Genomic DNA, 55,447 nt, shown 5'->3' with positions numbered 1-55,447 from the left:
CGCCTGTCCACCCGCGCGCTGCTCGACGCGGGCGACAACATCGTCATCGTCTCCGGCGGCGACACGATGCTGTCGCGCGGCCACGGCGACCCGCTGGCCGTCGCCGGGCGAGCGGGGCTCAAGGACCTGGCCGAGCAGGTGGCCGCCGACCTCAAGAAGCGCCGCGAGGCCGGGGAGGACCTGCCCAAGACCTTCCGCGTGGCCCTGGACGACTCGCAGGCCGGCCCGAGCTGGTCGGAGGACTGGTCCGAGGTGGCCCTCAACGAGGGCTGGACCGGCCGCGTGGTGATGATGCAGCTCTTCGACGACCGCGCCCGCCACCACCACCCCACCCCGGCCGACCCGGCGATGAGTGCCGCGGGCGCCTTCGCCCAGGCCCTGCACGACGTGGGCGTGCCGGTGGAGAAGTCGATCATCCGCACCAAGGCGAAGGCCAAGGGCGACCAGCTGGGCGTGGTGAAGTCCGCCCCGGTGCGCGACCAGCTCATCCACGCCCTGCAGATCAGCGACAACGCACGGGTGGAGACCATCACCCGCCAGGCCGCCCTGGGTACTGGCGGGCTGTCGGTGGAGAAGTCGGGCCCGGCCGACGTCGGCCGTTGGGTGGTGCAGCAGACCAAGGACCGCGGCATCGACAACAGCGGCCACGAGCAGTTCGACGCCTCGGGGCTGACGAGCAAGAACAAGATCCCCGTGCACGTGCTGGGCGAGCTGCTCCAGAAGGGTGCCTCTGGGGAGGACGCGGAGTACCACACGATCCTCGCCAACCTCTCCATGGCGGGCCTGTACGGCACGCTCACCCCGCGCTTCTACGGCGACGGGCGAGAGGAGGCCCGCGGTTTCGTGCGCGGCAAGACCGGCACCCTGCCCATGGCCAGCGGCATGGCCGGCACCACGGTGACCAAGGACGGTCGCCTGCTGACCTTCGTGGTGAGCAGTGACGACTTCGAGCGCTCCACCCAGCCGATGGTGGCCCGCAAGTACACCGACGAGGTGGTGGCCGCGCTGCAGGGCTGCCAGTGCAACACCGGCCACTGAGCCACCCACCCGCGCGAGCCTGAGGTGCCCGGACCCCCGGTGGCCGTTGCCGCCGTGCGCCACGCGGTGCGCGCCCCGCTGGCCGAGGCCGTGGCCGCGGGGCGCGCGGTGCTGCTCGCGGTGAGCGGGGGCCCGGACTCGGTCGCGATGGCGGCGGCGGTCGCCTTCGAGGCGGACTTCCTGGCCCGCCGGGGTGGGGCGCCGCGGGTGGCGGCGGCCGTGGTGGACCACGGGTTGCAGCCCGGCAGCGGGGGCGTCGCCGAGGAGGCCGCGCGGGTCTGCCAGCGCCTCGGCATCGACGAGGTGGGGGTCCACCGGGTGCAGGTGCGGGAGGCCGGGGACGGGCCGGAGGCCGCTGCGCGGACGGCCCGGCACGCGACGCTCGAGGCACGGCGCGCCGTGCTGGCGGCCGACCTGCCCGGCGGGGCTGAGCTCTGGCTGGCGCACACCCGCGACGACCAGGCCGAGCAGGTGCTGCTCGGCCTGCTGCGCGGTGCGGGGACGCGCTCGCTGGCGGCCATGGCGCCCCGCCGAGGCCCCCTGGTGCGCCCCCTGCTGGACCTGCCCGGGGCCACCACGCGGCAGGCCTGTGCCGACCTGGGGCTGCCCGTGCACCACGACCCCCACAACGACGACCCCCGGTTCACCCGGGTGCGGGTGCGGCGCGCGCTGGACCTGCTGGCCGCCGAGACCGGCGAGGACCTCGGCCCGGCCCTGGCCCGCACCGCCGCCCACGCCCGGGCCGACGCCGACCTGCTCGACGCCCTGGCCGCCGAGCGGCGGGCGGGACTGGCCGTGGCACCCGACGGGAGCGTCGAGGTGGCCGCGCTCGCCGGCCTCGAGGAGGCGCTGCGGCCCCGCGTGTGGCGCGCCCTGGTGCGCGAGGCGGCCGGCCCCGGCGTGCCGGACCCCACCTCGGTGCACCTGGCGCAGCTGGACCGCCTGCTGACCGCCTGGCACGGGCAGGGCGCGGTGGACGTGCCCGGTCCGTGGCGGTGGGGGCGGTGGCGCACGGTGGGCGGTGACGCCGTCGTCGGCCCCATCGGCAAGAATGGGCCGGCACCAGGGGACGCCGTACGCCACGGACGACCCGCCTGAGGCGGCCGTACCGCATCGAGCACGACGACGCCCACCACGACACCGACCCGGAGGACCACGTGGACGCTGAGCACATGGAGGACGGCCTCGAGAAGGTCCTGCTGACCGAGGAGCAGATCCTGGCCGGTCTGCAGGAGATGGCCGGGAGGATCGCCGAGGACTACCGCGGCAAGGACCTGCTCATGGTGGGCGTGCTCAAGGGCGCGGTCATGGTGATGTCGGACCTCATGCGCGCCATGCCCTACAGCGTGCCCATGGACTGGATGGCCATCAGCTCCTACGGCTCGGGCACCAAGTCCAGCGGTGTGGTGCGCATCCTCAAGGACCTCGACGTCGACATCACCGACCGCCACGTGCTCGTGGTGGAGGACGTCATCGACTCCGGGCTGACGCTCAGCTGGATCCTCGACAACCTGGCCTCCCGCGGCGCCGCCTCGGTGGAGGTGGCCGCCCTGCTGCGCAAGCCGGACGCCATGAAGGTGGAGATCGACGCCCGCTACGTGGGTTTCGACATCCCCAACGACTTCGTCGTGGGCTACGGGCTGGACTTCGACGAGCGCTACCGCAACCTGCGCTGCGTGGGCACCCTCGCGCCGCACATGTACCAGTGAGCTGACGCCGCGTCCGGGCGCTCCTGCACAGGGCCCTGTGGAACACTGGGCCGCCATCGCACGTTGGTGCGAGCATCGAGCATCGAGCGTCGGCACGACGTCGGCAGGACGAGACGCGGGGTCGCGCCCCGCACGAGGATGGCAATGAAGAAGATGTGGCGTACGCCGATGTTCTGGATCTTCCTGATCATCGCAGCGGCCCTGGTCTGGTTCGGGCTGAAGGGCAGTGACGGCTTCCAGCGCGTGGACACCTCGGCGGCGCTGGAGCAGATCCAGGCGGACAAGGTGGAGTCCGCCAAGGTCACGCCGGACCGTGTCGACCTCACGCTCAAGGAGGGGCAGGAGTACTCCGGGGGCGGGGTGGAGAACGCCCGCAAGATCCAGAGCTTCTACGTGGACGCACGCGGCGACGACGTGGTGAAGGCGCTCAACGAGCACAAGCCGGAGAAGGGCTTCACCGACGACCCGGAGAAGGCCAACTGGTTCGTCAGCCTGCTGCTGACCATGCTGCCCTTCCTGCTCCTGGTGGGCCTCTTCCTGCTGATCATGCCGCAGATGGGTGGCGGCTCGCGGATCATGCAGTTCGGCAAGTCCCGCGCCAAGCTGGCCACCGAGGACATGCCCAAGGTGACCTTCGAGGACGTCGCCGGCGCCGACGAGGTGGTGGAGGAGCTCGAGGAGATCAAGGAGTTCCTCACCGAGCCGGCCAAGTTCCAGCAGGTGGGTGCCAAGGTGCCCAAGGGCGTGCTGCTCTACGGCCCGCCCGGCACCGGAAAGACGCTCCTGGCCCGCGCCATCGCCGGCGAGGCGGGCGTGCCCTTCTACTCCATCTCCGGCTCGGACTTCGTGGAGATGTTCGTGGGTGTGGGCGCCAGCCGCGTCCGTGACCTGTTCGAGAAGGCCAAGGCCAACTCGCCGGCCATCATCTTCATGGACGAGATCGACGCCGTGGGTCGCCACCGCGGTGCCGGCATGGGCGGTGGCCACGACGAGCGTGAGCAGACGCTGAACCAGCTGCTCGTGGAGATGGACGGCTTCGACGGCTCGACCAACGTCATCCTCATCGCGGCCACAAACCGTCCGGACGTGCTCGACCCCGCGCTGCTGCGCCCGGGCCGTTTCGACCGCCAGATCGCGGTGGAGGCCCCGGACATGAAGGGTCGCCACGACATTCTCAAGGTGCACGCGCGCGGCAAGCCGATGGCCGGCGACGTGGACCTGCTGGCCGTGGCCCGCCGCACGCCGGGCATGAGCGGTGCCGACCTGGCCAACGTGCTCAACGAGGCCGCACTGCTCACGGCCCGCTCCAACGCGCAGCTCATCGACAGCCGCGCGCTCGACGAGGCGATCGACCGCGTCATGGCCGGTCCGCAGAAGCGCACCCGCGTGATGAACGAGAAGGAGCGCAAGGTCACGGCGTACCACGAGGGTGGTCACGCCCTGGTGGCCGCGGCGATGAACCACACCGCCCCGGTCAGCAAGATCACGATCCTGCCCCGCGGCCGTGCGCTCGGCTACACGATGGTGATGCCGCTGGACGACAAGTACTCCACCACGCGCAACGAGCTGCTCGACCAGCTGGCCTACGCGCTGGGTGGCCGCGTGGCCGAGGAGATCATCTACCACGACCCGTCGACGGGCGCCTCGAACGACATCGAGAAGGCCACCGACATCGCGCGCAAGATGGTCACCCAGTACGGCATGAGCGACAAGGTCGGTGCCGTGAAGCTCGGCGAGCAGGGCGGCGAGCCCTTCATGGGCCGCGACATGGGTGGTGGCCGCGACTACTCCGAGCAGCTGGCCGGTGTGGTGGACGCCGAGGTGCGTGCCCTCATCGAGGCCGCGCACGACGAGGCCTGGGCCGCGCTCAACGAGAACCGCGAGCTGCTGGACGACCTCGTGCTGGAGCTGCTCGACAAGGAGACGATCAACGCCGAGCGCCTGGCCGAGATCTTCGCCCCGGTCAAGAAGCGCCCGGTGCGCGCCACCTGGCTCTCCAGCCAGGACCGTCCGGTCTCGCAGCGGCCCCCGGTGCTCACCGAGGGTGAGAAGGCCGCCGTCGCGCGCGGTGACATCTCCGGCCCGCTGGACCAGCTGCCGGTGGACGAGCACCCGGTGGACCCGGGCCACGGTGCCGGTGAGCCCGGGAGCACGGCCGGCCCCGGTGAGGGCCACGGCCAGCCCCCGACCCCGGGGTCCAGCCCGAGCGGCTGGGGTCCCGCGGGTGGTCGGGGCTGATGGACCTCGCGCGTGCCGAGGCGGCGGTCCGGGAGTTGCTCCTGGCCGTGGGGGAGGACCCCGACCGTGACGGCCTGCTCGACACCCCGGCCCGGGTGGCCCGCTCCTATGCCGAGCTGACCTCCGGGCTGGAGCAGGACCCCGCCGACGTGCTGGGCACCACCTTCGCGGTGGACCACGACGAGATGGTGCTGGTGCGCGACATCGAGATGTACTCGCTGTGCGAGCACCACCTGCTGCCCTTCCACGGGGTGGCCCACGTGGGCTACACGCCCCGCAACGGCCGCGTGGCCGGGCTGAGCAAGCTGGCCCGCCTGGTGGAGATGTACGCGCGCCGCCCGCAGGTGCAGGAGCGCCTGACCACGCAGGTGGCCAACGCGCTGGTGGACCACCTGGACCCCGGTGGCGTCATCGTGGTGGTGGAGGCCGAGCACCTGTGCATGACCATGCGCGGCGTGCGCAAGCCGGGGGCCCGGACGGTGACCTCCGCCGTGCGGGGCCACTTCACCGACCAGGCCACGCGCGCCGAGGCCCTGACCCTGCTGCGGAACGGTTGAGGTCGTGCGGCACGCACCGGACGCGCCCGGCCTGCCGGTCGACCCCGACGGCCTGCCGCTGGTCATGGGCATCCTCAACGTCACCCCCGACTCGTTCAGCGACGGGGGCCGCTGGGACGCCCCCGACGCCGCCGTGGCGCACGCCGCGCGGATGGTGGCCGCCGGGGCACACCTGGTGGACGTGGGCGGGGAGTCCACCCGGCCGGGCAGCCAGCGCGTGGACGAGGCCGAGGAGCTGCGCCGCGTGGTGCCCGTGGTGCGGGCCCTGGCCGAGCGCGGCTGGTGCGTCTCGGTGGACACGATGCGGGCCTCGGTGGCCGCCGCCGTGGTGGAGGCCGGTGCTGCCGTGGTCAACGACGTCTCCGGCGGCCTGGCCGACGAGGACATGTTCCGCGTGGTGGCCGAGACCGGTGTGCCCTACGTGCTCATGCACTGGCGCGGGCACTCGGCGGACATGTACGGCCCGGCCCGCTACACCGACGTCACCGGCGAGGTGCTGGCCGAGCTGGCGCAGCGTCTGGAGGTGGCCGAGGCCGCCGGGGTGCGCCGCGGGCAGGTGGTGCTGGACCCGGGCCTGGGCTTCGCCAAGACGCCCGAGCACAGCTGGGCCATGACCGGGGAGCTCGACCGCTTCGTGACCGGCGCGCACCAGCTGGGGTGCGCCACCCTCGTGGGGGCCTCGCGCAAGGGCTTCCTGCAGCAGGCGCGCCCCGGAGCGGACGCCGACCACCCGGTGCCGCCGGTGGAGCGCGACGCCGCCACCGCGGCCACCTCGCTGCTCTCCGCGCAGGCCGGCGCGTGGGCGGTGCGCGTGCACGACGTGGTCGGCACCGTGGACGCCCTCGGGGTGCTGCGGCGGGCCGGGCTGGCCGGGCGGCGGTGGGCCTCGTGACCGGCCAGGTCGTGCGCCTCTCCGGTGTGCGGGCGCGGGGGCACCACGGGGTGTTCGAGCACGAGCGCCGGGACGGCCAGGACTTCGTCGTCGACCTCGTGGCCCACCTGCCGGTCGGGGCCGGCGCGGGTGATGACATCGGCGCCACGCTGCACTACGGCCAGGCCGCCGAGGTGCTGGTGGCCACCGTGGAGGGCGAGCCGGTGGACCTGCTCGAGACCCTCGCCGAGCGGCTCCTCGATGCCGTGCAGGCCCTCCCGGGCGGCGACCGCTGCCCGCGTCTGGAGGTGACGGTGCACAAGCCGCAGGCGCCCATCACGGTGCCCTTCGCCGACGTCTCGGTGACCGCCGTGCGCGAGCGCGAGCTGCCGGCGGTGGTGGCCCTGGGCGCCAACCTCGGGGACCCGGCCGGAACCCTGGCCTCGGCCGTGGCCGCCCTGGCCGCGTTGCCGGGTGTTCGTCTGACGGGCCTGTCCCCGCTGGTGGAGACCGACCCCGTGGGTGGGGTGGAGCAGCCCGTCTACCTCAACGCCGTGGCCCTGGTGCGCACCACGCGGGGCGCCGCCGACCTGCTGGCCGCGCTGCACGGTATCGAGGCGGCGCACGGCCGCACGCGGGAGGTGCGCTGGGGGGCGCGCACGCTCGACCTCGACCTCGTGCAGTACGGCGACCCGCGCGCCGGCACCGAGGTGCACGCCGAGGGGGAGCTGCTGCTGCCCCACCCGCGCGCGGCCGAGCGTGCCTTCGTGCTCGCCCCGTGGGCGATGGCGGACCCCGCCGCCCGCCTGGCCGGGCAGGCCGTGGCCGACCTCGCCGCGCGCGCCGACGACGCCGGGGGCGTGCGCCCGGGACCCCCCTGGCCCGCCCTGCACCTGGGAGGAGAGCGATGAGCCGCGAGCTGCCGACCACGCCGCCCGAGAGGGACCCGCGTCGCCCCCGCGGGCCGCAACAGGGTCCCGACCGGGGGCCCGGCACGCGCGTGGGGCAGCTGCTCGTGAGCTGGCTGGCGGCCGGCCTGCTGGGCTGGGTGGCGGCCAGCTGGTGGCTCGGGCAGGGCAACGCGGTGCCCGTGCGTGCCGTGGCCGGGCTGGTCATGGACGTCGTGTTCGCCGTGGGTCTGCTCGTGGCGGCCACCTGGGTGTGGAGGTCCGCCCGCGCCGACGGCACCGACGCGGCCTCCGAGCGCCGGCGTCACCGCGGGCCCTCGCCGCAGACCGCGCGCCTGGTGGTGGTGGCCGCCATCGCCGCCGCGTGGGCCGGGTCGGTGCTCAGCGGCGCCTTCGCGGGCCTGTTCGTGGCCGCCCTGCCCGATGCCGACGTGCCCAGCGTGCGCGCGGCGGTGGTGCGCACCGGGCTCCAGGTGCTCACCCTCGGGGTCCTCGGCGCCGCCGGGCAGGTGGCCCAGTGGCTGTGCCGTGTGCCCCCGCAGGACGGCGACGACGACGGCCGTGACGCGGTCCGGGAGCGTCACCGCCATCCGAGCACCCCGGTGCTGGGCCGCGACCGCCACGGCTGAGTCGCGTCAGGCGGTGCTGCTGGCGCGGGTGGCGGCGCGCAGCTCACGGGCCTCCTGCAGGCGCACCAGCACGATGCCGCCGAGCACCACGCCGCCGCCCACGAGCTGGGCCGGGCCCAGGTGCTGGCCCAGCAGGAGCCACCCGAAGAGGGCGGTGAAGAGCACCTCGGTGAGTCCCACGAAGGAGGCCACCGTGGCACCCAGTCGACGGGTGGCCATGGTGCCGCTTCCGTAGGCCAGGCCGGCCGTCACGGCGCCCAGCAGGCCCAGGCCCACCCACCACGGGACCGGGAGCGTGCCCACGGCGGCCGGGGCGGTGGACGCGCTCAGCGAGAGCACGCCCAGCAGGCCCGCCACCACGAGGGTGACGCCGCCGATGAGCATGCCCAGCCCTGCCACGGCCACGGCCGGCATCTCGCGGTCCACCGAGCTGCTCACCAGGAAGTAGGTGGCCAGTCCGAGGGCGGCCGCCAGTCCCCAGGCCACGCCCACCGGGTCCAGCCCCGTGCTGCGCAGGTCGAGCACCAGCACCAGGCCGGCCACGGCGGTGGCCATGCCCACCAGTGTGAGCACGGCGGGGGCGCGGCCGGTGCGGGCCCAGAGGATCAGCACCACCAGCACCACGCCCATGTACTCCAGCAGCAGGGCCACGGCGGCAGGGATGCGGGTGACCGCCTGGAAGTAGCAGAGCTGGGCCCCGGCCACGGCCAGCACGCCGTAGGCCAGCACCGGCCAGCGCTGCGACCAGGCCAGCTGCCACTTCCCGCGCAGCAGCACGAGCGTGGCGGGCGCGAGCACCAGGGCGCCCACGAGCACGCGGCCGATGATCACCGTGGCGGGCGACCACCCGGCATCCATGAGCGGTTTGCCGAGCGGCCCGGCGAGCCCGAAGGCCATGGCCGAGACGAGGGCCAGGGCCAGGCCGCCCCCGCTGCCGGGTGCGGCGGCCAGTCCACGGCGGGCCAGACGGGGGCGAGTCCTGCGGAGGGCCCCCATGGTCGGGGAGACGGCATGGGTCGTCGTCGTGGGCACGGCGGTCCCTCCTCGGGGCGGGTCGACGGGGTGGTGCACCCCGGTGCGGAGCCGGCGATGTCATGGGTGTCACGCTGGTTGGCACATGACGGGAGGCAGACGGTACGTGCGCTAGGGTCATGCGTCAACATGCATTTCACCCATGACACCGACGACGCCCTGCAGGGCGCGGCCGCGCTGGTGAACACCGCGCCGGGCCCCCGGCAGGGCGACCTCCTGCCCGACACCGCTGCGCTCGAGGCCTTCGAGCGGGAGTGGGGCTGGACGGGGCGCTTCGACGACACCGAGGAGGAGCTGGCCGAGGTGCGCGCCGTGCGCGACCGGCTGGCCACCTTCTGGCGGCTGGACCCCGAGCCGGCCGCGGGCCTGGTGAACGACCTGCTGGCCGAGTACGAGGCGCGTCCCCGCCTCGTGCGGCACGACGACTACGGCTGGCACGTGCACGCGGTCTCCGACGACGCCCCGCTCGCGGCGCGGATGGCGGTGGAGGCCGCCCTCGCCCTGGCCGACGTGCTCCGGGCGGACGCCTGGGACCGCCTCGCCACGTGCGCCGCCGAGGACTGTGCGGGGGTGCTCGTGGACACCTCGCGCAACCGCTCGCGGCGCTTCTGCAGCACGGCCTGCGGCAACCGCCAGGCCGTGGCCCGCTACCGCCGACGCCGGCGCGGCTGAGGGTCAGCCGAGCGGGTCCGGATCCCCGTCGCTGAGCACCACGGTGCCGCGGCGCACGGCCTGCCCGTCCCACACCTGCGCGAGGTGGCGGGCCACGTAGGGGGCCGCGTGCTGGGCCACCTCGTCCGGTGTGCACCAGTGCAGGGCCGCGATCTCGGTGGGCTGCAGGGTGGCTCGCTCCACGAGGTCGGGCTGCTCGCCGAGGTCGAAGACGCACAGCAGGGCGTCCGACCAGCCACGGTAGGGCGGCATCCAGTTGACGCTGAGCAGCCCGCGCACCGGAAGGTCCACCCCCATCTCCTCGCGCACCTCGCGCACCACGGTGGCCTGCGGGCCCTCTCCGGGGTCCACGATGCCGCCCGGCAGGTCCCACTCGGTCTTGTAGGTGAGCTCGCAGAGCAGCACCCGTCCCTGCCGGTCGGTGACCACGCCCTGGGCGATGACGCGCTTGGTGGGCATGGAGCTGTCGAGCACCCCCAGGCGCCCCTCGCGGGAGAGGCGCGGCGGGTCGTTGTCCAGGCGGGTGGCCAGCAGGCGGTCACCCTCCGGGGAGGGGCCGGCCAGGGCCCGCAGGGTCCCCTCGGTGCGCAGCCCGGCCCGTAGGGTGAGGCGGCGCAGGTCGCGGCGGTCGGGGTGCAGCAGCACCTCCACGCGCCGGGCGCCGGCCTCCAGCTCGGCGTCCACGGCCTCCATGAGCGCGGCGGGCTCGCAGGCGTGCTGAAGCTCGGTGCGCCGCACGCCCTCGGCGGGGGTCTGCCACTGCCAGGTGCTCACCCCGCGAGCCTTCCACACCGGCCCCGACCGCGCGGCGTGGTGTCCACGGAGCGTGACCGCCCGGGGTGCGTAGGGTGCGCCGCATGACGAGCACGCACGAGGCACCGCGGCTGCGCATCGGCATCGTGGGCGCCGGGCGGGTGGGGGCCGTGCTCGGTGCCGCCTGGGAGCGCTCGGGGCACCGGGTGGTCGCGCACAGCGTGGGGGACGACGCCGCCGAACGGGCCGCCGCGCTGCTGCCCACCAGCATCCGCTGCGAGCCGGCGGACGTGCCGGGGGAGGCCGACCTGGTGCTGCTCGCCGTGCCCGGGCGCGACGCCGCCGGGGTGGTGCACGGCCTGCTCGCGGCCGGCGCCCTGCGCCCCGGGCACCTGCTCGTGCACACCGTGCCGGGCGTGGGGGTGGAGCTGTTCTCCCCGGTGCTGGCCGCGGGGCTGCCGGTCCTGGGGTTCTCCCTGCAGCCGGCGATGGTGTTCTCCGGCCAGTCGCAGGACGTGGACCGCCTGGGTGACACCGTGGTGGGCCACCTCTGCCCGCTCGAGCTCGACGCCGTGGCGCAGTCGCTCGTGGTGGAGCTGGGCGCGACCCCGCTGCGGCTGGAGGCGGTGGACCTGCCCCGCCACGACGCGGCGGTCACCGTGGCCACCGAGGGGGTGGCGGCCCTGGTCACCACGGTGCGGTGGGCCCTGGCTGAGGGCGGGGTGGCGCGCCCCGACGCCGTGGCGGGCCCGCTGCTGCGTGCCTCGCTGGAGGCGGCCCTGGGCAGTGGCGAGGCGCCCGCGGGGACCTCGCCCTCGGGGCCGGTGAGCGGCTGGGACGCCGACCGGGTGCGGGCACAGCAGGCCGCCTCGGGGGACGACCCGGCGCTCGCCGAGGTGCTGGCGGCCCTGGAGCGGGCCGCGGCGCGTCACGCGGTGGCCGCCCGCATCGAGGTACCGCCGGCGGCGCACGCGGTGCTGCGTGCGCTGGGTCTGGAGGACTGAGGTCCTGCACCAGGGGTGGCCGGGGCCGATGGGGCTGTGGGCGGCCTGGGGGCGTGGGTGCCCGTCCACACCCGTCCGGGGGTGGGGCTGGTGCCGGGGCGCCGGTGGGTGTTGGGTGGTGCCCACGCACCGTCCGACCCCTCACCCGGAGGCACCATGACCCCCCGCGTCCTGTGCGAGCCCGTCGCCGAGGCCGACCGCGTGCACCGTGTGGTGCCCGTCCCGATGGGGGAGGTCACCCTCGTGGGCGACGGTCACCGCCTCGAGGGCCTGTACTGGCCCGACCACACGCCCGCCCCGGACCGGGAGCGCTTCGGCCCCCGCGACGACGAGGCGTTTCCCGAGGCGGTGCGGCAGCTGGGCGAGTACTTCGACGGCACCCGGCGCACCTTCGACCTGGACCTCGCCCCACGCGGCACCGACTTCCAGCGGCTGGTCTGGGACGAGCTGGCCCGCAGCCCCTTCGGCCAGGTGCGCACCTACGGCGAGGTGGCCGAGGCGATCGGGCGTCCCATGGCCGTCCGGGCGGTGGGGGCGGCCAACTCCCGCAACCCCCTGAGCATCGTCGTGCCCTGCCACCGCGTGGTGAGCGCATCGGGGCAGGCGCACGGCTACGCGGGCACCGTGGAGAACAAGCAGTGGCTGCTGCGTCACGAGGGGGTGGACCTGCCCGGGTGAGGGTGGGCGGCACCGCGGGAACGCCTAGAATCGTGAGGGTGACTGAGCAGCCGACCACGCCCCAGGACCCGACCACCCCCCAGGCCCCCGCCGAGGACCTGCCCGAGCAGATGCGGGTGCGCCGGGAGAAGCGGGCGCGCGTGCTGGAGTCCGGTGCTCAGGCCTACCCGGTGGAGGTCCCCCGCACCCACTCCCTGGAGCAGGTCCGCGAGCAGTGGGGCCACCTGGGGACGGGTGAGGAGACGCAGGACGTCGTCTCGGTGACCGGCCGCGTGGTCTTCTCGCGCAACACCGGCAAGCTCTGCTTCGCCACCCTGCAGGCTGGTAGCGGCGAGCGGCTGCAGGCCATGCTCTCCCTGGCCGAGGTGGGGCAGGAGTCCCTCGAGCTGTGGAAGTCCGTGGTGGACCTGGGCGACATCGTCTCGGTGACCGGCCGGGTCATCTGCAGCCGTCGCGGCGAGCTCTCGGTCATGGCCACCGACTGGCAGCTGGCCTCCAAGGCCCTGCGCCCGCTGCCCACGCTGCACAAGGACCTCTCCGAGGAGCAGCGCGTCCGCCAGCGGTACGCCGACCTCATCGTGCGCGACGAGGCCCGCCGCATGGTGATGACCCGCTCGGTCATCACCTCCACCGTGCGACGCTTTCTGGAGGACCGCGGCTACACCGAGATCGAGACGCCGGTGCTGCAGCTCATCCACGGTGGCGCGCACGCCCGCCCGTTCCACACGCACCTCAACGCCTTCGACCAGCCGATGACGCTGCGTATCGCGCTGGAGCTCAACCTCAAGAAGGCCGTCGTCGGCGGCATCGAGAAGGTCTTCGAGATCGGCCGCATCTTCCGCAACGAGGGCGTGGACTCCACCCACAGCCCCGAGTTCACGATGCTCGAGGCGTACGAGGCCTGGGGCGACCAGACCACCATGGCCGAGCTCATGCAGGAGATGTACCTGGCCGTGGCCGACGCCCTCATCGAGGCCGACCTGCTGGAGTCCCGGGTGCTGCACACCCCGGCCGGGGACATCGACCTCGCCGCCGAGTGGCGCTGGCTGCCGGTCTACGAGGGCGTCTCGCAGGCCGTGGGCACCGAGGTGACCCCGCAGACCGACGAGGCCACCCTGCGCCGCCTGGCCGCCGAGCACGACGTGGAGCTCGAGGACGGGTGGGGCGCCGAGAAGATCGTGCTCGAGCTGCTCTCGGAGCTCGTGGAGCCCGGCCTGGTGCAGCCCACCTTCCTGTGCGACTACCCGCCATCGGCCCAGCCGCTGGCACGCCCGCACCGCAGCAAGCCGGACCTCATCGAGGCCTGGGACCTCATCATCGGCGGCGTGGAGCGCTCCACGGCCTTCTCCGAGCTCATCGACCCGGTGGTGCAGCGCGAGGTGCTCACCGCCCAGTCGCTCGAGGCCGCCGCCGGTGACCCGGAGGCCATGCAGCTCGACGAGGACTTCCTGCGCGCGCTGGAGTACGGTGCCCCGCCCATGGGTGGCCTCGGGTTCGGTCTGGACCGCATGGTCATGCTGTTCACCGGCGCCGGCATCCGCGAGACCATCCTGTTCCCCCACACCAAGCCGGAGGCGTGATGAGCGAGTTGTTCGGCGCGATCTGGCCGTACATCGCGGCCCTGGTGCCCAGTGTCGGCATCCTCTACCTGTTCTACGTGCTCATGAAGCACATCGTGGAGGGCGACCGCCGCGAGCGCGCCGCGGTGGCCCAGTGGGAGGCGGAACAGGACGCCGCCGAGGAGGATCCCGTCGGTTGAGAGCCGCGGAAAGTGAACAGGAAACGGAGCCGTGAACACGGTTCCGTTTTCTGTTGCCGGCCACGAGGAGTTGCGTGAAACGATTCCTGTGGGATCAAATGTCCCTCGAGAACGAACAGGAACGAGAGGACGTGCGCGAGATGGTGCAACGACAGGTGATCATTCTGGAGGACGACCTGGACGGCGGTGAGGCCACGGAGACCGTGACCTTCGCCCTCGACGGCGTCTCCTACGAGATCGACCTCAACGCCGACAACGCCGCCCGACTGCGCGACGACTTCGCCACCTGGGTGGGGCACGCCCGCCGGGCCGTGGGCCGCAAGGCGCCCGCCAAGCGCAGCAGCGGTGGTTCCAGCACCTCCGGGGCCGCCCGCAAGCGCGAGCTCGCGGCCATCCGCGAGTGGGGCCGTGCCAACGGCTGGGAGGTCAGCGACCGAGGTCGCCTCTCGGCCGACCTCGAGGAGGCCTACGCCAAGGCCAACGGCTGACGCGGGCGGGCGCCGGGCGTCGGCCGCGGCGCCACCGCACACGGCGGAGGGCCACCGGGATGATTCCCGGTGGCCCTCCGCCGTGTGCGCCCCGTGGGGCGCTGGCTCACTTCTTGCGACGCTTGCGGCGCTTCCTGCTCTTCTTGTCGTCGCCGTAGCCGTCGCCGTAGCCCGCACCGTAGCCGTACGAGCCATAGCCGTAGCCCTCGCCGTAGAGGATGCGGTTGAGGCGGCTCACCGACGCGCGGTTGATGACGGCACCCAGCAGGTTCGCGTTGACATTGCGCAGGTTGGCCGCGGCGCGCTCCACGTGCTCCTTGCGGGTGTCCCCGGCGGCCACCACGAGCACCGCGCCGTCCGCGGCGGTGGTGAGCAGCGCGGCATCGGTCACCGGCAGCAGCGGCGGGGCGTCGAGGATGACGCGGTGGGTCTGGGTGAGCGTGGCGATGAGGTCGCGCATGCGCTGCGAGCCCAGCAGCTCCGAGGGGTTGGGCGGGATGGTGCCGGCCGGCAGCACCATGAGGTTGGGGTGCGCGGTGGGCTGGACGGCGTCGGCCAGGTCGGCCGTGCCGGCGAGCACCTGGGTGAGGCCCACCGAGGCGTCGATGTCGAAGATTCCGGCCACCGACGGGCGGCGCAGGTCGGCGTCCACGAGGATGACGCGCTCCCCGCCCTCGGCCAGCAGGTAGGACAGGTTGGACGAGATGGTCGACTTGCCCTCACCCATGCGGGCGGAGGTGACGACGATCGACTTGGGCGCGTGGTCGACGTTGACGAAGCGCAGGTTGGTGCGGAACTGGCGCAGGGCCTCCCGGGTGGCGAAGTCCACCTCGCCGGAGTCGCGGACGGCGCGCTCCGGGGAGGACAGGGCCTCGTTGGCCGGGATGAGGCCCAGCGTGGAGGTGCCGCCCGAGGCCTCCTCGATGTCCTCCTGGGTGCGGATGCGGGTGTCCTGGCGGTGGCGGAACCACGCGATGAGGTAGCCGAGGGCCAGGCCGGCGAGGCCGCCGAGCACCAGGGCGCGGGCCGGCTGCGGCTCGGTGGGCGAGGAGGGCAGGTCGGCGCTGGCCAGCGGCAGGATGCTGGTGGCCGGCGTGCGCTGCTCCTTGTCCTTCTTGCTGCTGCTCTCGTCGCTCGAGGACTCCTGCTGACCCGGGTAGGACGGTCCGTCGGTGAGGTTCTTGGTCTCCAGGTCCTTCACGTACTCGGCGGTCTCGGTGACCACGGCGTCGGCGAGCTGCTTGGCCTCCTGGGGCGACCCGCCCTTGGCGCTCACCGTGATGTTGGGGGTCTCCTCCTCCACCTTGGCGCTCACCCGCGACGACAGGGCGGCCGGGTCGGTGTCCAGGTTGAGCTTCTTGATGACCCGCTCGGCCACCGGCTGGCTGCTGAAGTAGGTCACGTAGGACGAGCTCTTGGTGATGGCCAGCGAGTTGCCGGAGAGGGACTCGCCCACGGTGCCGGTTCCCGAGGAGGCCTGCACCACGCCGGTGGCGGTGGCCGTGTAGACGGGGGTCTGCATGGCGACCCACCCGGCGGCGAGGGCGATGCCCGCCAGCGTGCTGAGCACCAGGGTGATGATGTGCCGGCGGGTGAGCCGGAGGATGTCGTCGAGCGTCAAGACGTTCTCCGTCGGTGGTGAGGATGTGAACCGTCTGCACCTACGGCGCAGTCCGGTCACTGTAGCGCTCCGGTGGGGGCGCACAGGGGCCGTTGGAGCGCGGGGTGACGTGAGAATCGGCACCCTCGACCCTGCCTACACTCGGGCCGTCCGCCGTCGCCGCGTCGCACTCCCGAAAGGCCCCTCGTGAACATCCTGTACGTCTGCAGCGGCAACATCTGCCGGTCCACCTTCGCCGAGCGCCTCTCGCGGCACCTGGCCCCCGCCGGCCTGTCGTTCGCCTCAGCGGGCACCACGGCCCTGGTCGGCCACGCGATGGAGGACCAGATGGCGGCCGAGCTGCGGCGCCGTGGAGGTGACCCCGACGGCTTTGCCTCCCGGCAGGTGGCGCTGCCGTTGCTGCGCGAGGCGGACCTCGTGCTGACGATGGAGCGCGGCCACAAGGCCTACGTGGTCGAGGAGGCTCCGGGCCTCACCCGTCGCACCCACACGCTGGGGCACTTCGTGCGCTCGGTGGACGAGCTGGCCGCGCGGGGCCCGGTGCCCAGCGGCCCGGAGTTGGTGCAGGCCGTGGCTGCGCTGCGGCTGCCCTCCTCGCGCGCCGAGTCCGTGGAGGACCCCTACCGCCGCTCCCCGGAGGTGGCCGCCCGGGTGGCCGAGCAGCTCACCGACTGGGTGGGGCGTGCTGTGGGTGCGCTGGCCGGTCGTCCCCTCTGAGCCCAGGCGCCGCAGGGTTCGCGCACAGCGAACGGCCCGACGGCCTCCGCGCGGAACAGCCCCCGAGGACGCACTGTTGAGCGACGAGGACGTCCCACGAGGCAAGGAGCTGAGATGTTCGAACGGTTCACCGACCGCGCACGGCGCGTCGTCGTCCTGGCCCAGGACGAGGCGCGCATGCTCAACCACAACTACCTCGGCACCGAGCACATCCTGCTCGGCCTCATCCACGAGGGCGAGGGGGTGGCCGCGAAGGCCCTGGAGAACCTCGGCATCTCGCTGGACGCCGTGCGCCAGGAGGTGCAGGAGGTCATCGGCCAGGGCAAGCAGGCCCCCTCCGGCCACATCTCCTTCAGCCCCCGGGCCAAGAAGGTGCTGGAGCTCTCGCTGCGCGAGGGCCTGCAGATGGGCCACCAGTACATCGGCACCGAGCACATCCTGCTCGGCCTGATCCGCGAGGGCGAGGGCGTGGCCGCCCAGGTGCTCGTGAAGCTGGGCGCCGACCTCACCACCGTGCGCCAGCAGGTGCTGGAGCTGCTCTCCGGCTACTCCGGCGGACAGGGCGAGCCGCAGACCGCGGGCGTGGGCGCCTCCGGCGGGCAGGGCGAGGGGACTCCGGCCGGGTCGCTGGTGCTCGACCAGTTCGGCCGCAACCTCACCCAGGCCGCCCGCGAGGGCAAGCTCGACCCGGTCATCGGGCGCGAGAAGGAGATCGAGCGGGTGATGCAGGTGCTCTCCCGCCGCACCAAGAACAACCCGGTGCTCATCGGCGAGCCCGGCGTCGGCAAGACCGCCGTCGTCGAGGGACTGGCCGCCGACATCGTGGCCGGCACCGTGCCGGAGACCCTCAAGGACAAGCACGTCTACACCCTGGACCTCGGGTCGCTGGTGGCCGGTTCGCGCTACCGCGGTGACTTCGAGGAGCGCCTCAAGAAGGTGCTCAAGGAGATCAAGACGCGCGGCGACATCATCCTGTTCATCGACGAGATCCACACCCTGGTGGGTGCGGGTGCCGCCGAGGGCGCCATCGACGCGGCCAACATCCTCAAGCCGATGCTGGCGCGTGGCGAGCTGCAGACCATCGGCGCCACCACGCTGGAGGAGTACCGCAAGCACATCGAGAAGGACGCCGCGCTGGAGCGCCGCTTCCAGCCGATCCAGGTGAACGAGCCCTCGCTGGCGCACGCCATCGAGATCCTCAAGGGCCTGCGTGACCGCTACGAGGCGCACCACCGCGTGTCCATCACCGACGGTGCCCTGGCCGCGGCGGTGAACATGGCCGACCGCTACGTCAACGACCGCTACCTGCCGGACAAGGCGATCGACCTCGTGGACGAGGCCGGCGCCCGCCTGCGCATCCAGCGGATGACCGCTCCGCCGGACCTGCGCGAGCTCGACGAGAAGATCTCCGCGGTGCGCCGGGAGAAGGAGTCGGCCATCGACGGGCAGGACTTCGAGAAGGCCGCCTCGCTGCGCGACGACGAGCAGACCCTGCTCGCCGAGCGCACCGAGCGCGAGAAGGCCTGGAAGGAGGGCGACCAGGACGTTGCCGCGGTGGTGGACGAGGACGTCATCGCCGAGGTGCTGGCCGCCACCACGGGCATCCCCGTGTTCCGGATCTCCGAGGAGGAGTCCAGCCGCCTGCTCAAGATGGAGGACGAGCTCCACAAGCGCATCGTGGGCATGGACGACGCCATTCACGCGCTCTCGCAGGCCATCCGCCGCACCCGGGCGGGCCTCAAGGACCCGCGCCGCCCCGGTGGTTCGTTCATCTTCGCCGGCCCCACCGGTGTGGGAAAGACCGAGCTGGCCAAGGCGCTGGCGGAGTTCCTCTTCGGCGACGAGGAGTCCCTCATCCAGCTGGACATGTCGGAGTTCGGCGAGAAGCACACCGTGAGCCGCATGTTCGGCTCGCCCCCCGGCTACGTCGGCTACGACGAGGGCGGCCAGCTCACCGAGAAGGTGCGCCGCAAGCCGTTCAGCGTGGTGCTCTTCGACGAGGTCGAGAAGGCCCACCCGGACATCTTCAACAGCCTGCTGCAGATCCTCGAGGACGGTCGCCTGACCGACTCGCAGGGTCGCACGGTGGACTTCAAGAACACGATCATCATCATGACCACCAACCTGGGTGCGCGGGACATCGCCAAGGGCGTATCGCTCGGCTTCTCGGCCGGCCCGGAGTCCGGCACGGACTACGAGCGCCTCAAGGCCAAGGTGTCCGAGGAGCTCAAGCAGCACTTCCGCCCGGAGTTCCTCAACCGCGTGGACGACACGGTCGTGTTCCCGCAGCTCACGCAGGCCGAGATCGTGCAGATCGTGGACCTCATGATCGGCCGCCTCGACGAGCGCCTGGCGGACAAGGACATGTCCATCGAGCTCACGCAGGACGCCAAGGAGCTGCTGGCCAAGCGCGGGTACGACCCCGTGCTCGGTGCCCGTCCGCTGCGTCGCGCCATCCAGCGCGAGATCGAGGACGTCATCTCCGAGAAGATCCTGTACGGCGAGTTCACCGCCGGCGACATCATCGAGGTGGGCGCCAACGCGCCGGCCGAGCCGGAGGAGCAGAACGTGGCCGGGCCCATCAACCCGGGTGCCAGCGGGGCCACGGTGCCCACCGGTGCGCAGGAGTTCACCTTCTCCTCGCGCCGCCGCGAGGGCGCCCCGGACCCGGACGCGCTGACCGGTGACGCCGACCGTGCGCTGGTGGGCGAGTGACCGCCCGCACCACCACCCCGGGGCGGGAGCACGACGGCCGGGTGGCCGACGCGCTCCCGCCCCGGCGGGTGTACGGCTGGGTGGCGGTGGCCGAGGCCATCACCTGGGCGCTTCTGCTCACGGGCATGGTGCTCAAGTACGTCACGCACACCACCGAGCTCGGGGTGCGCATCGGAGGTGGGGTCCACGGCTTCGTGTTCCTGCTCTTCTGCCTCACCACGGTGCTCGTGGCCGTGGACGGCCGATGGGGTGCGGGCCGCACGCTGCTGGGCCTGGCCTCCGCGGTGGTGCCCTTCGCCACCGTCCCGTTCGAGCGCTGGGCCGAGGGCAGGAGCCTGCTGGCCGACCGCTGGCGCCTGCGCCGTGAGCCCGGTACCGGGCCGCTGGAGCGCCTGGCGGCCTGGGCGCTGCGCAACCCGGCGGTGGCCGCCTTGGTGGCCCTGGCAGGCGTGGTGCTGCTCTTCGTGGCGCTGCTGTTCATCGGGCCGCCCGGGGGCTGACCCGGACCGCGCGACCACGCGCCCCGACGGCGGAGGGCCGGCACCCACACGGGTGCCGGCCCTCCGCCGTACGCGCGGCGCCGCTCAGCGCAGCTCGATGCCCTTGGCCTTGGCGTCCACCTCGCCGGAGCGCACCACGGCCAGCCAGCCCGCGCCCTCGTCGGCCTGCTTCACGTCGAGGTCCTGGCCGTCGTTGCCGCCGAACACCGAGCGGGTCACCAGCATCGTGAGGTCGCCGGCGTCCACCTCGTCCACCTTCACGCCGTCGCCCTCGGCCTGGTCGGTCACCTCCACGCGGTGCAGGGCCACGTGCACGTCACCGGCGGCGTCCTCCTCCAGCTGGATGCCGTCATTGGCCAGGTTGCCGTGCACGCGGGTGCGCGAAGCGGTGACCAGCACGTCGCCGGCGTCCTCCTCGGTGGTCTTGAAGCCCTCGTCACGGTTGCCGGAGAGCTCCGAGCGGGTGATGTCGGTGACCACGGAGCCGGTGCCCGACTCGTCCCAGTCCAGGCCCTCGTCGGCGTTGCCGGTGACGGTCGCACGCGAGACGCGGGCCACGATCGAGCCGGCGTCGGCCTCGTCCACGTCGATGCCGTCGTCGAGGTCGAGCTCGCCGTCCTCCACGCACGCGAGCTCCTCCTCGTCGGTGCGGTCGGCCAGCGGCAGGCAGTAGGTGCCGTTGTCGGTGAACGCCGTGCCGCGGCTGGTGGCCACCGCGTCGCCGGCGCCGCGCTCGTCGAGCTCCACCCCGTCGGCGCCGATGCCGGTGAACAGGTTGTCCCGGCCGGCCCAGACCAGGTCGCCCTCGCCGGTCTCGTCGACGCGCACGCCGTCGCGGTCGAAGGCGCCGGTGCCGGAGTCACGCACGGTGGTGTCGCGGACGCTGGCGCGCACGGAGGCCGCGGAGCCGGCGTTGTCGTCCACCCACACGCCGTGGCCGGCCACGCCGTCCACGGTGACGTCGCGCAGGGTGAGGTCCACGGTGCCGGTGGCACCGGCGGGCACCTCGACGTGCAGGGCGGAGGCCGAGCCCTCGTCCTCGCCGTCGGTGGCCACGTGGTCCATGGTCCAGCCGCCGCCGTCGGTGAGCGTGAGGTCCCGCAGGGTGACGTCCGCGCCGGAGGTCACGTGCAGCAGGTCGGTGCGCAGGTGGTCGCCGGCCAGCGTGGCTCCGTGGCCGTCGATGGTCAGCTCGCGCGTGCCGGCGTACTCCAAGGTGGACTCCACGGCGATGGTGCGCACGGTGCGGGCCACCTCGAAGCGCGAGTACCCGGCCTCGAGGCCGGCGCGCAGGGTGCCCCGGCCGGCATCGGCGCCGGAGGTCACGCGGTAGGTGCCGTGGATGGGGCCACCGGGGCCGCCGTGGCCGGGCGCGGCGGCCGGACCGGCGGCGGAGAGCGGGGCCAACGGGGTGGTCAGGGCGAGGGTGAGGGCGAGGGTGGTGCGACGCACGGGCGTCCTCCTGAGGGATCGGGAGCGGGACCGCGGCATGGTGCGCCGTGCGGGTGGCCCCAGGGTGAACCCGCCGTGGCGATGGCGTGAAGACGGCCGGCGGCGCGCCGACACGAGGGCCGGTCAGCGCCCCGCCTAGCGCTGCCGTTCGTAGAGCCGCCGCACCACGTCGTCGGCGTCCGGCTCCTCGATGGCGAGGTCGCGCACCTCCGCGCGGGCGCCCACCTCGGCCAGCACCGATGCCGCGGTGGTGGTCGCGGCGTCGAAGGCCAGCTTCTGCCGCGCCCCGTCGGCCTCCACGCCCACCACCTGCGTGCCGGCGATCTCCGTGGCGCCGAACAGGTTCACCGCACCGAGCAGTCCCTGGGAGAGCCACACGAAGCCCATGAGCTGGTCCTGCTCGTAGCCAGCCCGCGTGCCGCCCACGGAGTCCGAGGCGGCCGAGAGCTGGGCGGAGCGGATGAGGCCGAAGGCCACGTTGGCCACCAGGCCGGCCAGCATCGCCAGGCGGTAGGCCGACTGCCGGTAGAAGCCCGCCGCCACCATCGCCCACCACGTCCGCGCTCGCACGAGGGCGGAATCTACCGGCGTGGCGCCCCGCTCAGGTCGGCAGCGCGTAGCCGGTGGCGTCGTCGCCCTCGGCCAGCCCGTCCTCGAGCAACCCGGCCAGGCAGCGTTCGGCCTGGGCCTCGGGGGCGCCGGAGGCGGCCAGCACCTCGGCGCGGGGCAGGGGTCCGTCGGCCTCCCGCAGCGCCTGCACGATGCGGCCGCGCGCCTGCCGGTCGGTGCCGGCCCACTTCTGGCCCCGTCGCGGCGGGCCGTCGTGCGCGGGCGATCCGGCCGCCACCCACGCGCACTCGGCCTGCAGCGGGCACTCCCTGCACCGAGGTGCCCGGGCCGTGCACACCAGCGCGCCGAGCTCCATGAGGCCGATGTTCCACTGCACCGAGTCCGCGGCGTCCTCGGGCAGCAGGCCGGTGGCCAGCCGCCGCTCGGCCGCCGTGTACGAGGGGGCGGGCAGGGCCACCCCGGTCACCACACGCGCCTGCACGCGCCGCACGTTGGTGTCCACCACCACCGCCCGCCGACCGAACGCGAACGACGCCACCGCGGCGGCCGTGTACTCCCCGATGCCGGGCAGGCTCCGCAGCACCTCCTCCTCGGCGGGCACCCGGCCGCCGTGCAGGTCGCGGATCGCCACGGCGGCGTCCACCAGTCGCAGCGCCCGGCGCGGGTAGCCCAGGCGGTCCCAGGCCCGCACCGCCTCACCCGGTCCGGCGGCGGCCAGGTCGGCCGGGGTGGGCCACTGCTCCATCCACCGCCGCCACACCGGCAGCACCCGTGCCACGGGGGTCTGCTGCAGCATCACCTCGGAGACCAGTACGCCCCACGGCGAGCACCCGGCATCGCGCCACGGCAGGTCCCGCGCGGTCCGCGCGTACCAGGCACTCAGGGGGTCGAACAGGCGGTTGGTGGCCCCACCCACCGGCGACGGCGCGCCCACTCAGACGTAGCGGTCCAGGATGCTGGTCTCGGCCATGCGGCTGAGCCCCTCCCGGATCGCCCGGGCCCGGACCTCGCCGATGCCCTCGATCTCGTGCAGGTCGTCGAAGCTCGCGGCCATGAGCTGCTGCAGGCCGTCGAAGTGCAGCACCACGCGGTCCACGATGGCCGGGGGCAGGCGCGGCACCTGCGAGAGCAGACGGTAGCCCCACGGGGAGACGCCACGGTCCAGGGTGTCGGCGGCGGCGGGGTGCCCCATCGCGGCGGCCACGGCGCCCAGGTCGAGCAGGTCGGTGGTGGACAGGTCGGACACGCGCTCCAGCACGGCCTCCACCTCCTCGGGGCCGCCGGCGGGGCTGTGCGCCGGGGCGTAGTCGCGCACCAGCAGCTCGCGGTCGTTGCCCAGGCCCGCGGTCAGCTCGGAGAGCTGCAGGTCCACCAGGCGGCCGTCGTTGCCCAGGGTGAGCACGTAGTGGCTGATCTCCTCGCGGATGCGGTGCACCATCTCCAGGCGCTGGGCCACGGCGGCCACGTCGCGCACGGTCACGAGGTCCTCGATCTCCAGTGCCGAGAGCGTGGCGGCCACCTCGTCCAGGCGCGCCTTGTAGCGCTCCAGGGTCTGCAGCGCCTGGTTGGCGCGCGACTGGATGACGCTCACCTCCTCCAGCACGATGCGCTGGTCGCCCATCCACAGGGCGATCACCGCCATCGAGGCCGAGACGGTCACCACGGGCACACCGGTCTGGCGGGCCACCCGCTCGGCGGTGCGGTGGCGGGTACCCGACTCGCGGGTCTCCACGCTGGGGTCGGGCGTCAGCTGGGTGGCGGCGCGCACGATGCGCGAGAGGTCCGAGCTGAGCACCACGGCGCCGTCCATCTTGGTCAGCTCGCGCATGCGGGTGGCGGAGAAGTCCACGTTCAGCTCGAAGCCGCCGGTCGAGATCTCGTCGATGGTGCGGTCGTTGCCCAGCACGATGAGCGCACCGGTCCGGCCGCGGACGATGCGCTCCAGCCCGTCACGCAGCTCGGTCCCCGGCGCGAGGGTCGCCAACACCGCGTTCACTGCCTCGTGGTCACCAGCCTGCACGGCGCTGAGTCTAGGTGGCCACGGGCCGTGCGGGCACCGTCCGGACCACCGGGTGGTCCCGTGCCCGGCCGTGCGACACGATGGGGGCAGACCCACCGTCCGCAGCGAGGAGACAACCGATGGACAGCCGAGACACCGAGCGCACCTCGGTGGTGCGTCACGAGGAGCGGCTGCGCGCCGCGGTGCAGCAGGCGGAGCGCGGTACTGCGCGCATCCGCAAGCGGGTGGTCACCGAGACCGTCACGCTCGAGGTGCAGGTGCAGCGCGAGGTGCTTGAGGCCGAGGAGGGCCTCACGCCGGCCGCGGAGCCCGCCGGGGCCAGTGGCCGGGTCGTCGAGGGGGCGGCACTCGCCGGGCGCGACGTGCACGCCGACCCGCGCACAGAGGAGGTGCAGGTGGTCACGTTGCACGAGCAGCGCCCCGTGGTCACCCTCGAGACCGTCCCCTACGAGGAGGCCCGCGTGGTCAAGCGCGTGGTCACCGTGCCGCACGAGGTCACCGAGACCGTGCGCCGCGAGCACGTGGAGGTGCTGGGCGACCCGCAGGGCCTCGCCGACGAGCTCCGCTGAGCCCCTCTCCGCCAGCGCCTCGGCGCCGTGCCGCTCACCCCGGCAGCACGGCGCCGATCGCGTGCTCCAGGGTGTCGGCCTGGAAGACCTTCATGCCGGCCGGGGCCCTCTGGTCACCGAGGGCCCCGCGGGGGATGACCGCCTTGTCGAACCCGATGCGGTGCGCCTCCACGAGCCGCCGGGCGGTGCCGGGGGCGTTGCGCAGGTCGCCGGCCAGCCCCACCTCACCCACGGCCACCAGGCCGTCGGGCAGGGGCCGGTCCGCCAGTGAGCTGGCCAGCGCCATGGCCACCGCGAGGTCGGTGCTCGGCTCGGCCAGCCGCACCCCGCCCACGGTGGAGACGTACACGTCGGCCTTGGCCAGCCCCACCCCGCCGTGCCGGTTGAGCACGGCCACCGTCATGGCCACCCGGCTGGAGTCCACCCCGCTGGTGGTCCGCCGCGGGCTCGGCGCCTGGGTGGGTACGGCCAGGGCCTGCACCTCGGCCACGAGCGGCCGGCGCCCCTCCAGGGTCACCGTCAGGCAGGTGCCGGGCACCGGGGTGGCGTGGCGGCTCACGAACAGCCCGCTGGGGTCGGGCAGCCCGGTGATGCCGGACTCGTCGAGGTCGAAGCAGCCCACCTCGTCGGTGGGGCCGAAGCGGTTCTTCACCGCCCGGATGAGGCGCAGGCGGGAGTGCCGCTCGCCCTCGAAGGTCACCACCACGTCCACGAGGTGCTCCAGCACGCGTGGGCCGGCGATGGCGCCCTCCTTGGTGACGTGCCCCACCAGCACGGTCGCGATGCCCCGCTGCTTGGCCTCCCGGATCACCGAGGCCGCCACCTCACGGACCTGCGAGACGTTGCCGGCGGCGCCCTCCACCTCCTGCGAGGCGACCGTCTGCACCGAGTCCACCACCAGCAGCGCGGGGGACACCTCCTCCACGTGGGCCAGCACGGAGGCCAGGTCGGTCTCGGAGGCCAGGTAGAGCTCGTCGGCCACCGCCCCGATGCGCTCGGCACGCATGCGCACCTGGGCCGCGGACTCCTCCCCGCTCACGTAGAGCACCGGTCCGCCGGCGTCGGCCACGCGGGCGGCTACGTCCAGCAGCATCGTGGACTTGCCGATGCCGGGGTCCCCGGCCACGAGCACCACCCCGCCCGGCACCATGCCGCCGCCGAGCACCCGGTCGAACTCCTCCACCCCGGTCGGCCGGTGCTCCGAGGCGGTGAGGTCAACGTCACCGATGCGTCGTGCGGGCTCGGCCACGGACCGTGCCGGGGCGGTCCGTCCCACCGGGCGGCCACCCACCTCCTGGAGCGTCCCCCAGGCCTGGCACTCCTTGCAGCGACCGATCCACTTGACGGTGGTCCACCCGCACTCGGTGCACCGGTAGGAGTCCTTGGTCCTGCTGGTCCTGGCTGCCACGCGTGCACCGTAGTCGCGAGGACCGACAACCTCCCGGCTACCCTTCGCCCATGCGCCTGGGTGTCATCGACGTCGGTTCCAACACCGTCCACCTCCTCATCTTCGACGCCCGACCGGGGGCGCACCCGATGCCCGCCTCGTCCTTCAAGCACGAGCTGCGTCTGGCCGAGCACCTGACGGCCGAGGGCGACATCTCCGCCGAGGGCACCGAGACCTTGGCCTCCTTCGCCGTGCAGTGCCTGGACCACGCCGCCGACATGGGGGCGACCACGGTGCTGGGTTTCGCCACCTCCGCCATCCGCGACGCGGGCAACACCGAGGCCGTGCTGCGCCGCGTCCGCGAGGAGAGCGGCGTGGACCTGCAGGTCCTCTCCGGGGAGCAGGAGGCGCGCCTGACCTTCCTCGCCGCCCGCCGTTGGTGCGGCTGGTCCTCCGGCCACCTGATGATGGTGGACATCGGCGGGGGCTCCCTGGAGCTGGCCGCCGGCCGCGACGAGGAGCCGGACGCCGCGGTGAGCCTGCCGCTGGGCGCGGGGCGCCTGAGCAGCCGCCTGCCGGGCGAGGTGGCCGACCCCGACGACGTGCGCAGCCTGCGCCGGTACGTGCGCGCCTCCATCGGCGAGGTGGTGCCGGACCTGCTCATCCGCGAGCCGCACAAGGTGGTGGGCACGAGCAAGACGATGCGGAGCCTGGCCCGCCTGCAGGGCGCGGCCCCCAGCGGGGATGGCCCCTTCGTCCGCCGCACCCTGCAACGGGACGCCCTCAAGGACTGGGTGGACCGCCTGGCGGCCATGCCGGTCTCGCAGCGCGCCTCCCTGCCGGGGGTCAACCAGGGGCGCGCCCGCCAGATCCTGGCCGGTGCCCTGGTGGCCGAGGGGGCCATGGACCTGCTCGGCATCGAGGAGCTCGAGATCTGCCCGTGGGCCCTGCGCGAGGGCGTGCTGCTGCAGTTCCTCGACCACCTCGACACCAAGGGGCTGCTGGAGATCTCGTGACCCCTTGGCCGGTGGGGCTCTCCGCCTCCAGCTGCTACCCGTGCAAGACGCCGTACACCTTCGAGGTGGCCGAGCGTCTCGGCTACGACGGCGTCGAGGTGATGGTCTGGGGCGAGAGCCTGAGCCGTGACGCCCGGGGGCTGCAGCGCCTCTCCGCGCGCCACGGTCTGCCGATCCTGGCGGTGGACGCCCCCACGCTCTTCCTCCTGCAGCACGTCTGGGGCACCACCTGGGACCAGATCGACCGCTCGGTGGCGCTCGCCGAGGAGCTGGGCTGCCCCACGGTGGTGGCCCACCCGCCGTTCGCCTGGCAGCGCCTGCACGGACGCCGGTTCGTGGAGGGCGTGGCCGAGCGCCAGGCGCGCACGGAGGTGCACATCGCCGTGGAGAACATGTACCCCTGGCGCGTCCCGTACGCCGGGGAGCGCGGCCGGGTGCCGATGTACCTGCCCGGCTGGGACCCGACCCACCACGACTACGAGCACGTGACGCTGGACCTCTCGCACACGGCCACCGCCCACGCCGACGCGGTGGCGATGGCCCGTGCGGCCGGGCGCTCGCTGCGCCACGTGCACCTGGCCGACGGGTCCGGCTCGCTCAAGGACGAGCACCTCCCGCCCGGGGAGGGCACGCAGCCCTGCGCCGAGGTGCTGGGGATGCTCGGCGAGCTCGGCTTCGAGGGCTCGGTGGTGGTGGAGGTCTCCACGCGGGGGATGTCCCGGGAGGAGGGCACCGACCGCTTGCGCCGGTCGCTGGCCTTCGCCCGGGAGCACCTGGCCTGAGGCCGGCGGCTGGTCGTCGACGACGGGCCGGGGCCACCGGATGAGGTTAGGCTCGGCACGGACCCAAGCACCCCGCACCGTGGGACGGCGAGCAGTTGAGAGGTGGACCATGCACAAGGCCGCGCGACGCGGACCCCGCCCGATGGGTTCCGACACGAAGGCAGACATCCTCGGCGCCGCGACCCGGTTGTTCTCGGAGTTCGGATACGAGGCGGTCTCCATGCGTGCCGTGGCACGCGAGGCAGGGGTCGACCCGGCCCTGGTGAGCTACTACTTCGGCTCCAAGGGGGGCCTGTTCATCCACGCGATGCGCCCCTCGGTGGACGCCGAGGAGGTGCAGGCCTTCATCGCCCAGGTGGACCCCGCGGAGTGCGGCACCGCGCTGCTCGCCTTCGCCCTGGAGTTCTGGGGCGACGTGCCGTCCGCCCAGCGGGTGTCGGGCACCCTCGCGGCAGCCAACTCGCAGCCCTCGGAGCGGGAGTTCCTGCGCGAGCTGCTCTTCGACGGCTTCATGCTGCCCATCGCGCGCCGGGTCAGCCCCGACGAGCCCGAGTTGCGCGCCACCCTGGCCTCCACCGTGCTGCTCGGCATGATCACCTGCGCGGCCACGCTGCGCATGCCGATGATGGACGGCCTCTCGGACGCCCGCCTGGCCGAGGCCCTGGGGGCGCAGTGCCAGGCCCTCCTCACCGGGCCGCTGCCGCCGGAGGAGCACGCCGTCGCCTCGCCCGGGGAGCTGCTCGGTCCCTCGGATGCGCCGACCGGCCTCCCGGGGGTGGACAATGATCCTCCCCAGAACCCTCAAGGAGATGTTTCCTCGTGACCCTTTTCGACCCCTCGGCCCTGATGCGCGACGCGTTCCTGGCCATGAGCCGCCAGACGGCCGTCCGCGACACCATGGTCAAGATGCCCGTCACCAACCGCGTGGTCTCCCGCTACGTCCCCGGTGAGGGCTTCGACGACGCGGTCCGTGACTGCTCCTCGCTGGTCTCCGAGGGCCGCACCGTGACCGTCGACCACCTCGGCGAGGACATCACCGAGCTGGCGCAGGCCACCGCCACCAAGGAGGCCTACCTCCGCTACATCCGCGAGATGAGCGAGGCCGGCCTCACCGCCGGTGGCAACGTGGAGTTCTCCCTCAAGCTGAGCGCCCTGGGTCAGTTCCTGGGCCGCGACGGCGAGAAGATCGCCCTGGAGAACGCCCGCGAGATCGCGCGCGCCGCCTCCAACGCCGGCACCACCATCACGCTCGACATGGAGGACCACACCACCACGGACTCCACGCTGGGCATCCTGCACGAGCTGCGCAAGGACTTCCCGGGCACCGGTGCCGTGCTGCAGGCCTACCTGCGCCGCACCCAGGCCGACTGCCGCGACCTCTCGGGCGAGGGCAGCCGCGTGCGCCTGTGCAAGGGCGCCTACAAGGAGCCGGAGTCGGTGGCCTTCCAGGACGACCACGAGGTGGACCTCAACTACGTCGAGTGCGCCAAGATCCTCATGAACGGTCAGGGCTACCCGATGATGGCCACGCACGACCCGAACATGATCGACATCGCCGGCTTCCTGGCCGACGCCGCCGGCCGTTCGGCGGACTCGTGGGAGTACCAGATGCTCTACGGCATCCGGCCCCAGGAGGAGTCCCGCCTCATCGACGAGGGCCACCAGCTGCGCGTCTACCTGCCCAACGGCCCGGACTGGTACGGGTACTTCATGCGTCGTCTGGCCGAGCGCCCGGCGAACGTCATGTTCTTCGCCCGTTCGCTGCTCTCCAAGGGCTGATCGTGGCCCCCGGGCTGGGCGGCACCCGCATCGCGATGGTGGGCGGTGGCGTGATGGGCTCCACCGTGGCCGCCGGGCTGGTGCGTGCCGGCCACCCGGGTGAGCTCATCACGGTGGTGGGCCGCGACGCCGCGCGTGCAGCGGCCACCGCCGCGGACCTGTGCACCGCCTCGGGCACCGTGGCCGAGGCCGTGCCGGGCGCCGACGTCGTGGTGCTGGCCGTCAAGCCGCAGGACATGGAGGTCGCGCTGGCGCAGGTGGCCGAGGTGCTCGCGCCCGGGACGCTCGTCATGTCGTTGGCCGCCGGCATCCCGCTGGCGTTCATGAAGGCCCGTCTGCCCGAGGGCACCCCGGTGGTGCGCACCATGCCCAACACCCCCGCGCGGGTGGGGCAGGGCATGGCGGCGCTCTCCCCGGACGCCCTGTGCACCCCCGAGCAGGTGGAGCTGGCCCGCGCGGTGCTGGCCTCCACCGGCGAGGCGGTCACGGTGCCGGAGAAGCAGCAGGACGCGGTGACGGCCATCTCCGGCTCGGGCCCGGCGTACCTGTTCTTCGTCGTGGAGTCGATGATCGAGGCGGGCGTGCACCTGGGCCTGCCGCGCGCCACGGCCACCGAGCTGGTGGTGCAGACGCTCTTCGGTGCGGCCACGATGCTCCGCGAGACGGGCGAGCACCCCACCATGCTGCGCGAGATGGTCTCGAGCCCGGGCGGCACCACGGTGGCCGCCATGCGGCAGCTGGAGGACCACAAGGTCCGCGCCGCCTTCCTCTCGGCCATGGAGGCCGCCGCCCATCGCAGCAAGGACCTCTCCGACGGTGTCGTCGACGACGACTGACCCCGCCGGTTCGGCCGGTGGGGTGGTCCTGCGCTGGCTCGACGCCACCTCGGACACCGACGTGGCCCTGTGGCGCGACGTCCGCCTGGCGATGCTGCTCGACACCCCGGGCGCGTTCGGCTCCCGGTACGCCGACCACCTCGGACTCGGCCTGGAGCGGTGGCGCGAGAACGTCGCCTCGCCGGTGATGTCCACGCTCGTCGCGGTCGAGGGGGGCGCGCCGGTGGGGGCGGCCCGCCTCATGGAGGGCGGGGACGACCTGCCGGAGCTCATCAGCATGTTCGTGGCACCGGCCCACCGCGGCACCGGCCTGTCCTCCCGCATCGTGGAGGCGGTGGCCGACCGCGCCCGCGGGCGGGGCCACGCGGCGCTGCACCTGCACGTCATGACCGACAACCCGCGGGCCCGGGGTGTGTACGAGCGCGGTGGGTTCCGCTGTGTCGGTGCGCCCTTCCGGGCGGCTCCGGACGACCCCGACGACCTCCGCACCGAGTGGCGCATGGAGCGCCCCTTGCGCGGCGCGGGCGCGGGCATGGAATCATGACCACATGACTGACATCACGGTGCGCGAGCTCGCGGCAGACGAGTGGGAGATCTTCAAGACCCTTCGCCTGCGGGCGCTGCAGGAGGACCCCGAGGCCTTCGTGGCCTCCTACGAGGAGGAGTCGCAGCACGGTGACGAGCAGTGGCAGGAGCGCATGAGCCACTCCACCCGCCTCGTCGCCCAGCGGGGCTCCGAGTTGGTGGCCCTGGCCTCCGTCGGCGACGAGGACACCCGCAAGGACGACGAGCTGGGTGAGGTCTACGGCATCTGGGTGACCCCGGCCCTGCGTGGCGAGGGCGTCGCCCGCAAGCTCATGGACCACGCCGAGCAGGTGGGCCGCAACGCCGGCTACAGCCACCTCGTCTACTGGGTGGGCACGGACAACGGCCGCGCCGTGGCGTTCGCCAGCTCCATCGGCTACCGCCCCACGGAGGGCCGTCGGGACGTCGTGGTCAACGGCGAGCCCGAGGTGGAGGCCGCCTTCGTGCTGCCGCTGGGTGCGGAATCCGAGGAGACTCCGCTGGCCCTGCAGGGCGACGTCGACGAGGACGTGGCCGGGTCCCTGGAGGACGGCACCGACTGAGTCGGCCCCTTCAGGGGCGGGAGGCGAGCCGCTCGATGGCGGCCGCCGGCCCGCTCACGATGATGGAGTGGTGGCGACCCACCATGGTGCCCGGCACCGCGTGGTGGAAGTCCTCGCCCGGCTCCTTCACACCCACCACGGTGACCCCGTAGCGCGAACGGACCTGACTCTCGGTGAGGGTCTTGTCGATCATCTCGTGCGGCGGGGTCATCTTCACGATGGCGTACCCGTCGTCGAACTCGATGTAGTCGCGCAGCTTGTCGTTGACCAGGTGCGCCACGCGGCGGCCGCTGTCGGCCTCGGGGAAGACCACGTGGTGCACGCCGATGCGCTCCAGGATGCGCGCGTGCTCCTCGCTGACGGCCTTGGCCCAGATGTTGGGCACGCCGGCGTCCACGAGGTTGCCGGCCGTGAGCAGCGAGGACTCCACGGACGACCCGATGGCCACCACGGCGATGCGGAAGAGTTCCGGCTTGGCCTGCTGCAGCTCCTGGGGGTCGGTGGCGTCGATGGCCATGACGCGCTCGAAGGTGCGGTGGTGCCGCTCGGCCAGCCGGGGCCGCTCCTCGATGGCGTGCACGCGGTAGCCCAGGGCGCGCATCTCGGACGCCACGGCCGTGCCGAAGCGCCCCAGGCCGATGACGAGGGTGTCCTCGTCGTAGAGCCGGTGCCGCTGCATGGGTCTCCTCTCGGTAGCGTGACGTCATGGACGACGCAGGACGGGACGCCGCCGCCACCCACCCGAGCGAGCGCGGGCGGGCGGTCTGGGACGAGGCCCTGGTCAAGTATGACTTCGGCGCGCACCACCCGATGAACCCCCTGCGGCTGCGGCTCACCCACGACCTGGCCGACGAGCTGGGGGTGCTCGACGCGCTCGAGCTCGTGCCGCCCGTGGCGGCCACCGACGACGAGCTCGCCACGGTGCACACCCGTGGGTACGTCGAGCACGTGAAGGCGGTGTCGCGGGACCCGGGGTCGGCCGACGGCTCGCAGGGCATCGGCGACGAGGACTCCCCGGCGTTCGCGCACATGCACGAGGCCTCCGCGCTGGCCGCCGGGGGAAGCCTGCAGCTCGCCGACGCCATCATGGCCGGGGAGATCGTGCGCGGGGTGAACATCGCCGGCGGCCTGCACCACGCGATGCCGGACCGGGCGGCGGGCTTCTGCATCTACAACGACCCCGCACTGGCCATCCGCCGCCTGCTCGACCGGGGTGCGGAGAAGGTCGTCTACGTGGACCTCGACGTGCACCACGGCGACGGGGTGGAGGCCGCCTTCTGGGACGACCCGCGCGTGGTGACCATCTCCCTGCACGAGAGCGGTCGCGTGCTCTTCCCCGGTACCGGCTTCCCCGGCGACGTGGGCGGCCCGGGTGCGGAGGGCTCGGCGGTGAACGTGGCCCTGCCCCCGGGGACGGGCGACGCGGCCTGGCTGCGGGCGGTGCACGCGATCGTGCCGCCGCTGGTGCACGCCCTCGAGCCGACGGTGCTCGTGACCCAGCACGGGTGCGACGGCCACGCCCACGACCCGCTGGCGCACTTCGGGCTCTCCGTGGAGGCCCAGGCCGTGGCCATGGGCACCATGCGCGAGCTGGCCGGGTCGGTGTGCGAGGAGCGCTGGCTGGCCCTCGGGGGCGGTGGCTACTCGATCACCGACGTGGTGCCGCGCAGCTGGACCGCCCTGCTCGGCGTGGTGGCCGGCCAGGAGGTGGACCTCTCGGTGGACACCCCGCCGGGCTGGTGCGCCCGCCTCGAGGAGGTCGTCGGCGAGTACCCGCTGACCATGGGCGACGCCGGCGGTGACTGGCCGTGGTGGCGCAGCTGGGAGACCGGCTACGACCCCGACTCGCCCACCGACCAGGCCGTCATGGCCACGCGCGAGGCCGTGTTCGCCCACCACGGGCTGGACCCCTGGTTCGACTGACCCCCGGGGCGCGGGGTGTATCGTTGGCCATCACCGTCTTCGGGTCCCCGTGCCCGCGTCGTCGGCCGGCCCTCCTGGCAGGGCGCCGCGGACGTGGCGCAGGACCCATCAGAACTGTTGAGGCCTCCATCCCGTGTGAGGGGCCGCGGTAACACCCCGAGAAGGATGTGAAGCATGGGTTCCGTCATCAAGAAGCGTCGCAAGCGCATGAGCAAGAAGAAGCACCGCAAGCTGCTGCGCAAGACGCGTCACCAGCGTCGCAACAAGAAGTGACTCCCAGCGCCCCCCGGCCACGGCCGGGGGGCGCGGTGTTGTGCCCGGCCGGGAGTGAGGGGGAGTGCCCTGCGGGTGCGCGGATTTCGTGAAGTACGACGCTGCAGCGTAGACTCGGGGGCGCTGTTCCCTCCGACGGGCGCATCTGGTATAGCGCCCCCTCCACGCCGCCCGATCCCTGCCGTGTGGTGCCCGACATCGGCGGGAGCACGCGGAGAGGAGCCCGTGATTCCCCGGTGAGTCTGCTGGTCGTCGGTGCGTCGCACCGCAGTGCGTCCATGGACCTGTTGGAGCGAGTGGCCCTGGGGGACGACGCGGCCGGGGAGCTCGCCGCGGCGGTCCAGACCGGCGCCGACGTGGCCGAGGTGCTGACCGTCTCCACCTGCAACCGGCTCGAGGTCTACGTGGAGGCCACCGCCTTCCACGGCGCCGTGCACCACATCGGGCAGTCGCTGGCGACGACCACCGGGGTGGAGGTCGCCGAGCTGGCCCCCTCCCTCTACGTGCACTACGAGGACCGCGCGGTGGGGCACGCCTTCTCCGTGGCCGCCGGCCTGGACTCGATGGCGGTGGGCGAGGGGCAGATCCTTGGCCAGTTCCGCACCGCCCTGCGCCGCGCGCGCCGTTCTGGCCGCGCCGGCACGCACCTGGGCTCGCTCTTCGACCACGCCCTGCGTGTGGGGCGCCGCGCGCACGCCGAGACCGAGATCGACGCCGTGAGCCGCTCGCTGGTGCAGCGCGGGCTGGAACGCGCCGAGCAGCTGCTGGGCCCCCTGGCCGGACGCACCGTGGTGGTCGTGGGCGCGGGGGCCATGAGCTCGCTGGCCGCCATGACCGTGGCCCGCCGGGTGCGCACCGACCTGCACGTGGTGAACCGCACCCGCGCCACCGCCGACCGCCTCGCTGAGGCGACCGAGGGCACGGCCCACGACTGGGACGAGCTCGCCGCGGTGCTCGCCGGCGCCGACGTGGTCATCACCTGCACCGGGGCCACCGGTGCGGTCATCACCCGCGACCTCGTGGCCGGCCTGCCGCAGCGCGAGCGCGTGCTGGTGGATCTGGCCCTGCCGCGCGACGTGGAGCCGGAGGTGGCCGACCTGCCCGGTCAGCACGTCGTGGGCCTGGGTGGCCTCGGTGGCGAGGAGGCGGACGCCGGCAACGACGGCGCGGAGGCCGAGGTGCGTGCCGTGCGCGAGCTGGTGGAGGCCGAGGTGGCCGCCTTCGAGGTGGCTCGCCGCCAGCTGGAGGTGGCCCCGACCGTGACCGCCCTGCGCCGGTCCGCGCGGGCCGTGGTGGAGTCCGAGATGGCCCGCCTGGACCGCCGCCTGCCCGACCTGGGGGAGGCCGAGCGCGAGGAGGTGAGCCGGTCGGTGCACCGCATCGTGGAGAAGCTGCTGCACACCCCGAGCGTGCGCGTGAAGCAGCTGGCCGGTGACCCCCGCGGTGACTTCGCCGGGGCGCTGCGCGAGCTCTTCGACCTGGACCCGCACGAGACGCAGGCCGTCAGCGCCCCGCCCACCAGCGGGCCGACGCCGCTCGTGCCCGAGTCCGCCCTGGACGGCCTGACGCTGGGCGCCCTCCTCGAGCAGCCGGGGACCTCCCGGTGACCGCCGCGACGGAGGCCCGCCGCCCCCTGCGCCTGGGCACCCGGCGCAGCGACCTCGCCACCACCCAGTCCGGGCACGTGGCCGACGCGCTGCGGGCCCTGGGGCACGAGGTGGAGCTGGTGCTCGTGACCACCGAGGGTGACGTGAACCGTGCGCCGCTGAGCCGCATCGGGGGAACGGGCGTGTTCGTGAGCGCCCTGCGCGACGCCCTGCTGGCCGGGGAGATCGACCTGGCCGTGCACTCCCTCAAGGACCTGCCGGTGGCCCAGCCCGAGGGGCTCGTCATCGCCGCCGTGCCCGAGCGCGAGGACCCGCGCGACGCCCTGGTGGCGCGCGACGGCCTCACCCTGGACATGCTGCCGGCCGGGGCCCGTGTGGGCACCGGCTCGCCGCGCCGCGAGGCCCAGCTGCGGGTGGCCCGTCCGGACCTGGAGGTGGTGGACCTGCGGGGCAACGTGCCGCGCCGCCTGGCCACCGTCACCGAGGGCGAGCTCGACGCGGTGGTGCTGGCCGGGGCCGGCCTGCGCCGTCTGGGCCTCACCGACCGGGTCACGCAGTGGCTCGGCCCCGACGTGATGGTGCCCGCCCCCGGGCAGGGTGCGCTCGCCGTGGAGTGCCGCAGCGACGACCCGGCGACGACCGAGGTCCTGCGTGCGCTCGACCACGCGCCCACCCGCACCGCGACCGCCGCCGAGCGCGCCGTGCTCGGCACCCTCGAGGCCGGCTGCTCCGCGCCCGTGGGGGCCCTGGCCCGCGCCGTGGACGACGCGGCCGGCGAGGTGGTCGAGCTCGTGGCCTTCGCCGGGGAGCGCGACGGCTCGTGGTCGGTCCGCGAGGCCGGCTGCACCCGCGAGGCCCCTGACCTGTCTGCACCGCCCTCCCCGTCCTCGCCCACGGACCCGGCCACCGGCGGCCGGTCCCCCCAGCACAGCACCGCCGACGACCTGGGCCGCCGGGTGGCCCTGGCGCTGCGCGATGCGGGAGCCGACCGGCTCCCCGGCATCGGCGACGCACCGGCACCCGCCGACCCGACGTCCCTGAAGGAGAACTCGTGAGCACCGCCCCGAGCACCCAGCCCTCGCCCCAGCGGGCAGGGCTCCCCGCGCCCGCTGCCCGCATCGTCTTCGTCGGAGCCGGCCCCGGGGACCCCGGCCTCATGACCGTGCGCGCCACCCGCGTGCTCGGCATGGCCGACGTCGTGGTGGCCGACGAGGGCCACCTCGAGGACGACTTCGTGGAGTGGATGCGCCCCGGGGCCACCTTCATGACGGTGCCGGCCGCGCAGGCCGAGCTCACCGCGGCCTCCCGGGCCAAGGAGCTGGTCTCCACCGCCAAGGACGCGGTCAAGCAGGCCGCCGAGCGCCGTGCCGAGGCCGGCGGAGGCCGCGAGGGCCAGGTGGTGCTGGCCCGCGTGGTGGACGGCGACCCGTCGATCTTCTCCTCGCTGGGCGTGGAGGCCGCCGCGGCCCGCAAGGCCGGGCTGGAGATCGAGGTCGTGCCGGGCGTCTCCGCCCTGCAGGCCGTGCCGACCTACGCCGGGGTGCCCATCGCCACCGGCACCAACCGCGTGGTGCACGCCATCGGCCCCGGCGGCCGCGTGAACCCCGCCGTGGTGGAGGACGACTCGACCACCTTGGTGCTCATCGGCAGCGCCGACGAGGTGGTGGAGCACGCCCGTGCCCTGGTGAAGGGCGGCCGCGCGGCCAACACCCCCATCGCGCTGACCGTGGGCGGCACCACCGCCCAGCAGGCCACGAGCATCAGCACCCTGGCGGACGTCGCCGAGGGCGCCGAGGAGGTGGAGGGCGACGAGGTGGTGGCCACCGTGGGCGCTTGCGTGGGCGACCGCGACACCCTCTCGTGGTTCGAGACCCGCCCGCTGTTCGCCTGGCGCGTGCTGGTGCCCCGCACCAAGGATCAGGCCGAGCCGATGGTGCGCGCCCTCTCCGAGCGCGGCGCCACCGCCCACGTGGTGCCCACCATCAGCGTGGAGCCGCCGCGCTCCCCGCACCAGATGGACAAGGCCATCCGCGGCCTGGTGACCGGCACCTACGAGTGGATCGGCTTCACCTCGGTGAACGCGGTGAAGGCCGTGCGCGAGAAGTTCGCCGGCCTGGGCCTGGACGCCCGCGACTTCGCCGGGCTGAAGATCGCCGCCGTCGGCGGCAAGACCGCCGACGCGCTGCGCGCCTGGGGAATCGAGCCCGACCTCGTGCCCAGCGGGGAGCAGTCCGCCCGTGGCCTGCTCGAGGACTGGCCGCCGTACGACGACGTGCTCGACCCGATCAACCGCGTCTTCCTGCCCCGTGCCGACATCGCTACCGAGGTGCTCGTGAGCGGCCTGCAGGAGCGCGGCTGGGAGGTCGACGACATCGTGGCCTACCGCACCGTGCGCGCCACGCCGCCGCCGGCGCCGGTGCGTGCCGCCATCAAGAACGGCACCTACGACGCCGCGGTGTTCACCAGCAGCTCCACGGTGCGCAACCTCGTGGGCATCGCCGGCAAGCCGTCGCCGAGCACCGTGATCGTCTGCATCGGCCCGGCCACGGCGGAGACCGCCACCGAGCTGGGGCTGCGCGTGGACGCGGTGGCCGAGGAGGCCAGCGGTGAGGCCGTCATCGACGCCCTCACCGCGTTCGCCCGCGGCCGGGTGGAGGAGGCGCTCGCCGCCGGCCGTCCTGTGACCCGTCCCTCGCAGGAGGTCACCAAGCGTCGGAGGAGCCGGTGAGCCCCGCGCCGGAGCGCCCCGTGCTGGGCCCGCACCGTCGCCCGCGTCGCCTGCGCACCACTCCGGCCATGCGGCGGATGGTGTCCGAGACGCGCCTGGCGCCGCAGGACCTCGTGCTGCCCGCCTTCGTGCACGAGGGTGACGCCCCGCGCGACATCTCCTCGATGCCGGGCGTGCAGCAGCACACCGTGGAGGGCTTGGTGGAGCTGGCCGTGCAGGCCCGCGACGCCGGGGTGAGCGGCATCATGCTGTTCGGCGTGCCGTCCACCAAGGACGCCGTCGGCAGCGGTGCCACCGACCCCGAGGGCATCCTCAACCGGGCCACGCGGGCGGTGCGCGACGCCGTGGGCGACGAGCTGCTGGTGATGACCGACCTCTGCCTGGACGAGTTCACCGACCACGGCCACTGCGGCGTGCTCGACGCCGCCGGCCGGGTGGACAACGACGCCACCCTGCAGCGCTACGCCGAGATGGCCGTGGCGCAGGCCCGCGCCGGCGCCCACGTGGTGGCCCCCAGCGGCATGATGGACGGCCAGGTGGTGGTCATCCGCGAGGCGCTCGACGAGGCCGGCTTCGCCGACGTGGTGGTCATGGCCTACACGGCCAAGTACGCCTCGGCCTTCTACGGCCCCTTCCGCGAGGCCGTGGACTCCTCCCTGCAGGGCGACCGCCGCACCTACCAGCAGGACCCGGCCAACACCCGCGAGAGCCTGGTGGAGCTGGCCCTGGACGAGGCCGAGGGTGCCGACATGGTGATGGTGAAGCCCGCCCTGGCCTACCTGGACGTGGTGGCGGCGCTGCGTGCGCACACCGACCTGCCCGTGGTGGCCTACCAGGTGAGCGGCGAGTACTCGATGCTGGAGGCCGCCGCGGCCAACGGCTGGATCGACCGCCGTGCCGCCGTGCTGGAGTCGCTCCTGGGCATCCGCCGTGCGGGGGCCGACGTGGTGCTCACCTACCACGCACTGGAGGCCGCCGCCTGGCTCCGCGAGGGCCGCTGACGCAGCGTCCCGGGGCCCGCGGCCCGCTGGTCGCGGGCCCCGTGCGCCCCGTCCTTGCAGCGAACACTCAGGAAGGATTGAGACGGTCGTGTCCATGCCCACCCCTGTGTCCCCCGGTACCCCCGTGTCCCAGAGCGTCGCCTGGATGGAGCGCGGCCGCGCCGTGATCCCCGGGGGTGTGAACTCCCCGGTCCGCGCGTTCGGGGCGGTGGGCGGTGACCCCCGCTTCATCACCTCGGCCCGGGGCGCCCTGCTCACCGACGCCGACGGCACCGAGTACGTCGACCTCGTGGGCTCCTGGGGCCCGATGATCCTGGGCCACACCCACCCCGAGGTGCTCGAGGCCGTGACCGCGGCCGCCGCGCGCGGCTTCAGCTTCGGCACGCCCAACCCGCACGAGGTGGAGCTGGCCGAGGAGATCGTGCGCCGCATCGAGCCGGTGGAGGCCGTGCGCCTGGTGAACTCCGGCACCGAGGCCACCATGAGCGCGCTGCGCCTGGCCCGGGGGTTCACCGGCCGCGAGAAGGTCGTGAAGTTCGCCGGCAACTACCACGGCCACGTGGACGCCCTGCTGGCACAGGCGGGTTCGGGTGTGGTCACCTTCGCGCTGCCTGACTCCGCCGGGGTGCCCGCCTCGTCGGCCGGGCAGACGCTGGTGCTGCCGTACAACGACGTGACCGCCCTGGAGCAGGCCTTCGCCGAGCACGGCCCGGAGGTGGCCGCCGTCATCGTGGAGGCCGCCGCCGGCAACATGGGCGTGGTGCCGCCGACCCCGGAGTTCGAGCAGGCGATGCGCCGCCTCACCCGCGAGCACGGTGCGCTGCTGGTCTCCGACGAGGTGATGACCGGCTTCCGTGCCAGCCCCACCGGCTGGCTGGGCCTCTCGCAGATGGGTGAGGCACCCGACCTGTTCACCTTCGGCAAGGTGGTGGGCGGCGGCTTCCCGGTGGCCGCTTTCGGTGGCCGTGCGGACGTCATGGCGCGCCTGGCCCCGGCCGGCCCGGTGTACCAGGCCGGCACCCTCAGCGGGAACCCGGTGGCCGCCACCGCCGGCCTGACCACGCTGCGGCTGTGCACCGACGAGGTGTACGCCGCGGTGGACCACGCCCGCGAGGTGCTCACCGCCGCGGTCACCGAGGCGTTCACCCGTGAGGGCATCCCGCACCGCATCGGCCGCGCGGGCACCATGTTCAGCGTCTTCTTCACCGACGACGAGGTGACCGACTTCTCCAGCGCCCAGCAGCAGGACACCGCGCTGCACGCCGCGTTCTTCCACGCGATGCTGCGCCACGGCGTGCACCTGCCGCCGAGCGCCTTCGAGGCCTGGTTCGCCTCGGCCGCGCACACCGACGACGTGCTCGACCGCATCGTCACCGCCGTCGACGCCTCGGCCCGCGAGGTGCGCGCATGAGTGCGCCCACGACCGTGCACCCCACCGAGCCGCCGCGCCACGACGGGCGGGCCGACCGCACGCTGGTGCACGTGGTGCGCCACGGCGAGGTGTTCAACCCCGAGAAGGTGCTCTACGGGCGCCTGCCCGGCTACCACCTGAGCGACCGCGGCCACGCGATGGCGCGCATGGTGGCCGAGTCCCTGCGCGGGCACGACGTCACCCACCTGGTGGCCTCCCCGCTGGAGCGTGCCCAGGAGACCGCCGCCCCGGTGGCCGAGCTGACGGGGCTGGAGGTGCACACCGACGTGCGCGTCATCGAGTCCGAGAACCAGTTCGAGGGGCGCCGCGTGGGGTCCTCGAAGGGCGCCCTGCGCGACCCGCGCTCGTGGCCGGTGCTGTGGAACCCGCTGCGTCCGTCGTGGGGTGAGCCCTACCGGGTGATCGCCGCCCGCATGGACGCCGCGGTGCGCGACGCCGCCCGGGCCGCCCGCGGCCACGAGGCCGTGGTCGTGAGCCACCAGCTGCCGGTCTGGATGCTGCGCAGCCACCTGGAGGGGCGCGCCCTGCCGCACGACCCGCGCAGGCGCGAGTGCTCCCTGGCGAGCGTCACCACCATCGACCTCACCGGTGACGAGGTGTACGCCGTGCACTACAGCGAGCCCGCCGCCTCGCTGCTGCCCGGTGCCTCCCCGGTGCCCGGGGCATGAGCGCGCCGCGCCCGACGCGGGCCGGCCTGTGGACCCCCTCGCGTCGCCTCGTGCTCTCCGGAGGCCTCACCGGCCTCGGGGCGATGGCCCTGTCGGCCTGCGGCGGGGACGAGGGCAACACCGTCTCCGGCCGCGCCCGGGGCGAGGGCGACTCCAACTACATCTCCGGCGACGGCACGGTGGAGGAGCTGGATGCCGGCGAGCGGCGCCAGCCGGTGACGCTCGTCGGGAAGACGCTGGAGGGCAAGGACTTCCGACTCGAGGACGCCGACGAGAAGGTGGTGCTGCTCAACACCTGGGGCTCCTGGTGCCCGCCGTGCATCAAGGAGATGCCGGTGCTGCAGGACTTCTGGCAGGAGTACGAGGAGAGGGACGTGCTGCTGCTGGGCCTGGTGCAGCGGGACTCCGCCGAGACGGCGAAGGCCTTCGTGGCCTCCCGCAAGGTGACCTATCCCAACCTCGCCGACGACGGCGGGGCCACCCTCCGCGGGCTGCAGGGCGCCGCCTCGGCCACCCCCACCACGCTGGTGCTCGACGCGCAGCGCCGCATCGCCGCGCGCGTCTCGGGGCCGGTGGAGGCCTCCACGCTGCGCTCGCTGGTGGACCGCGTGCTGGGCGAGGACGGCTGAATGGGCCTGCAGGACACCATCGCCTCGGGCTTCCTGCCGTGGGCCATGGCGCTGGCCTTCGCCGGCGGCGTGGTGAGCTTCGCCTCCCCGTGCGTGCTGCCCCTGGTGCCGGGCTTCCTCGGCTACGTGACCGGGCTGGGCGGCGTGCAGGCCCAGGACCGGTCCGTGGGGCGCCCCCGCCTGGTGTTGGCCAGCCTGCTCTTCGTGCTCGGCTTCACCGTGGTCTTCCTCGGCCTGTCGGTGGTGGTCTCCGGGGTGAGCATCGCCCTGGCCGACGACCGCGGGCTGCTGCTGCGCGCCGGTGGGCTGGTGGTGCTGGCCATGGGTGCGGTCATGACCTTCGGGCTCGGCGGCCGTGAGTGGAAGGTGCGCTGGCGGCCTGCCGCCGGTCTGGCCGGGGCCCCGCTGCTGGGCGCCGCGTTCGGGCTGGGCTTCTCGGCCTGCATCGGGCCGGTCCTGGGGGCCATCCTCACCCTGAGCAGCTCGCTGAGCGGCTCCGGTGACGCCATCGCCCGCGGTGGCGTGCTCGCCGCGGCCTACAGCCTCGGCCTGGGCCTGCCCTTCGTGCTGCTGGCCGCCGGCATCTCCCGCGCGGCCACCGCCCTGGGCTGGATGCGCGACCACCACGGCGTCATCAGCGCCGCCGGGGGCGTGGTGCTCATGGTGCTCGGCCTACTCATGCTGGCCGGCGTGTGGGACCGGGTCATGGTCTGGTTCCAGACCGAGTGGATCTCCTCGTTCAGGCCGGTGATCTGATGGTGGGCACCCTGCGTTGGGCGTGGGCCCAGCTGACCAGCATGCGCACCGCGCTGCTGCTCCTGCTGCTGCTGGCCGTGGCCGCCGTGCCCGGCTCCATCTGGCCGCAGCGCTCCGTGGACTCCGCCGCGGTGGACCGCTACCAGCAGGACCACCCCGAGCTCTCGCGCGTGCTCGACGCGCTGCAGATGTTCGACGTCTACTCCAGCCCGTGGTTCGCGGCCATCTACCTGCTGCTGTTCACCTCGCTGGTGGGCTGCATCATCCCCCGCACCAAGGTGTACCTGGACGGCTGGCGGCAGCAGCCCCCGGCCGTGCCGCGGCGCACCACCCGCATGCCCGGCCACCGTGTGGTGGACCTGCCGGGTGCGGACGTGGAGTCGACCGCTGCCGAGGTGGCCGCGCTCGGTCGCTCGCGCCGCTACCGGGTGCGCGAGGAGACGCGCGCCGAGGGGGTGCGCGAGGTCTCCATGGAGACCGGCATGCTCCGCGAGCTGGGCAACCTCGTCTTCCACATCAGCCTCGTGGGCGTGCTCGTGAGCGTGGCCCTGGGCTACCTCTTCGGCTGGCGTGCCGAGGTGCTCGTGGTGGAGGGCGAGGAGTTCACCTCGAGCAACGGCCGGTACGACACCCTGAGCGCCGGGCCGTGGGTGGACACCCGCGACCTGCCGGACTTCCGCCTGGCCGTCGACGAGGTCGACGTCGACTTCGAGACGGACCCGGACGCCGGCAAGGGCCAGTTCGGCGCGCCCCGCCGCTTCGAGGTGGACGCCCGCTTCGACGACGGTGACGGTGAGCGCGCGCAGAAGTTCACCGTGAACGCCCCGCTCTCGGTGGGCGGCGCCCGCATCTACCTGCTGGGCAACGGCTACGCGCCGGAGGTGAGCGTCCGCGACGCGAAGGGCACCCTGCTCTACCGCGAGGCCTCCCCGATGCTGGTGCAGGACAACCAGTACACCTCCAGCGGTGCGTTCAAGGTGTCCGCGGGCGCGGAGGGTGAGCAGCTGGGCCTGGCCGGGCTGTTCCTGCCCACCCAGGCCATCACCGGCGACCGCGGCCCCCACTCGACCTTCCCCGGCCTGGCCGACCCGGCCCTGGTGATGACCGCCTGGCAGGGCGAGCTCTTCCCCGGCGGCCGCCCGCAGTCGGTCTTCACCCTGAACACCGACCGCATGAAGCAGGTGCAGGGCAAGGACGGCACCCCGGTGCGCATCTTCCTGCGCCCCGGCGAGGAGTACGAACTGCCCGGCGGCCGCGGCACCGTGACCTTCGAGGGCGTCCGCCGTTTCGCCGGCCTCACCGTGCGCCACGACCCGGGCCAGGTGCCCGCGCTCGTCTCGGCGCTCACCGGCCTGGTGGGCCTGGTGATGACCCTGACCATCCGCCGCCGCCGCTACTTCGTCCGCATCGTGCCGGGCGAGGGCGGGGCGCGCGTGGAGATGGCCGGCCTGGCCAAGGGCCACGATCCCACGGTGGCCGAGGGCGTGGACGCCCTCCACACGCAGCTGACGCAGCGCCTCGGGACCGCCCGGGCGCAGGACGAGGAGAACTGATGACCGTGCAGGGAGCGCCGATCGCGCTGCTGGCCTCGGTGGACGAGCCGATGGCCCGCACCTCCGACGTGCTCTCGGTGGTGACCATGGCCGTGCTGGCCCTCTCGATGCTGGCCTACACCGGCTACCTCGCGATGGCCGACGGCCGCCGCATGGGCACCGCCGGGCAGGTGCTGGCGCTGCTGGGCACCGGCACGCTGCTGGCCACCATCGCCACCCGTGGGCTCTCGGTGCACCGCGCGCCGCTGGGCAACATGTACGAGTTCGCGCTGGCCGCCGCCGCCTTCGCGATGGTGGGCTTCACCCTGTGGTCGCTGCGCCGCGACACCCGCTGGCTGGGCCTGTTCGTGGTGGGTCCGGTGCTGCTCATCCTCGGTGCGGCCACCACCGCCTGGTGGACCGAGGCCTCCCAGCTCATGCCCTCGCTGCAGAGCGCCTGGCTGGTCATCCACGTCACCGTGGCCACGCTCTCCATCGGTGTGTTCGTCATCGGCTTCGCGCTGGCGGTGCTCTTCCTGCTGCAGCGGCGTCGGGAGGAGCGCGGCAGCGGCCCGGCCTTCCTCGAGCGCGTGCCCTCGGCCGACCGGCTGGACAAGCTCACCTACTCGGCCCACGTCATCGGCTTCCCGCTGTGGACCTTCACGCTCGTGGCCGGCGCCATCTGGGCCGAGCGCGCGTGGGGCCGCTACTGGGGTTGGGACCCCAAGGAGGTGTGGACCTTCGTCATCTGGGTGGTCTACGCCGCCTACCTGCACTCGCGCGCCACCGCTGGGTGGACGCGCCACTCGGCCTGGCTGGCCATCGCCGGCTTCGCCTGCATCATCATCAACTACGCCGTCGTCAACGTGTACTTCGTCGGCTTCCACTCGTACTCGGGGATGTGACCGTGCTGCGCTACACGCTCCTGCGGATCCTGGTGTTCCTGTTCTTCGCCGCCGGGTTCTTCCTGGTGGTCGAGCTGACCGGGGTGGACCTCGGCAGCACCGGCCCGTTCTGGGTGGTGGTCGCCGCCGCCCTGGCCTCGATGGTGGCCTCGTGGTTCTTCCTCAAGGCGCCCCGGCAGGACTTCTCCGCGCAGATCGACGACGCCATCGCGCGTCGTGAGGCGAAGCGCTCCCGCACCCAGCCGGTGAGCGACGAGGACGTGGAGGACCAGGTGACCGGCGCCCCCGCCGCCCGGCGTGCGGGTGGCGAGGACGACTTCGTCTGAGCCTCAGCGCTCCACGCGGGTGACGGCCACCTCGTACCGGCCGACCCCCGAGGTGGGGGCGACCTGCAGGAAGGTGAAGCGCCGCGGGGCCTCCACGACGGCACGCCGCTTCGTGCCGTCGCAGACGAACCGCTGGGGTGCACCGAGGGGCGAGCCGCCCCGGCCCTGGGCGCGGAGCGCGAGGGTCCCGTCTCCGTCGCACCGCACGGTGACATGCATCCGCCGCCCCGGGGCGACCTCGGCGACGAACGCGTCCCCGCCGCCCTCGCCGGAGACGGAGGCCAGCGCGTCGGGCTCCAGGGCGGGCGGGGCGACGACGCGGTACAGGCGGTAGGCGGCCCGGGCGCCGGGGTCGACCGTCACCCGCACCGAGGACCCGGGGTCCACGACGTGGGTGGCACGGCTGCCGCGCGCCGGGGAGCTGCACTCCAGGTGCGTGGGGTCCCCGAGCCCGTCGTCGATGGTGACGCGCCCCGTCCCGCCGCAGGCGACGGCCACGTAGACGCCCTCGCCCCGGGGCACCTTCACCCCGACGGTCCTCACGGTGGTGGTCCGCCCGGCGGGCAGGGTGGTGGCCGGGCGGAGCTCCTCCTCCTCGGGGCCGGCCTGCCCCAGCAGGGGGGTGGTGCTGGGCGAACCCTGCGGGGTCGGCTCGGTGGGGGCGGTGCCGTTGCCGTCGTCCCCGCTGCCGTCGTCGGCGGTGGCGACGTGGGTGGTGGGGCTCGGGCTGGCGTCGTCTCCGGAGCCGCTGGGGCCGGTGGAGGGCTCTGTGCTGATGCTGCCCGTGCTGCTGGTGGTCGAGCCGTCGGCCTCGGGCGAGCCGTCCCCGCCGGTGCAGGCACTGAGCCCCATCGCGAGGCAGAGCAGGGTGGCGGTGGTGGTGAGGCTGCGGCGCACGGTGTTCCCCTCGGCGGACGGTTCGGACTCCCAGACGGGAGTGGCCCGATCCTCGCGCCCCGACGTGCGTCGGTGGGCGGGACCGGGCCACTCGTGACCGGATCGTGATGCGGTGTCAGCGCACGGGTCTCATTGTGCGGGCCTCACTGCATCGTGCTGAGCACGGCGATCTCGTAGTGCCCCATGGTCGGGGTGAGGGCGCGGAAGGAGCTGAACGGCTTCTCGGCCGTCAGCGTCAGGTCGTGGCGCTCGCCGTCGCAGGCGACCTCCACCTCGGGGCCCACCGGGGTGCCCTGCCCGCCCCGGGTGGGGGCCAGCGTCATCGAGCCGCCGCCGTCGCAGCGGACGGCCAGCTCGGCCTGCGTGGAGCCCTCCTTCACCAGGTAGGCGACGGGGGAGCCGTTGCGGCCGGCGTGCTTCTTCTCGGCCTTCTCGCCGGGCTCCAGGAGGTCATCGCCGCCGGACGGGTCGCCGCCGGACGGGTCGCTCGGGCTGGTGGAGCCGGACGGGTCCTCGCTGGGCGCGGGCGAGTCGTCCGGGGCGGACCCCGACGGGGTGCCCACCGAGCTGGTGGGGCTGTCGGACCCTCCCGACCCGCCCTCATCGGTCCCGCACGCGGACAGGGCGAGGCCCAGTCCCAGCAGGGTGGTGAGTGTCAGTGCACGGCGCATGGCGTCCCCTTCGGGGTGGCGGACGGGCACCGGGCGGTACCCGTTCTGCCTGATGATGCGCCGCCCGACGCGGCGTGTGAACCCCACCACGGGTGGGAGTCGACCACGGGGCCGGGCGCAGCCGCGTGGGGCGTCAGCCGGTCAGCGGCCAGCCCACCACAGGCCCAGGCCCCACAGCAGGCCCAGCACCAGCTGCATGCGCCCGGTCTGGCCGAGCACACCGATGAGGGCCCGGCCGCGGGCGCGCTGCAGCACGGCACGCACCGGGGGTACGGCCAGCGGCAGCGCGAGCAGGGCCACGACGGCGGGAGTGTGCTGCAACCCGGAGGCCAGCACCATGAGGAAGGCCAGGCCGATGAGGCCTGCGTACAGCCTCCGCGTGCGACGGGCACCGAGCCGGACCGCGAGCGTCACCTTGCCCACGGCGGCGTCGCCCTCGATGTCGCGGAGGTTGTTGGTCAGGTTGAGGGTGGCCGCCACGGCGCCGGTGCCGACGGCTCCGGCGAGCCCGGCCCAGGACGTGGTGCCGGCCTGCGTGAGCTGCGTGCCCAGGACGGCCACGAGGCCGAAGAAGACGAAGACGGCCACCTCGCCCAGGCCGCGGTATCCGTAGGGGTTCTTGCCGCCGGTGTAGTTCCACGCCGCCCACACGGCCGCCGCGCCGACGAGCAGCATCCACCAGTGGCCCGAGAGCACGCTCAGGGCGATGCCGGCCAGCCCGGCCAGGGCGAACGCGCTGAACGCCGCGGCCTTGACCTGCTGCGGCGGCGCGAGGCGCTGGCCCACCAGGCGCACCGGGCCGATGCGCTCCTCGTCGGTGCCGCGGATGCCGTCGGAGTAGTCGTTGGCGTAGTTGACGCCCACCTGCAGGGCCAGGGCCACCACGAGGGCCAACAGCGCGAAGCCCCAGTGGCCGGCGTCCTCGTGGCCGTGGGTGCCGCGTAGGGCGAACGCCGCGCCGGTGCCGACGGCCACGGGGGCCACCGCTGCCGGGAGCGTGCGGGGGCGGGCGCCCTCGATCCACTGGGCGAGCGTGGCCATGGTCGAGGGGTCCTCCTGGCTTGAATGGTCAAGGGTCGGCATGGATTCGGTCACGATGTGGTGTGATCTGTCGTCGCCTCTTGCGGACAGCGTTGGGGGGGGGGTCTCATGGCGGTGTTGGTCTTCCTGACCAACAGTCGATCACACATGAAGGAGTGCATCATGCGTATGCGTCGCTCCGTCGCGGGGTCGCACTGACTACCGTTGTCACGGCCACCTGTGCCACCGCTGCCTTCGCAGCTGTCGAGACGACCCACCCGGCGGGCGGAACGTGGCGGCATGGTACGACCGGAGCCTTTGGTGGTGGCACCGTCGTGTCGGAGTACCACCATGGTTCCCGCGCCCACGGTTCCTCCGTGCGCAACTGCGACGGCGAGGAGAACCGGTCGGGCACCAAGAGCAAGGGCGTGTGGGCGAACTCGTCCATCCGTGCCTGCCAGCTGGCCGTCGACCACGCCTACTACAGCGTGGTCTGAGTCCGGGTTCGTGACGCGTTGTGGGGCCCGGAGGGATCCGGGCCCCACAACCGTGGCAGTGGGAAGGATGCGGAGTGCGCAGTACGCACCTGTTGAGGCTGACGATCACCATCAACCTGCTCTTGGCTGCGATCATCGCCTGGCTCGGAGCTTCAGCTCAGGCGGAGACCTTCCCCAACAGGGCTGACGCCAGCCTCGTCGTGTCGGGGATCCCGGACCGTAAGGGGCTCGCCGCCCAGATGGGGGCCGGCGCAGCGGAGCACGGTGTGGGACTGGCCCGGGTCACGGTGGGCGCTGCAGGAGAGACGACGATGCAGGCTCCGCCCTCGGCGCCCCCCGTCGAGAACGGGCCTGCAGAGCCGGTGGGGATCCCTGGAGCGCGGGCAGAACCGTGGTCGGACTCCACCAGCCTGCGAGGTCGGTGGGCCGTATGGGGTGAACCGGCGCAGCTGCGTGCCTTCTATGCCGACCTGCACCACATGGGGGTCGACGTGTCGGTCAGGGAGCGAGCGGACACGGGTCCCCGTGACCTCGCTGCGTCACAGGCGGACTTGATGGCAGCACTGTGGGTGCTGGGGGCGGCGGTGTTGGCGGCTGCTGCTCTGACTGCCGCGGAGGCCACACGGCGGGTCGCCGTGATGGAGGCGTGCGGGCAGTCCCGGAGGACTGCCTGGTGGGGGCTGCTGGGTCTTGTCGTGGCATGGATGGTGGGCGTGCTCGTGGTCATGCTCGTGGCCGTGGCGTTGAACCCGTCCACGCGCGCGGTCCTGGGCTCCTCGGTGCGCGGTTCTGTTCTGGGCCTGCTCGCTTGGGCCGCCCTCGGAGTACTTGCAGCCGCTGTGGTGGGGCTGGCAGCGGGTTTCCAGTGGGAGGCCCCGCTCATGGAGCGTCTGCGGGGTCGCCGACCCTTCTTGGTGATCGGACTGGCCGCCTCACTCGCAGCCACGGCTGCCATGGGGCTCCTGCCCGTGGCGGGCGTGCGGGCTCTCCAGACGGGCATGGAACAGCAGCGTCTCAGCGAAGAGCTCGGGGTCTGGGACCGCATGCCCCAACTTGCGTCGCCGAGTCAGTACGGAGCACCGGACAACGAGTCGCCGGAGGTCGGACACCGATTTCGGACGGCGTTCACGACCTTGGACAAGACGACCCCGATCTTCCTCAACGCGGCGCCGAAGCCCTGTGACTTCGCGGACGGTGGTCAGGGGTGTCTCATCGTGAACAAGGAGTACCTGCGGCGTCTCCAGCCTGAGGTGACCCTGGACGGGGACGGGCCCTGGCTCGTCGCTCCCTCCGGAGGTGATGTTGGTGCCGTCAAGGGCTCGGTGGCGGAGTGGATGGCGTTTCAGGGAGAACTCTCCTGCGGCGAACGTCAGCGGGCGAAGGGCTGCGTGGAGGTTCCGTCGGTGCAGATTGTGCACGCGCCTGCTGGGGTCGACGGGTGGCCGGTCCTCCGCCAAGGAAACGCGGTGCGCTCGTCTGGTGACGACGAAGCAACTGATCCGTGGGTGCTGGTCGTCGACGATGGCGCGGACTGGCTCTCCGGAAACTTCCTGTCCGCGGCCATGAGCCGGTCGGAGCTCATGTTCGTGGGCGAGCCGCGGAAGGTCGAGGCGGCGCTGGCTGCCTCGCCCGTGGCGGACCGGGTCTCTCCGGCCGTCGATCCGCAGCAGACCGTCGAGGAGACCCGGGTGGAGCTGGGGCGTGAGCGGCATCGAGCCGTGGTCTCGATGGTCGTGCTCGCCGCCATCGAGATCACTTCCCTGGTGGTGGCGGTCCAGGTTCTGACCCGCGCCCGTCGCCGCCGCTTGTTCGTGGGGTTCGTGACGGGGCGCCACCCGGTGCGTCGGCACGTGCCAGTGGCTGCGGTTGCGGCGGTCATGACGCTCATCGGAACGGTCGTGGCCCTGTCTCGCGGTGTCCTCGAGGGACCCGCTGGGGCGTGGCTGCTCGCCGGTCAGTGTCTCGTCGTGGCGCTCGTCGTGGCCGTGACAGCGACGATCGTCGAGCGGGGCCTCAACACCACAGTCCTGAAGGAAGGGTGAATCATGCAGGACGAGTTCGTGCTGGTGGCCGAGAGGCTGTCCATGAGTGTGCCCGGCCGGGTGCTCTGGAAGGGGGTGGACCTCACGGTTGCCCCGGGCGAGCGTCTCGCCCTGGTGGGACCCAGCGGCTGCGGCAAGACCACGCTGCTGAACTGCCTCGCCGGCCTGGAGTCCCCCGGCGGAGGAAGCGTTCGTCTGGAGGGAACGGACCTCACGAGCGCGAGCGGGCGCACCATGCGGCGTCTGCGCCGTGACGTCCTGGGAGTCCTCTTCCAGGACCACGGGCTGGTGCCTACGCAGACCATCGGGCAGAATCTGGACTATGGCTTCTCCGGGCGCACTGTCCGCCGCGCGGACCGGCCGGCCATGCGTGCCCAGGTGCTCGACCGTGTGGGTGTGAGTCACTCCCCGCAGACCAAGACACTGACCCTGAGTGGTGGCGAACAGCAGCGGGTCGCTCTGGCGCGGCTGCTGCTGCAGAATCCCCGCGTGGTGTTCGCCGACGAGCCCACGGCGTCACTCGACGACGGCAACGTCCAGGTCGTCCAGAGGGTCTTCGACGAGATGGCCTCCCGGGGTACGGCCATCGTGATGGCGACGCACGACGACCGCATGATGCGTTGGGCGGATTCGATGTTCGACCTCTCGGCGGCTGTGGGCCGCGCAGCCTGACCTCATGCCGCCTCGTCGGGCTCGGCGGCCAGGGTGCGCAGGGCCGCCCGGTCGTACTTGCCGGGGCCGGTGAGCGGCATCGTGTCCACCCAGCGCACGGCACGGGGGAGAGCCTCGGGGGCCAGCTCGGTGCGCAGGGCGTCGCGGAGGGCGGCGAGCGAGGGGGCGCTGCCGGCATCGCCCTCTCCGTGGCGCGGTACGGCCACCACGGTCACCCGCTGCCCCCACACCGGGTCCGGGGTGCCCACCACGGCGCACTCGGCCACCTGCGGCAGGCGCGCCACCGCATCGGCCACCACGTGCGGCGACACCTTGAGCCCCCCGGTGGCGATGAGGTCGTCCGCCCGCCCGATGAGGCGCAGGCGGCCGTCGGCCAGCTCGCCCAGGTCGTCGGTCACCAGGGTGCGGCGGGGCGTGTCGTCGGCGGCGGGTGCGTCCTCCTCGATGCGGGCGCCGGCGCCCCCGGCGTGCGCACGCTCGGTGACGAGCTCCCCGTCCACCAGCCAGCCGCGCGTCACCCACGGGGCCGTGAGTGTCACGCGCCCCTCGGCGGTGGTGCCCACCTCCACGCCGTCCAGCGGCCGGCCGTCGTAGACGCACCCGCCGCAGGTCTCGGTGGAGCCGTAGGTGCGCACCACGGGCAGGCCGGCGCTCGCGGCAGCCTCGGCGGCGGCCGAGGGGAGGGCCGCCCCGCCCACGAGCACGGCGTCGACCGCGGCGGCCACGCGCCCGGCCAGGGTGGGGTCGGCCACCAGGCGCACCACCTGGGTGGGCACGAGGGAGAGGTAGGTGCGGGTGGCCGGGGCGTCGGCCCGGGCGGCCTCGAGGTCGGCGGCCAGGCGGCCGGGGTCGAAGGACGTGTCGTCGCCGCCGGTGGTCACCAGCGGCTCGGTCCCGGCCACGGCTGCGCGCACCAGCACCTGCACGCCGGCGATGTGGCCGGGCGGCAGCGCGAGCACCCACCGCCCCGGGCCTCCGAGGCGGGCGTGCGTGGCCGTGGCGCTGGCGCGCAGGTCGGTGCCACGGAGGAGGGCGCGGGCCGGGGAGCCGGTGGAGCCCGACGTGCCCAGCGCGAGGTCGGCGCGCCCGGCGAGGACGCCCGCCAGGGCTGCGCGCACGGCATCGACGCCGGCCCCGGCATCGATGGTGGTGGGGGTGCCCGGCGAGGGGGAGGGACGAAAGGTCACCGGCGGCTCAGTAGTACCAGGGGTGCGCCGACCAGTCCGGGTCGCGCTTCTCCAGGAAGGCCTCCTTGCCCTCCACCGCCTCGTCGGTCATGTACGCCAGGCGCGTGGCCTCCCCGGCGAAGACCTGCTGGCCCATGAGGCCGTCGTCGGCCAGGTTGAAGGCGAACTTCAGCATGCGCTGCGCCGTGGGCGACTTGCCCAGCACGTCGCGGGCCATGGCGATGCCCTCGCGCTCCAGCTCGGCGTGCTCGGCCACCAGGTTCACCGCGCCCATGCGGTGCATCTGCTCGGCGTCGTAGGTGCGGCCCAGGAAGAAGATCTCGCGGGCGAACTTCTGCCCCACCTGCTGGGCCAGGTAGGCCGAGCCGTACCCGGCGTCGAAGGAGCCCACGTCGGCATCGGTCTGCTTGAAGCGCGCGTGCTGGCGGGAGGCGATGGTGAGGTCGCACACCACGTGCAGGGAGTGCCCGCCGCCGGCCGCCCAGCCGCCCACCAGGCAGATGACCACCTTGGGCATGGTGCGGATGAGGCGCTGCACCTCGAGGATGTGCAGGCGACCGCCCTCGGCGCGCACGCGGGCGGTGTCCACGCTGGAGGCGTCGGCGGCGGCGACGTCGCTGTCGTGGGAGGTGGCGTACTGGTAGCCGGAGCGGCCACGGATGCGCTGGTCGCCGCCGGAGCAGAAGGCCCAGCCGCCGTCCTTGGGTGAGGGGCCGTTGCCGGTGAGCAGCACCACGCCCACGTCCGGGGAGCGGCGCGCGTGGTCCAGGGCGCGGTAGAGCTCGTCCACCGTGTGGGGGCGGAAGGCGTTGCGCACCTCCGGGCGGTCGAACGCGATGCGGACCACGCCGAGGGTGCTCGAGCCGTCACCCGTGCCGTCGGGGCCGCCGCGGCCCACCGCGGGCAGCGTGCTGCGGTGGTAGTTGATGTCGGTGAGCTCCTCGAAGCCGGGGACGGTGGCCCACGCGGTGGGGTCGAAGGGGCTCTCGGGCTGCTCGGTGCTCTGGGTCACGGGTCGATCGTAGGCGTCAGTACTCGTCGCGGCCGGGGTGGGCGAGCCACGCGGCGAAGGGGGCGTGCTCGGCATCGTGCGGGGTGCGGGTGAGGCGCAGCATCGAGGGGGAGTCGGCGCACACGTCGCGGCGGATGGCGGCGTCGTCGAAGCCGGCGTCGGCGGCGTCCCGGGCGGGGGGCGGCGCGGATGGCGTCCACCTCGGGGTGGGCATGGGGCCGGTGTGGTGGGTGTCCACAGGTGGGGTGGGTCGCGGTCGGGTAGGTGTCGTTTCGTCCACATGTTCGATGATGGGGGTTGCGGGGCGGGTGTGGTGCTGCCATGATTGGAACATGTGAACGACCCGGTGGGTGGGTGTGTTCGATGTCGTGGTGTGCATCCGGGCAGGGGGTGGTGGTCGTGCGGCGGGAGTCCGATGGCCCGGTCGGTGGCGGTGGGGTGGTGCCCACCGCGGTGGGCGCGTTGGGTGCGGCGGTGGCCGCCCTGGAGGCGATGCGGGCCGCGGAGGTGGCCTTCCTCGACGCGGTCGGCCGGGTCCACGCCGAGGTCACCCGGGCGTGCGGGCAGGTCACCGATGGCGGGTTGGGAGCCCGGTGGCGTCGGGTGGACGTGGACGCCACGGTGGCTGACGAGCTGGTGTGTGCCACCGGTGAGTCGGGCCTGTTCGTGCGCGCGGTGGTCGACCTGGTCACCAGCGACCCCGCCCGGCTGGACTGCGGCAGGTCAGCGGTCATCCAGGGCCGGGCGTCGTTGCGCAGGGTGCTGGACTGGCACGCCGCCACCGACCACCTGCCCCAGGACGTGGCCGTCACGATCGGCCAGGAGGTGTTGACCCGGGGGTCGGACGGGTCCCCGCGCAGCGGGTCGTCGTTCCGACGGTTGCTGGGCCGCAGGGTGCGGCAGGCCGAGACCGCTGACCGGGCCGCGGCCCGTGCCAGGCGGACCACGGCGATCGCAGGCCGGGGCAGCTGGGCCCGGGCCGGTCAGGACGGGACCGGGTCGCTCACGGTGGTCGGTGAGGCCACCCGGGTGGCCGGTGCCTGGTCCCGGTTGGACAACGCGGCCCGCCGCGCGAAGGCCGCCGGCGACGCCCGTACCCTGGGCCAGCTCCGCTCGGACCTGCACCTGGACCTGCTGTTGGTCGGCCAGCTCCCCGACCACCCCAACACCGGCGCCCCGGCATACAACCCCACGCCCGCCACGGGCGCACCGGGGTCCGCGGGGTCCGACCCGGCCACGGACACCCCGACCACCGGTGGCGCGGCTGTGAGCGCGGGTGGTGCGACTGCGGGTGCGGCTGGGGGTGCGGGGAGTGGGCGGGCACCCCACGAGGACCCCGACCCGGCCGACTGGACTGTCGAGACTCCCCACACCACACCCGCCGGATCGGACCGGGCCGGGAACCTGGCTGCGCGGGACGCTGCACCAGAGGAGGGCACGGCCCCTCGCGGGGACACCCCGGTGCCGGGTCCCACGGCACCGGTGCCGCCGGTGTGCACCTCCTGCGGGACGGTCGCCGAGGACTACTTCCCGATCCCGCGGATCGGTGACCCGGTCCTGCCCCCGGCCCGGTGCACCGTCGTGGTCGGCCTGGACGTCCTGCTCGAGAACACGCCCAAGACCGACACTGACACCGACAGCAGCAGCACGGGCCCGAGCGGTACCGGTCAAGGACTCCCACCCACGCACCACGAGGGGCAGACCCCGCCGGGTGCCGCACCACCCGACGGGCCCGGTGACGCCGTCCCGACACCGGGGCCGACGGCGGACGCTGGCACCCCATCGCGTGGGGGTGGTGGGTTGTTGGGCGCACCCCTGGGGTGGATGCCCGGGTTCGGGTACCTCGATGCTGAACACGTCCGGGCCGTCGCGGTCCGAGAGGGATCGGTCTGGCAACGCCTGGTCGCCGACCCCACCACCGGCCACGCCGTGACCGTCTCACCCCACACCTACCGGCCCACCGCCTCGGTCGCCCGCTTCGTCCGCGCCCGCGACGGCATCGCCCGCGACCCCGGCACCGGGGAGATCCCCGCAGACCGGTGCGAACTGGACCACCTGGTCCCCTTCGACCACGGCGGCCCCACCACCCCGGACAACCTGCAGTCCCTCTCCCGCAAGGGCCACACCCGCAAGACAAAACGACAGTGGACCGCCCAAGCCCACCCCGACGGCACCATCCACTGGACCAGCCTCCTGGGCCAGAGGTACACCACCACACCCCACGACTACCGCAACCCCTGAG

The 55,447-nt window shown here is 73.5% G+C and carries 57 protein-coding genes (1 of these 57 cut by a window edge); 42 read left to right on the top strand and 15 right to left on the bottom strand.

The features are described from left to right. The 8 genes from CYJ76_RS03755 to CYJ76_RS03720 form a co-directional block, all read left to right on the top strand. Window positions 1-1,038, top strand: the 3' portion of a protein-coding gene (locus CYJ76_RS03755; protein ID WP_101849282.1) for a D-alanyl-D-alanine carboxypeptidase. 552 nt of this gene lie to the left of the window's left edge; 1,038 of the gene's 1,590 nt are visible here — the last part of the coding sequence; its start codon lies off the left edge, out of view; it ends in the stop codon at window positions 1,036-1,038. Window positions 1,039-1,062: 24 nt separating this feature from the next. Continuing rightward, entirely contained in the window at window positions 1,063-2,136 is a 1,074-nt protein-coding gene (tilS, locus tag CYJ76_RS03750; RefSeq protein WP_101849281.1) for a tRNA lysidine(34) synthetase TilS, read from the top strand. Between the two features lie 59 nt (window positions 2,137-2,195). Then, window positions 2,196-2,747, top strand: coding sequence for a hypoxanthine phosphoribosyltransferase (gene hpt, locus CYJ76_RS03745; protein WP_070704261.1), 552 nt, complete (start codon window positions 2,196-2,198; stop codon window positions 2,745-2,747). A gap of 138 nt (window positions 2,748-2,885) precedes the next feature. Next, window positions 2,886-4,985 carry an ATP-dependent zinc metalloprotease FtsH gene (gene ftsH, locus CYJ76_RS03740; RefSeq protein ID WP_101849280.1) on the top strand — a complete coding sequence of 700 codons (2,100 nt, stop codon included), beginning with the start codon at window positions 2,886-2,888 and terminating at the stop codon, window positions 4,983-4,985. Further along, window positions 4,985-5,542: a GTP cyclohydrolase I FolE gene (gene folE, locus CYJ76_RS03735; protein ID WP_101849279.1), complete on the top strand. Its 558-nt coding sequence runs from the start codon at window positions 4,985-4,987 to the stop codon at window positions 5,540-5,542. Before ftsH ends, folE begins: the two co-directional genes overlap by 1 nt. 4 nt (window positions 5,543-5,546) lie before the next feature. Next, complete coding sequence (gene folP / locus CYJ76_RS03730) at window positions 5,547-6,434, top strand: dihydropteroate synthase (protein ID WP_331250393.1); 888 nt, start codon at window positions 5,547-5,549, stop codon at window positions 6,432-6,434. Beyond that, window positions 6,431-7,324, top strand: coding sequence for a 2-amino-4-hydroxy-6-hydroxymethyldihydropteridine diphosphokinase (gene folK / locus CYJ76_RS03725; RefSeq protein ID WP_101849278.1), 894 nt, complete (start codon window positions 6,431-6,433; stop codon window positions 7,322-7,324). The genes folP and folK overlap by 4 nt, the downstream gene beginning before the upstream one ends. Continuing rightward, window positions 7,321-7,950, top strand: a complete 630-nt coding sequence (locus CYJ76_RS03720; protein WP_101849277.1) for a DUF3180 domain-containing protein — start codon at window positions 7,321-7,323, stop codon at window positions 7,948-7,950. Before folK ends, CYJ76_RS03720 begins: the two co-directional genes overlap by 4 nt. Before the next feature lie 6 nt (window positions 7,951-7,956). Here the strand turns inward: CYJ76_RS03720 and CYJ76_RS03715 are convergent, their stop codons facing one another. Further along, window positions 7,957-8,982, bottom strand: a complete 1,026-nt coding sequence (locus tag CYJ76_RS03715) for an EamA family transporter (protein ID WP_202816698.1) — start codon at window positions 8,980-8,982, stop codon at window positions 7,957-7,959. A gap of 129 nt (window positions 8,983-9,111) precedes the next feature. On the opposite strand from CYJ76_RS03715, the gene CYJ76_RS03710 reads away from it, so the two are divergent. Then, on the top strand, window positions 9,112-9,654 hold the full coding sequence (locus tag CYJ76_RS03710) for a CGNR zinc finger domain-containing protein (RefSeq protein WP_101849276.1): 543 nt from the start codon (window positions 9,112-9,114) through the stop codon (window positions 9,652-9,654). Window positions 9,655-9,657: 3 nt separating this feature from the next. Here the strand turns inward: CYJ76_RS03710 and CYJ76_RS12770 are convergent, their stop codons facing one another. Beyond that, window positions 9,658-10,428 (bottom strand): NUDIX domain-containing protein, encoded by a 771-nt coding sequence (locus CYJ76_RS12770; protein ID WP_237769759.1) that lies wholly within the window; start codon window positions 10,426-10,428, stop codon window positions 9,658-9,660. 83 nt (window positions 10,429-10,511) lie between these two features. Between CYJ76_RS12770 and CYJ76_RS03700 the strand changes: the two genes are divergently transcribed. From CYJ76_RS03700 to CYJ76_RS03680, 5 genes are all read left to right on the top strand, one after another. Next, a complete protein-coding gene (locus CYJ76_RS03700; protein WP_101849275.1) occupies window positions 10,512-11,411 on the top strand; it encodes a Rossmann-like and DUF2520 domain-containing protein in 900 nt (299 codons plus the stop codon). A 156-nt stretch (window positions 11,412-11,567) separates the two neighbouring features. Then, a complete protein-coding gene (locus tag CYJ76_RS03695) occupies window positions 11,568-12,089 on the top strand; it encodes a methylated-DNA--[protein]-cysteine S-methyltransferase (RefSeq protein ID WP_101849274.1) in 522 nt (173 codons plus the stop codon). A gap of 110 nt (window positions 12,090-12,199) precedes the next feature. After that, window positions 12,200-13,669 carry a lysine--tRNA ligase gene (gene lysS, locus CYJ76_RS03690; RefSeq protein ID WP_238138142.1) on the top strand — a complete coding sequence of 490 codons (1,470 nt, stop codon included), beginning with the start codon at window positions 12,200-12,202 and terminating at the stop codon, window positions 13,667-13,669. Beyond that, window positions 13,669-13,848 carry a hypothetical protein gene (locus tag CYJ76_RS03685; RefSeq protein WP_101849272.1) on the top strand — a complete coding sequence of 60 codons (180 nt, stop codon included), beginning with the start codon at window positions 13,669-13,671 and terminating at the stop codon, window positions 13,846-13,848. The genes lysS and CYJ76_RS03685 overlap by 1 nt, the downstream gene beginning before the upstream one ends. A 140-nt stretch (window positions 13,849-13,988) precedes the next feature. Next, window positions 13,989-14,336, top strand: coding sequence for a histone-like nucleoid-structuring protein Lsr2 (locus CYJ76_RS03680; protein ID WP_070705836.1), 348 nt, complete (start codon window positions 13,989-13,991; stop codon window positions 14,334-14,336). Window positions 14,337-14,442: 106 nt separating this feature from the next. On the opposite strand, the gene CYJ76_RS03675 is transcribed toward CYJ76_RS03680, so the two are convergent. Beyond that, entirely contained in the window at window positions 14,443-15,957 is a 1,515-nt protein-coding gene (locus CYJ76_RS03675) for a tyrosine-protein kinase domain-containing protein (protein WP_101849271.1), read from the bottom strand. Window positions 15,958-16,143: 186 nt separating this feature from the next. Between CYJ76_RS03675 and CYJ76_RS03670 the strand changes: the two genes are divergently transcribed. From CYJ76_RS03670 to CYJ76_RS03660, 3 genes are all read left to right on the top strand, one after another. Further along, window positions 16,144-16,674: an arsenate reductase/protein-tyrosine-phosphatase family protein gene (locus tag CYJ76_RS03670; RefSeq protein WP_101849270.1), complete on the top strand. Its 531-nt coding sequence runs from the start codon at window positions 16,144-16,146 to the stop codon at window positions 16,672-16,674. Window positions 16,675-16,788: 114 nt separating this feature from the next. Then, entirely contained in the window at window positions 16,789-19,389 is a 2,601-nt protein-coding gene (locus CYJ76_RS03665) for an ATP-dependent Clp protease ATP-binding subunit (protein WP_070705829.1), read from the top strand. Beyond that, complete coding sequence (locus CYJ76_RS03660; RefSeq protein WP_238138138.1) at window positions 19,386-19,889, top strand: DUF3817 domain-containing protein; 504 nt, start codon at window positions 19,386-19,388, stop codon at window positions 19,887-19,889. Before CYJ76_RS03665 ends, CYJ76_RS03660 begins: the two co-directional genes overlap by 4 nt. A gap of 84 nt (window positions 19,890-19,973) precedes the next feature. Here CYJ76_RS03660 and CYJ76_RS03655 read toward each other — a convergent pair whose 3' ends face one another. The 4 genes from CYJ76_RS03655 to disA form a co-directional block, all read right to left on the bottom strand. After that, window positions 19,974-21,341 carry a hypothetical protein gene (locus CYJ76_RS03655; protein WP_101849269.1) on the bottom strand — a complete coding sequence of 456 codons (1,368 nt, stop codon included), beginning with the start codon at window positions 21,339-21,341 and terminating at the stop codon, window positions 19,974-19,976. A 135-nt stretch (window positions 21,342-21,476) separates the two neighbouring features. Then, window positions 21,477-21,911 carry a hypothetical protein gene (locus CYJ76_RS03650; protein ID WP_144043029.1) on the bottom strand — a complete coding sequence of 145 codons (435 nt, stop codon included), beginning with the start codon at window positions 21,909-21,911 and terminating at the stop codon, window positions 21,477-21,479. 31 nt (window positions 21,912-21,942) lie between these two features. Then, a complete protein-coding gene (locus CYJ76_RS03645; RefSeq protein WP_101849267.1) occupies window positions 21,943-22,845 on the bottom strand; it encodes a helix-turn-helix domain-containing protein in 903 nt (300 codons plus the stop codon). Then, complete coding sequence (disA, locus tag CYJ76_RS03640) at window positions 22,846-23,931, bottom strand: DNA integrity scanning diadenylate cyclase DisA (protein ID WP_101849266.1); 1,086 nt, start codon at window positions 23,929-23,931, stop codon at window positions 22,846-22,848. Between the two features lie 119 nt (window positions 23,932-24,050). Between disA and CYJ76_RS03635 the strand changes: the two genes are divergently transcribed. Continuing rightward, on the top strand, window positions 24,051-24,500 hold the full coding sequence (locus CYJ76_RS03635) for a YsnF/AvaK domain-containing protein (protein WP_180802197.1): 450 nt from the start codon (window positions 24,051-24,053) through the stop codon (window positions 24,498-24,500). Window positions 24,501-24,534: 34 nt separating this feature from the next. Here the strand turns inward: CYJ76_RS03635 and radA are convergent, their stop codons facing one another. Next, the gene (radA, locus tag CYJ76_RS03630) at window positions 24,535-25,908 is read right to left on the bottom strand and encodes a DNA repair protein RadA (RefSeq protein WP_070703262.1); all 1,374 of its coding nucleotides are present in this window, start codon (window positions 25,906-25,908) and stop codon (window positions 24,535-24,537) included. A gap of 50 nt (window positions 25,909-25,958) precedes the next feature. Here radA and CYJ76_RS03625 point away from each other — a divergent pair, with 50 nt between their 5' ends. The 7 genes from CYJ76_RS03625 (at window position 25,959) to CYJ76_RS03595 (ending at window position 31,427) form a co-directional block, all read left to right on the top strand. Then, window positions 25,959-26,903 carry a Ppx/GppA family phosphatase gene (locus tag CYJ76_RS03625; RefSeq protein ID WP_070703261.1) on the top strand — a complete coding sequence of 315 codons (945 nt, stop codon included), beginning with the start codon at window positions 25,959-25,961 and terminating at the stop codon, window positions 26,901-26,903. After that, window positions 26,900-27,685: a sugar phosphate isomerase/epimerase family protein gene (locus CYJ76_RS03620; RefSeq protein WP_070703260.1), complete on the top strand. Its 786-nt coding sequence runs from the start codon at window positions 26,900-26,902 to the stop codon at window positions 27,683-27,685. Before CYJ76_RS03625 ends, CYJ76_RS03620 begins: the two co-directional genes overlap by 4 nt. A 142-nt stretch (window positions 27,686-27,827) precedes the next feature. Further along, window positions 27,828-28,508 carry a TetR/AcrR family transcriptional regulator gene (locus tag CYJ76_RS03615; RefSeq protein ID WP_168168398.1) on the top strand — a complete coding sequence of 227 codons (681 nt, stop codon included), beginning with the start codon at window positions 27,828-27,830 and terminating at the stop codon, window positions 28,506-28,508. Further along, window positions 28,505-29,464, top strand: coding sequence for a proline dehydrogenase family protein (locus CYJ76_RS03610; protein ID WP_237769681.1), 960 nt, complete (start codon window positions 28,505-28,507; stop codon window positions 29,462-29,464). Before CYJ76_RS03615 ends, CYJ76_RS03610 begins: the two co-directional genes overlap by 4 nt. A 2-nt stretch (window positions 29,465-29,466) precedes the next feature. Continuing rightward, complete coding sequence (gene proC / locus CYJ76_RS03605) at window positions 29,467-30,300, top strand: pyrroline-5-carboxylate reductase (protein ID WP_414467274.1); 834 nt, start codon at window positions 29,467-29,469, stop codon at window positions 30,298-30,300. After that, window positions 30,281-30,844: a GNAT family N-acetyltransferase gene (locus CYJ76_RS03600; RefSeq protein WP_144043028.1), complete on the top strand. Its 564-nt coding sequence runs from the start codon at window positions 30,281-30,283 to the stop codon at window positions 30,842-30,844. Before proC ends, CYJ76_RS03600 begins: the two co-directional genes overlap by 20 nt. Window positions 30,845-30,848: 4 nt before the next feature. Next, window positions 30,849-31,427, top strand: coding sequence for a GNAT family N-acetyltransferase (locus CYJ76_RS03595; protein WP_070703257.1), 579 nt, complete (start codon window positions 30,849-30,851; stop codon window positions 31,425-31,427). A 10-nt stretch (window positions 31,428-31,437) separates the two neighbouring features. On the opposite strand, the gene CYJ76_RS03590 is transcribed toward CYJ76_RS03595, so the two are convergent. Further along, window positions 31,438-32,106, bottom strand: a complete 669-nt coding sequence (locus CYJ76_RS03590; protein ID WP_070703256.1) for a potassium channel family protein — start codon at window positions 32,104-32,106, stop codon at window positions 31,438-31,440. Window positions 32,107-32,132: 26 nt separating this feature from the next. Between CYJ76_RS03590 and CYJ76_RS03585 the strand changes: the two genes are divergently transcribed. The 13 genes from CYJ76_RS03585 (at window position 32,133) to CYJ76_RS03525 (ending at window position 45,207) form a co-directional block, all read left to right on the top strand. Continuing rightward, a complete protein-coding gene (locus CYJ76_RS03585) occupies window positions 32,133-33,350 on the top strand; it encodes an acetoin utilization protein AcuC (protein WP_101849262.1) in 1,218 nt (405 codons plus the stop codon). A 174-nt stretch (window positions 33,351-33,524) separates the two neighbouring features. Then, a complete protein-coding gene (locus tag CYJ76_RS03580) occupies window positions 33,525-33,623 on the top strand; it encodes a 30S ribosomal protein bS22 (protein ID WP_005504750.1) in 99 nt (32 codons plus the stop codon). A 236-nt stretch (window positions 33,624-33,859) separates the two neighbouring features. Beyond that, window positions 33,860-35,230 (top strand): glutamyl-tRNA reductase, encoded by a 1,371-nt coding sequence (locus tag CYJ76_RS03575; protein ID WP_101849261.1) that lies wholly within the window; start codon window positions 33,860-33,862, stop codon window positions 35,228-35,230. After that, window positions 35,227-36,285 carry a hydroxymethylbilane synthase gene (hemC, locus tag CYJ76_RS03570; RefSeq protein WP_101849260.1) on the top strand — a complete coding sequence of 353 codons (1,059 nt, stop codon included), beginning with the start codon at window positions 35,227-35,229 and terminating at the stop codon, window positions 36,283-36,285. Before CYJ76_RS03575 ends, hemC begins: the two co-directional genes overlap by 4 nt. Continuing rightward, on the top strand, window positions 36,282-37,958 hold the full coding sequence (locus CYJ76_RS03565) for a bifunctional uroporphyrinogen-III C-methyltransferase/uroporphyrinogen-III synthase (RefSeq protein WP_070704452.1): 1,677 nt from the start codon (window positions 36,282-36,284) through the stop codon (window positions 37,956-37,958). The genes hemC and CYJ76_RS03565 overlap by 4 nt, the downstream gene beginning before the upstream one ends. Window positions 37,959-37,978: 20 nt before the next feature. Next, the gene (hemB, locus tag CYJ76_RS03560) at window positions 37,979-38,959 is read left to right on the top strand and encodes a porphobilinogen synthase (RefSeq protein WP_101849322.1); all 981 of its coding nucleotides are present in this window, start codon (window positions 37,979-37,981) and stop codon (window positions 38,957-38,959) included. A 94-nt stretch (window positions 38,960-39,053) separates the two neighbouring features. Next, the gene (gene hemL, locus CYJ76_RS03555; protein ID WP_101849321.1) at window positions 39,054-40,370 is read left to right on the top strand and encodes a glutamate-1-semialdehyde 2,1-aminomutase; all 1,317 of its coding nucleotides are present in this window, start codon (window positions 39,054-39,056) and stop codon (window positions 40,368-40,370) included. Next, complete coding sequence (locus tag CYJ76_RS03550) at window positions 40,367-41,059, top strand: histidine phosphatase family protein (protein WP_070704449.1); 693 nt, start codon at window positions 40,367-40,369, stop codon at window positions 41,057-41,059. Before hemL ends, CYJ76_RS03550 begins: the two co-directional genes overlap by 4 nt. Continuing rightward, window positions 41,056-41,688, top strand: a complete 633-nt coding sequence (locus tag CYJ76_RS03545; protein ID WP_101849259.1) for a TlpA family protein disulfide reductase — start codon at window positions 41,056-41,058, stop codon at window positions 41,686-41,688. Before CYJ76_RS03550 ends, CYJ76_RS03545 begins: the two co-directional genes overlap by 4 nt. After that, entirely contained in the window at window positions 41,689-42,444 is a 756-nt protein-coding gene (locus CYJ76_RS03540) for a cytochrome c biogenesis CcdA family protein (RefSeq protein WP_180802196.1), read from the top strand. Then, entirely contained in the window at window positions 42,444-43,997 is a 1,554-nt protein-coding gene (resB, locus tag CYJ76_RS03535; protein WP_101849258.1) for a cytochrome c biogenesis protein ResB, read from the top strand. Before CYJ76_RS03540 ends, resB begins: the two co-directional genes overlap by 1 nt. Next, window positions 43,997-44,881, top strand: a complete 885-nt coding sequence (ccsB, locus tag CYJ76_RS03530; RefSeq protein WP_180802195.1) for a c-type cytochrome biogenesis protein CcsB — start codon at window positions 43,997-43,999, stop codon at window positions 44,879-44,881. The genes resB and ccsB overlap by 1 nt, the downstream gene beginning before the upstream one ends. A 2-nt stretch (window positions 44,882-44,883) precedes the next feature. Then, a complete protein-coding gene (locus CYJ76_RS03525) occupies window positions 44,884-45,207 on the top strand; it encodes a DUF4229 domain-containing protein (RefSeq protein WP_168168432.1) in 324 nt (107 codons plus the stop codon). A gap of 3 nt (window positions 45,208-45,210) precedes the next feature. On the opposite strand, the gene CYJ76_RS03520 is transcribed toward CYJ76_RS03525, so the two are convergent. From CYJ76_RS03520 to CYJ76_RS03510, 3 genes are all read right to left on the bottom strand, one after another. After that, entirely contained in the window at window positions 45,211-46,104 is an 894-nt protein-coding gene (locus tag CYJ76_RS03520) for a hypothetical protein (protein WP_101849257.1), read from the bottom strand. A 143-nt stretch (window positions 46,105-46,247) separates the two neighbouring features. Beyond that, entirely contained in the window at window positions 46,248-46,775 is a 528-nt protein-coding gene (locus CYJ76_RS03515; protein WP_141494302.1) for a hypothetical protein, read from the bottom strand. A 141-nt stretch (window positions 46,776-46,916) separates the two neighbouring features. Further along, window positions 46,917-47,816, bottom strand: a complete 900-nt coding sequence (locus CYJ76_RS03510) for a 1,4-dihydroxy-2-naphthoate polyprenyltransferase (RefSeq protein ID WP_101849256.1) — start codon at window positions 47,814-47,816, stop codon at window positions 46,917-46,919. Between the two features lie 62 nt (window positions 47,817-47,878). On the opposite strand from CYJ76_RS03510, the gene CYJ76_RS03505 reads away from it, so the two are divergent. The 3 genes from CYJ76_RS03505 (at window position 47,879) to CYJ76_RS03495 (ending at window position 51,006) form a co-directional block, all read left to right on the top strand. Beyond that, window positions 47,879-48,292, top strand: coding sequence for a lactococcin 972 family bacteriocin (locus CYJ76_RS03505; protein WP_331250392.1), 414 nt, complete (start codon window positions 47,879-47,881; stop codon window positions 48,290-48,292). 74 nt (window positions 48,293-48,366) lie between these two features. Then, on the top strand, window positions 48,367-50,334 hold the full coding sequence (locus CYJ76_RS03500) for a hypothetical protein (RefSeq protein ID WP_101849255.1): 1,968 nt from the start codon (window positions 48,367-48,369) through the stop codon (window positions 50,332-50,334). Window positions 50,335-50,337: 3 nt separating this feature from the next. Then, entirely contained in the window at window positions 50,338-51,006 is a 669-nt protein-coding gene (locus tag CYJ76_RS03495) for an ATP-binding cassette domain-containing protein (protein WP_202816693.1), read from the top strand. A gap of 2 nt (window positions 51,007-51,008) precedes the next feature. Here CYJ76_RS03495 and CYJ76_RS03490 read toward each other — a convergent pair whose 3' ends face one another. The 3 genes from CYJ76_RS03490 to CYJ76_RS03480 are packed head-to-tail and all read right to left on the bottom strand — an operon-like array spanning window position 51,009 to window position 53,419. Further along, window positions 51,009-52,193: an AMP-binding enzyme gene (locus tag CYJ76_RS03490; protein WP_202820448.1), complete on the bottom strand. Its 1,185-nt coding sequence runs from the start codon at window positions 52,191-52,193 to the stop codon at window positions 51,009-51,011. Between the two features lie 7 nt (window positions 52,194-52,200). Continuing rightward, entirely contained in the window at window positions 52,201-53,205 is a 1,005-nt protein-coding gene (locus CYJ76_RS03485) for a 1,4-dihydroxy-2-naphthoyl-CoA synthase (protein ID WP_101849254.1), read from the bottom strand. 16 nt (window positions 53,206-53,221) lie between these two features. Continuing rightward, complete coding sequence (locus CYJ76_RS03480) at window positions 53,222-53,419, bottom strand: hypothetical protein (RefSeq protein ID WP_144043027.1); 198 nt, start codon at window positions 53,417-53,419, stop codon at window positions 53,222-53,224. Window positions 53,420-53,568: 149 nt separating this feature from the next. Between CYJ76_RS03480 and CYJ76_RS12765 the strand changes: the two genes are divergently transcribed. Further along, the gene (locus CYJ76_RS12765) at window positions 53,569-55,446 is read left to right on the top strand and encodes an HNH endonuclease signature motif containing protein (RefSeq protein WP_238138137.1); all 1,878 of its coding nucleotides are present in this window, start codon (window positions 53,569-53,571) and stop codon (window positions 55,444-55,446) included. The last annotated feature ends 1 nt before the right edge of the window (window position 55,447 follow it).

It is taken from the genome of Kytococcus schroeteri (assembly GCF_002847825.1).
GTDB lineage: Bacteria > Actinomycetota > Actinomycetes > Actinomycetales > Dermatophilaceae > Kytococcus > Kytococcus schroeteri.
The sequence above is the reverse complement of the archived record's forward strand: the minus strand, read 5'-3'. Positions and strand labels throughout refer to the sequence as shown.

Bases quoted from the DNA above. Each gene is read 5' to 3' on its own strand.
- ftsH (WP_101849280.1), top strand. From the start codon at position 2,886: ATGGCAATGAAGAAGATGTGGCGTACGCCGATGTTCTGGATCTTCCTG.
- folE (WP_101849279.1), top strand. From the start codon at position 4,985: ATGGACCTCGCGCGTGCCGAGGCGGCGGTCCGGGAGTTGCTCCTGGCC.
- CYJ76_RS03720 (WP_101849277.1), top strand. From the start codon at position 7,321: ATGAGCCGCGAGCTGCCGACCACGCCGCCCGAGAGGGACCCGCGTCGC.
- CYJ76_RS03710 (WP_101849276.1), top strand. From the start codon at position 9,112: ATGCATTTCACCCATGACACCGACGACGCCCTGCAGGGCGCGGCCGCG.
- CYJ76_RS03700 (WP_101849275.1), top strand. From the start codon at position 10,512: ATGACGAGCACGCACGAGGCACCGCGGCTGCGCATCGGCATCGTGGGC.
- CYJ76_RS03695 (WP_101849274.1), top strand. From the start codon at position 11,568: ATGACCCCCCGCGTCCTGTGCGAGCCCGTCGCCGAGGCCGACCGCGTG.
- lysS (WP_238138142.1), top strand. From the start codon at position 12,200: ATGCGGGTGCGCCGGGAGAAGCGGGCGCGCGTGCTGGAGTCCGGTGCT.
- CYJ76_RS03685 (WP_101849272.1), top strand. From the start codon at position 13,669: ATGAGCGAGTTGTTCGGCGCGATCTGGCCGTACATCGCGGCCCTGGTG.
- CYJ76_RS03680 (WP_070705836.1), top strand. From the start codon at position 13,989: ATGGTGCAACGACAGGTGATCATTCTGGAGGACGACCTGGACGGCGGT.
- CYJ76_RS03665 (WP_070705829.1), top strand. From the start codon at position 16,789: ATGTTCGAACGGTTCACCGACCGCGCACGGCGCGTCGTCGTCCTGGCC.
- CYJ76_RS03635 (WP_180802197.1), top strand. From the start codon at position 24,051: ATGGACAGCCGAGACACCGAGCGCACCTCGGTGGTGCGTCACGAGGAG.
- CYJ76_RS03625 (WP_070703261.1), top strand. From the start codon at position 25,959: ATGCGCCTGGGTGTCATCGACGTCGGTTCCAACACCGTCCACCTCCTC.
- CYJ76_RS03615 (WP_168168398.1), top strand. From the start codon at position 27,828: ATGGGTTCCGACACGAAGGCAGACATCCTCGGCGCCGCGACCCGGTTG.
- CYJ76_RS03595 (WP_070703257.1), top strand. From the start codon at position 30,849: ATGACTGACATCACGGTGCGCGAGCTCGCGGCAGACGAGTGGGAGATC.
- CYJ76_RS03590 (WP_070703256.1), bottom strand. From the start codon at position 32,106: ATGCAGCGGCACCGGCTCTACGACGAGGACACCCTCGTCATCGGCCTG.
- CYJ76_RS03585 (WP_101849262.1), top strand. From the start codon at position 32,133: ATGGACGACGCAGGACGGGACGCCGCCGCCACCCACCCGAGCGAGCGC.
- CYJ76_RS03580 (WP_005504750.1), top strand. From the start codon at position 33,525: ATGGGTTCCGTCATCAAGAAGCGTCGCAAGCGCATGAGCAAGAAGAAG.
- hemL (WP_101849321.1), top strand. From the start codon at position 39,054: ATGCCCACCCCTGTGTCCCCCGGTACCCCCGTGTCCCAGAGCGTCGCC.
- CYJ76_RS03550 (WP_070704449.1), top strand. From the start codon at position 40,367: ATGAGTGCGCCCACGACCGTGCACCCCACCGAGCCGCCGCGCCACGAC.
- CYJ76_RS03545 (WP_101849259.1), top strand. From the start codon at position 41,056: ATGAGCGCGCCGCGCCCGACGCGGGCCGGCCTGTGGACCCCCTCGCGT.
- CYJ76_RS03540 (WP_180802196.1), top strand. From the start codon at position 41,689: ATGGGCCTGCAGGACACCATCGCCTCGGGCTTCCTGCCGTGGGCCATG.
- resB (WP_101849258.1), top strand. From the start codon at position 42,444: ATGGTGGGCACCCTGCGTTGGGCGTGGGCCCAGCTGACCAGCATGCGC.
- ccsB (WP_180802195.1), top strand. From the start codon at position 43,997: ATGACCGTGCAGGGAGCGCCGATCGCGCTGCTGGCCTCGGTGGACGAG.
- CYJ76_RS03515 (WP_141494302.1), bottom strand. From the start codon at position 46,775: ATGCGCCGTGCACTGACACTCACCACCCTGCTGGGACTGGGCCTCGCC.
- CYJ76_RS03510 (WP_101849256.1), bottom strand. From the start codon at position 47,816: ATGGCCACGCTCGCCCAGTGGATCGAGGGCGCCCGCCCCCGCACGCTC.
- CYJ76_RS03495 (WP_202816693.1), top strand. From the start codon at position 50,338: ATGCAGGACGAGTTCGTGCTGGTGGCCGAGAGGCTGTCCATGAGTGTG.
- CYJ76_RS03480 (WP_144043027.1), bottom strand. From the start codon at position 53,419: ATGCCCACCCCGAGGTGGACGCCATCCGCGCCGCCCCCCGCCCGGGAC.
- CYJ76_RS12765 (WP_238138137.1), top strand. From the start codon at position 53,569: ATGTCGTGGTGTGCATCCGGGCAGGGGGTGGTGGTCGTGCGGCGGGAG.